At 70.0% G+C, this 56,576-nt stretch carries 48 protein-coding genes (1 of these 48 running past the window's edge); 25 read left to right on the top strand and 23 right to left on the bottom strand.

The features are described from left to right. From A7B18_RS05505 to A7B18_RS05495, 3 genes are all read left to right on the top strand, one after another. Positions 1 to 169: the final stretch of a hypothetical protein gene (locus tag A7B18_RS05505; protein WP_102125689.1), read on the top strand. The gene continues 512 nt to the left of window position 1, outside the view; 169 of the gene's 681 nt are visible here — the last part of the coding sequence; its start codon lies beyond the left edge, outside the window; it ends in the stop codon at positions 167 to 169. 71 nt (positions 170 to 240) lie between these two features. Continuing rightward, the gene (locus A7B18_RS05500; RefSeq protein ID WP_180970031.1) at positions 241 to 1,425 is read left to right on the top strand and encodes an MFS transporter; all 1,185 of its coding nucleotides are present in this window, start codon (positions 241 to 243) and stop codon (positions 1,423 to 1,425) included. 126 nt (positions 1,426 to 1,551) lie between these two features. Further along, positions 1,552 to 2,004: a MarR family winged helix-turn-helix transcriptional regulator gene (locus tag A7B18_RS05495; protein ID WP_219722093.1), complete on the top strand. Its 453-nt coding sequence runs from the start codon at positions 1,552 to 1,554 to the stop codon at positions 2,002 to 2,004. 31 nt (positions 2,005 to 2,035) lie between these two features. Here the strand turns inward: A7B18_RS05495 and A7B18_RS05490 are convergent, their stop codons facing one another. The 5 genes from A7B18_RS05490 to xpt form a co-directional block, all read right to left on the bottom strand. After that, positions 2,036 to 2,455 (bottom strand): type II toxin-antitoxin system RelE family toxin, encoded by a 420-nt coding sequence (locus tag A7B18_RS05490; protein WP_180970030.1) that lies wholly within the window; start codon positions 2,453 to 2,455, stop codon positions 2,036 to 2,038. Then, positions 2,376 to 2,675 (bottom strand): type II toxin-antitoxin system Phd/YefM family antitoxin, encoded by a 300-nt coding sequence (locus A7B18_RS05485; protein ID WP_102125686.1) that lies wholly within the window; start codon positions 2,673 to 2,675, stop codon positions 2,376 to 2,378. Before A7B18_RS05485 ends, A7B18_RS05490 begins: the two co-directional genes overlap by 80 nt. 171 nt (positions 2,676 to 2,846) lie before the next feature. Continuing rightward, positions 2,847 to 4,409 (bottom strand): acyl-CoA carboxylase subunit beta, encoded by a 1,563-nt coding sequence (locus A7B18_RS05480; protein ID WP_102125685.1) that lies wholly within the window; start codon positions 4,407 to 4,409, stop codon positions 2,847 to 2,849. A gap of 98 nt (positions 4,410 to 4,507) precedes the next feature. Then, positions 4,508 to 4,996: a YflT domain-containing protein gene (locus A7B18_RS05475; RefSeq protein ID WP_102125684.1), complete on the bottom strand. Its 489-nt coding sequence runs from the start codon at positions 4,994 to 4,996 to the stop codon at positions 4,508 to 4,510. A 164-nt stretch (positions 4,997 to 5,160) separates the two neighbouring features. Beyond that, positions 5,161 to 5,790, bottom strand: a complete 630-nt coding sequence (gene xpt / locus A7B18_RS05470) for a xanthine phosphoribosyltransferase (protein WP_102125683.1) — start codon at positions 5,788 to 5,790, stop codon at positions 5,161 to 5,163. Positions 5,791 to 5,853: 63 nt separating this feature from the next. Here xpt and A7B18_RS05465 point away from each other — a divergent pair, with 63 nt between their 5' ends. Beyond that, positions 5,854 to 6,798, top strand: coding sequence for a phosphotransferase family protein (locus A7B18_RS05465; protein ID WP_180970029.1), 945 nt, complete (start codon positions 5,854 to 5,856; stop codon positions 6,796 to 6,798). Positions 6,799 to 6,879: 81 nt separating this feature from the next. On the opposite strand, the gene A7B18_RS05460 is transcribed toward A7B18_RS05465, so the two are convergent. The 4 genes from A7B18_RS05460 to A7B18_RS05445 form a co-directional block, all read right to left on the bottom strand. Then, positions 6,880 to 7,818 (bottom strand): quinate 5-dehydrogenase, encoded by a 939-nt coding sequence (locus A7B18_RS05460; RefSeq protein WP_180970028.1) that lies wholly within the window; start codon positions 7,816 to 7,818, stop codon positions 6,880 to 6,882. A gap of 131 nt (positions 7,819 to 7,949) precedes the next feature. Continuing rightward, complete coding sequence (locus tag A7B18_RS05455; RefSeq protein WP_102125681.1) at positions 7,950 to 9,278, bottom strand: Glu/Leu/Phe/Val family dehydrogenase; 1,329 nt, start codon at positions 9,276 to 9,278, stop codon at positions 7,950 to 7,952. Between the two features lie 53 nt (positions 9,279 to 9,331). Continuing rightward, entirely contained in the window at positions 9,332 to 10,621 is a 1,290-nt protein-coding gene (locus A7B18_RS05450) for a Glu/Leu/Phe/Val family dehydrogenase (RefSeq protein ID WP_102125680.1), read from the bottom strand. Positions 10,622 to 10,872: 251 nt separating this feature from the next. Then, positions 10,873 to 11,847, bottom strand: a complete 975-nt coding sequence (locus tag A7B18_RS05445; protein ID WP_102125679.1) for a polyprenyl synthetase family protein — start codon at positions 11,845 to 11,847, stop codon at positions 10,873 to 10,875. Between the two features lie 159 nt (positions 11,848 to 12,006). Here A7B18_RS05445 and A7B18_RS05440 point away from each other — a divergent pair, with 159 nt between their 5' ends. Further along, positions 12,007 to 12,606, top strand: a complete 600-nt coding sequence (locus A7B18_RS05440) for a hypothetical protein (RefSeq protein ID WP_102125678.1) — start codon at positions 12,007 to 12,009, stop codon at positions 12,604 to 12,606. A 71-nt stretch (positions 12,607 to 12,677) separates the two neighbouring features. Here the strand turns inward: A7B18_RS05440 and A7B18_RS05435 are convergent, their stop codons facing one another. Together A7B18_RS05435 and A7B18_RS05430 are read right to left on the bottom strand one after the other, a co-directional pair. Beyond that, the gene (locus tag A7B18_RS05435; RefSeq protein WP_102125677.1) at positions 12,678 to 13,382 is read right to left on the bottom strand and encodes an aminotransferase class IV; all 705 of its coding nucleotides are present in this window, start codon (positions 13,380 to 13,382) and stop codon (positions 12,678 to 12,680) included. Beyond that, positions 13,379 to 15,265: a chorismate-binding protein gene (locus A7B18_RS05430; protein WP_245872752.1), complete on the bottom strand. Its 1,887-nt coding sequence runs from the start codon at positions 15,263 to 15,265 to the stop codon at positions 13,379 to 13,381. The genes A7B18_RS05435 and A7B18_RS05430 overlap by 4 nt, the downstream gene beginning before the upstream one ends. A gap of 144 nt (positions 15,266 to 15,409) precedes the next feature. On the opposite strand from A7B18_RS05430, the gene A7B18_RS05425 reads away from it, so the two are divergent. Next, positions 15,410 to 15,871: an RrF2 family transcriptional regulator gene (locus A7B18_RS05425; protein ID WP_102125676.1), complete on the top strand. Its 462-nt coding sequence runs from the start codon at positions 15,410 to 15,412 to the stop codon at positions 15,869 to 15,871. Between the two features lie 88 nt (positions 15,872 to 15,959). Next, positions 15,960 to 17,045, top strand: coding sequence for a quinone-dependent dihydroorotate dehydrogenase (locus tag A7B18_RS05420; RefSeq protein WP_102125763.1), 1,086 nt, complete (start codon positions 15,960 to 15,962; stop codon positions 17,043 to 17,045). A gap of 7 nt (positions 17,046 to 17,052) precedes the next feature. On the opposite strand, the gene A7B18_RS05415 is transcribed toward A7B18_RS05420, so the two are convergent. Next, positions 17,053 to 17,646: an FMN-binding negative transcriptional regulator gene (locus A7B18_RS05415; protein WP_102125675.1), complete on the bottom strand. Its 594-nt coding sequence runs from the start codon at positions 17,644 to 17,646 to the stop codon at positions 17,053 to 17,055. Between the two features lie 229 nt (positions 17,647 to 17,875). On the opposite strand from A7B18_RS05415, the gene A7B18_RS05410 reads away from it, so the two are divergent. From A7B18_RS05410 to A7B18_RS05385, 7 genes are all read left to right on the top strand, one after another. Beyond that, positions 17,876 to 18,628, top strand: coding sequence for a sulfite exporter TauE/SafE family protein (locus A7B18_RS05410; RefSeq protein ID WP_102125674.1), 753 nt, complete (start codon positions 17,876 to 17,878; stop codon positions 18,626 to 18,628). Then, positions 18,625 to 18,909, top strand: a complete 285-nt coding sequence (locus A7B18_RS05405) for a hypothetical protein (RefSeq protein WP_245872751.1) — start codon at positions 18,625 to 18,627, stop codon at positions 18,907 to 18,909. The genes A7B18_RS05410 and A7B18_RS05405 overlap by 4 nt, the downstream gene beginning before the upstream one ends. Before the next feature lie 44 nt (positions 18,910 to 18,953). Beyond that, a complete protein-coding gene (locus A7B18_RS05400; RefSeq protein WP_102125673.1) occupies positions 18,954 to 20,060 on the top strand; it encodes a hypothetical protein in 1,107 nt (368 codons plus the stop codon). A 100-nt stretch (positions 20,061 to 20,160) separates the two neighbouring features. Next, positions 20,161 to 22,494 (top strand): 3-hydroxyacyl-CoA dehydrogenase/enoyl-CoA hydratase family protein, encoded by a 2,334-nt coding sequence (locus tag A7B18_RS05395; protein ID WP_102125672.1) that lies wholly within the window; start codon positions 20,161 to 20,163, stop codon positions 22,492 to 22,494. Between the two features lie 3 nt (positions 22,495 to 22,497). Further along, positions 22,498 to 23,667, top strand: coding sequence for an alpha/beta hydrolase family protein (locus A7B18_RS05390; RefSeq protein WP_102125671.1), 1,170 nt, complete (start codon positions 22,498 to 22,500; stop codon positions 23,665 to 23,667). Between the two features lie 2 nt (positions 23,668 to 23,669). After that, positions 23,670 to 24,146, top strand: a complete 477-nt coding sequence (locus tag A7B18_RS21290; RefSeq protein ID WP_146009467.1) for a hypothetical protein — start codon at positions 23,670 to 23,672, stop codon at positions 24,144 to 24,146. Beyond that, positions 24,139 to 25,344, top strand: a complete 1,206-nt coding sequence (locus A7B18_RS05385) for a thiolase family protein (RefSeq protein ID WP_102125670.1) — start codon at positions 24,139 to 24,141, stop codon at positions 25,342 to 25,344. Before A7B18_RS21290 ends, A7B18_RS05385 begins: the two co-directional genes overlap by 8 nt. Positions 25,345 to 25,383: 39 nt before the next feature. Here the strand turns inward: A7B18_RS05385 and A7B18_RS05380 are convergent, their stop codons facing one another. Both A7B18_RS05380 and A7B18_RS05375 read right to left on the bottom strand, forming a co-directional pair. Next, entirely contained in the window at positions 25,384 to 26,205 is an 822-nt protein-coding gene (locus tag A7B18_RS05380) for a WD40 repeat domain-containing protein (RefSeq protein WP_102125669.1), read from the bottom strand. A gap of 65 nt (positions 26,206 to 26,270) precedes the next feature. Beyond that, the gene (locus tag A7B18_RS05375) at positions 26,271 to 27,248 is read right to left on the bottom strand and encodes a magnesium transporter CorA family protein (RefSeq protein ID WP_102125668.1); all 978 of its coding nucleotides are present in this window, start codon (positions 27,246 to 27,248) and stop codon (positions 26,271 to 26,273) included. Positions 27,249 to 27,370: 122 nt separating this feature from the next. Here A7B18_RS05375 and A7B18_RS05370 point away from each other — a divergent pair, with 122 nt between their 5' ends. The 5 genes from A7B18_RS05370 to A7B18_RS05350 all read left to right on the top strand — a co-directional run bounded on the left by A7B18_RS05370 (position 27,371) and on the right by A7B18_RS05350 (position 33,430). Then, complete coding sequence (locus tag A7B18_RS05370) at positions 27,371 to 28,594, top strand: 23S rRNA (cytosine(2499)-C(5))-methyltransferase (protein ID WP_102125667.1); 1,224 nt, start codon at positions 27,371 to 27,373, stop codon at positions 28,592 to 28,594. Positions 28,595 to 28,610: 16 nt separating this feature from the next. Continuing rightward, entirely contained in the window at positions 28,611 to 29,690 is a 1,080-nt protein-coding gene (gene dinB / locus A7B18_RS05365; RefSeq protein WP_102125666.1) for a DNA polymerase IV, read from the top strand. Between the two features lie 270 nt (positions 29,691 to 29,960). After that, the gene (gene glcF, locus A7B18_RS05360) at positions 29,961 to 31,190 is read left to right on the top strand and encodes a glycolate oxidase subunit GlcF (RefSeq protein ID WP_425430318.1); all 1,230 of its coding nucleotides are present in this window, start codon (positions 29,961 to 29,963) and stop codon (positions 31,188 to 31,190) included. Between the two features lie 145 nt (positions 31,191 to 31,335). Next, complete coding sequence (locus A7B18_RS05355) at positions 31,336 to 32,784, top strand: FAD-binding oxidoreductase (protein WP_102125664.1); 1,449 nt, start codon at positions 31,336 to 31,338, stop codon at positions 32,782 to 32,784. Beyond that, positions 32,771 to 33,430 (top strand): DUF5639 domain-containing protein, encoded by a 660-nt coding sequence (locus A7B18_RS05350; RefSeq protein WP_102125663.1) that lies wholly within the window; start codon positions 32,771 to 32,773, stop codon positions 33,428 to 33,430. The genes A7B18_RS05355 and A7B18_RS05350 overlap by 14 nt, the downstream gene beginning before the upstream one ends. Before the next feature lie 23 nt (positions 33,431 to 33,453). Here A7B18_RS05350 and A7B18_RS05345 read toward each other — a convergent pair whose 3' ends face one another. Beyond that, positions 33,454 to 34,866, bottom strand: coding sequence for an SAM-dependent methyltransferase (locus tag A7B18_RS05345; RefSeq protein ID WP_102125662.1), 1,413 nt, complete (start codon positions 34,864 to 34,866; stop codon positions 33,454 to 33,456). Between the two features lie 103 nt (positions 34,867 to 34,969). On the opposite strand from A7B18_RS05345, the gene A7B18_RS05340 reads away from it, so the two are divergent. Then, the gene (locus A7B18_RS05340; protein ID WP_102125661.1) at positions 34,970 to 36,250 is read left to right on the top strand and encodes an alpha-hydroxy-acid oxidizing protein; all 1,281 of its coding nucleotides are present in this window, start codon (positions 34,970 to 34,972) and stop codon (positions 36,248 to 36,250) included. A gap of 44 nt (positions 36,251 to 36,294) precedes the next feature. Continuing rightward, a complete protein-coding gene (gene cpdB / locus A7B18_RS05335) occupies positions 36,295 to 38,193 on the top strand; it encodes a 2',3'-cyclic-nucleotide 2'-phosphodiesterase (RefSeq protein WP_102125660.1) in 1,899 nt (632 codons plus the stop codon). Positions 38,194 to 38,322: 129 nt separating this feature from the next. On the opposite strand, the gene A7B18_RS05330 is transcribed toward cpdB, so the two are convergent. From A7B18_RS05330 to rlmN, 5 genes are all read right to left on the bottom strand, one after another. Then, positions 38,323 to 40,254 carry a hypothetical protein gene (locus tag A7B18_RS05330; RefSeq protein WP_102125659.1) on the bottom strand — a complete coding sequence of 644 codons (1,932 nt, stop codon included), beginning with the start codon at positions 40,252 to 40,254 and terminating at the stop codon, positions 38,323 to 38,325. After that, complete coding sequence (locus A7B18_RS05325) at positions 40,251 to 40,949, bottom strand: redox-sensing transcriptional repressor Rex (protein ID WP_102125761.1); 699 nt, start codon at positions 40,947 to 40,949, stop codon at positions 40,251 to 40,253. Before A7B18_RS05325 ends, A7B18_RS05330 begins: the two co-directional genes overlap by 4 nt. A 5-nt stretch (positions 40,950 to 40,954) precedes the next feature. Further along, on the bottom strand, positions 40,955 to 42,187 hold the full coding sequence (locus A7B18_RS05315) for an SPOR domain-containing protein (RefSeq protein ID WP_180970027.1): 1,233 nt from the start codon (positions 42,185 to 42,187) through the stop codon (positions 40,955 to 40,957). Next, positions 42,184 to 43,812, bottom strand: coding sequence for a tetratricopeptide repeat protein (locus A7B18_RS05310; protein ID WP_245872750.1), 1,629 nt, complete (start codon positions 43,810 to 43,812; stop codon positions 42,184 to 42,186). Before A7B18_RS05310 ends, A7B18_RS05315 begins: the two co-directional genes overlap by 4 nt. 199 nt (positions 43,813 to 44,011) lie before the next feature. After that, positions 44,012 to 45,049, bottom strand: a complete 1,038-nt coding sequence (gene rlmN / locus A7B18_RS05305) for a dual-specificity RNA methyltransferase RlmN (protein ID WP_102125657.1) — start codon at positions 45,047 to 45,049, stop codon at positions 44,012 to 44,014. A gap of 38 nt (positions 45,050 to 45,087) precedes the next feature. Between rlmN and A7B18_RS23075 the strand changes: the two genes are divergently transcribed. Both A7B18_RS23075 and A7B18_RS05295 read left to right on the top strand, forming a co-directional pair. Then, complete coding sequence (locus tag A7B18_RS23075; RefSeq protein ID WP_102125656.1) at positions 45,088 to 45,546, top strand: NUDIX domain-containing protein; 459 nt, start codon at positions 45,088 to 45,090, stop codon at positions 45,544 to 45,546. Between the two features lie 133 nt (positions 45,547 to 45,679). Continuing rightward, the gene (locus A7B18_RS05295) at positions 45,680 to 46,216 is read left to right on the top strand and encodes a DUF2721 domain-containing protein (RefSeq protein WP_102125655.1); all 537 of its coding nucleotides are present in this window, start codon (positions 45,680 to 45,682) and stop codon (positions 46,214 to 46,216) included. Between the two features lie 48 nt (positions 46,217 to 46,264). Here A7B18_RS05295 and rpoC read toward each other — a convergent pair whose 3' ends face one another. Both rpoC and rpoB read right to left on the bottom strand, forming a co-directional pair. Continuing rightward, a complete protein-coding gene (gene rpoC / locus A7B18_RS05290) occupies positions 46,265 to 50,905 on the bottom strand; it encodes a DNA-directed RNA polymerase subunit beta' (protein ID WP_102125654.1) in 4,641 nt (1,546 codons plus the stop codon). A 247-nt stretch (positions 50,906 to 51,152) separates the two neighbouring features. After that, a complete protein-coding gene (rpoB, locus tag A7B18_RS05280; protein ID WP_102125652.1) occupies positions 51,153 to 54,611 on the bottom strand; it encodes a DNA-directed RNA polymerase subunit beta in 3,459 nt (1,152 codons plus the stop codon). A 288-nt stretch (positions 54,612 to 54,899) separates the two neighbouring features. Here rpoB and A7B18_RS05275 point away from each other — a divergent pair, with 288 nt between their 5' ends. Both A7B18_RS05275 and A7B18_RS05270 read left to right on the top strand, forming a co-directional pair. Beyond that, positions 54,900 to 55,691 carry a hypothetical protein gene (locus A7B18_RS05275; protein ID WP_102125651.1) on the top strand — a complete coding sequence of 264 codons (792 nt, stop codon included), beginning with the start codon at positions 54,900 to 54,902 and terminating at the stop codon, positions 55,689 to 55,691. Next, a complete protein-coding gene (locus tag A7B18_RS05270; RefSeq protein ID WP_146009465.1) occupies positions 55,649 to 55,957 on the top strand; it encodes an immunity 22 family protein in 309 nt (102 codons plus the stop codon). Before A7B18_RS05275 ends, A7B18_RS05270 begins: the two co-directional genes overlap by 43 nt. A gap of 199 nt (positions 55,958 to 56,156) precedes the next feature. On the opposite strand, the gene A7B18_RS22825 is transcribed toward A7B18_RS05270, so the two are convergent. Continuing rightward, a complete protein-coding gene (locus tag A7B18_RS22825) occupies positions 56,157 to 56,438 on the bottom strand; it encodes a cold-shock protein (RefSeq protein ID WP_102125649.1) in 282 nt (93 codons plus the stop codon). Between the last annotated feature and the right edge of the window lie 138 nt (positions 56,439 to 56,576).

The following is a 56,576-nucleotide window of genomic DNA, read 5'->3' as shown; positions in this document are numbered from 1 at the left end:
CTGGGGCACCCTCGACCCCGCCGCCGACGCGCCGCTCCTGGACACGGCGCACGCCCTGGGTGGAGGCTTGCGGGCCAGCCTGCCGGACCACCGTCCCCTGAGCGTCCACGCGGGGACGGTGGTAACGTTCAGCCTGCTGGCGGGGGCGACCCAGGCGCCCGGCCTCTGATAAGGACCCACCCCCATGCGACGACCGCCCCCCCGGCCCCGCTCCTCGCCCTCCCCCCGGCGCCTCTCCCCGTGACGGCGGCGCGGGTGGGGCCCGGTTTCGAGCGTGACCGGGCGACCTGGGTCACCTACCTGCTGCTGGGGTATTTCGCCTTTCTCCTAAATGCCCTGGGGCCGCTGCTGCCCTTCTTGCGCGAGAAGCTCGGCCTGAGCTACGCGCAGGCGAGCGGGCACACGAGCGCCTTTGCGGTGGGCTCCCTGATCGCCAGCGTGACCGCCGACCGGCTGGGGCGCCGCTTCGGGGAGGGGGCCGTGCTGTGGGGCGGCGCGGCGGGGGTGGCGGCGGGCGGGGGCTTGATCGCGGTCGCTCCGACCTTTCCCCTCAGCGTGCTCGGGGCGCTCGTGATGGGCGCGCTGGGGTCGCTGACGCTGGTGCAGGTGTCGGCGGTCCTCGCGCGGCGGCACGGCGAGAGGCGGCCCCAGGCCTTCGCGGAGGCCAACGCCGTGGCGAGCGTGTGCAGCGTGCTCGCGCCCCTGGCCGTCGGGGGGATGGTCGCCGCCGGGCTGGGCTGGCCGGGCGTGCTGTGGTTCGCGGCGGGGGGGCTGGCCCTGCTGGCCGCCGTCTTTCGACGGGTGACGTTGGCCGGAGGAGCCGGACCGGGCCCCACCTCCCGAGAAGCCCTGCCCGCCCGCTACTGGCGCTGCTGGGCCGTGCTGCTGCTCGTGGTGGCGGTGGAGTTCGGGGTGGCCTTCTGGGCGGCGGACTTCCTGCGGGGCGTGGGGGGGCTCGGGCGGGCGGCGGCGGCCACGGCGGTGAGCGCTTTCCTGCTGGCGATGCTGCTGGGGAGGCTGGCGGGCGGGGCGCTGCTCGCGCGGTTTCCCGCCCGGCGGGTGGTGGGCCTTTCCCTGCTCGTCGCGCTGCCGGGCTTCCTGGTCTACTGGCTCGCCCCGGGGGCCGCCGTGCGGATCGTGGGCCTGTTCGTGACCGGGCTCGGTGTGGCGAACCTCTACCCGGCGATGCTCTCGCTGGCGGTGGGCACGGCGCCGGGCCGCGAGGACGTGGCGAGCGCGCGGGCGGCGCTGGCCTCGGGCCTCGCCATCCTGACAGCCCCCTTCGCGCTCGGGGCCCTGGCGGACGCGTCCTCGCTCTTCCTCGCCCAGGCGGTCGTGCCCGCACTGCTCGTGCTCGCCGGGGTCGCGCTGGGGTGGGCGGAGCGGAGGGAGCCCCGGGAAGGCCGCGGGCGTCCGGGCTCCTGAGCCCACGGGGCGGGAGCGGGCACGCTAAGCTGGCCTTCCTGAGGCCGGGTCCGGCTTCATTCCCCGCTCAATGACACCGGATCAACACCCCTCATACTGAAAGCCGGAGGCCCCGGACGCACCGCCATGACGCAGACCCCCGAACCCCCCATCCACGACCTCGACACCATGCTGTGCTTCAACCTCTACGTGGCGTCGCGGAGCATGGTGATGGCGTACCGTCCCCTCCTCGAACCGCTGGGCCTGACCTACCCGCAGTACCTCGTGATGCTGGCCCTCTGGAATGCCCCCCAGCCCCCCACCGTCAAGGCGCTCGGCGAGTGGCTGCACCTGGATTCGGGCACCCTCTCGCCCCTCCTCAAGCGTCTGGAGGCCGCCGGGCACCTCAAGCGTCACCGCCGCGCCAGCGACGAGCGCGAGCTGGAAGTCACGCTGACCCCCCAGGGCCGGGCCCTGCGCGAGCAGACCGCCAACGTGCCCCACCTCATCGGCAAACGGGTAGGGCTCAGCGACCGGCAGGTTCGCGAGCTGCTCGGACTGCTGCGGCAGGTGATCGGGAACCTGGACGAGGGGGGCTGATCGAGAGGAAGGGTTTGGTGCGGCTGACGTTCTAGCCGTGGCGCCGCCCGAGCAGTCGGTACACGGCGTCGTCGTTGCGTCGCCCGATGACCGTTATGGTCACGATGGTGAGAAGCTCACCGGACTCGTCCAGATCGTAAACGATACGGTACTCGCCCACGTCGACGCGAAAGAAGTTCCAGCCGTTCGCCCGGTACGCCTCGCCCTGGAGAGGCCGCGCGTCGTGTGGCTTGGGATCGACCGAGAGAGCGTCGAGCTTGCGGGCGATCTGGCCCAGATGTTTGCGGTTGCCGATGTCCCGCAGGTCTTTTTCAGCCGCCCGGGTCAGTTCGACCCGAATATCGCGTGCTGTGGCTGCTGGCTCGTGTCTCTCAGAGGCCGAGGTCTCGCTTGAGGTCCTGCCAGTCGATTCTTGCGGTGCCGCTCCGCTTTTCCTCTTCGAGTCGTTCAAGGGCGAGGTCACCCCACAGGCGATCCTCCAGCCGCTCCAGCAACTCCAGGTCCGCCACACTGATCATGACCGCCGCAGGCTTGCCCTGCCGGGTCACCGTGACGCGCTCGCCACCGTACTGCACGCGGTTCACGAGGTCATTGAAGTTGCTGCGGGCCTCCGAGGCGCTCAGGGTCGGGGTGGTCTCCTTTCGTGATGAGGACCTCAGTTTCGTTGTCATGTTCAGCCTTCCAAAAATTGCCATCCATATGAAAGCGGGTAGGGTCTCCGCCTTGCCAAACGCCTTGTTACGCTCAGCGAGTTAAGGATAGAGTTCCAACGTTTTGTACAAATGTGACAACGAGGGTTACGCGGCTGTTCGTCCTCCTGACCATACGCACACCTCGCTCGCTTACAGCGGCATGTTCCCGTGCTTCTTGTACGGCCTCGTCTCCGCCTTGTCGCGCAGCATGGCGAAGGTCTGGATCAGACGGGCGCGGGTGTCCTCCATCGGAATCACGTCGTCGATGTAGCCCTTGGCAGCGGCCACGTAGGGGTTGTCGAAGGTCTCCTTGTACTGGGCGATCTTCTCGGCGCGGGTGGCCTCCGGGTTCTCGGAGTTCTGGATGTCGCGGCGGTAGACGATGTTGGCGGCCCCCTCGGCACCCATGACGGCGACGGCGGCGGTGGGCCAGGCGTACACCACGTCGGCGCCCATGTCGCGGCTGTTCATGGCGAGATACGCCCCGCCGTAGCTCTTGCGGGTGATCAGGGTGATCTTGGGGACGGTCGCCTCCGCGTAGGCGTAGAGCATCTTCGCCCCGTGCCGGATGATTCCGGCGTGCTCCTGCGCCACCCCCGGCAGGAAGCCCGTCACGTCCACCAGCGTCAGGATCGGCACGTTGTAGCAGTCGCAGGTGCGGATGAAGCGCGCCGCCTTGTCCGAAGCGTCGATGTTCAGCGTCCCCGCCATCACCTTGGGATTGTTCGCCACGATGCCCACGCTCTGCCCGTTCAGCCGCGCGAAGCCGCAGAGGATGTTCCTGGCCCAGCCCGGCTGGATTTCGAGGAAGGTTCCGTCGTCCACGAGTTCGTGAATCACGTCATGCATCGCGTACGGCTTGCGCTGATCGGGGGTCACGAGGTCGAGGAGGCGGTCGGTGCGGCGGTCCACGGGGTCATGGCACTCGCGCACGGGCGGCTGCTCGCGGGCGTTCTGGGGCAGGTACGAGAGCAGCTCGCGGATACCGTCAATGACCGCCTCGTCCCCGTCGTATTCGAGGTGGGCCACCCCCGAGCGGCGGGTGTGCACGTCCGCCCCGCCGAGCTGGTCGAAGGTCACGTCCTCGCGGGTGACCGACTTGATGACCTCCGGCCCGGTGATGAACATGTACGAGCTGCCCCGGCTCATCAGGATGAAGTCGGTCAGGGCGGGGGAGTACACCGCGCCGCCCGCGCAGGGCCCCAGGATCGCGCTGATCTGCGGCACGGCGCCCGAGTAGATCGCGTTGCGGTAGAAGATCTCGCCGTAGCCGGAGAGGGAGTCCACTCCCTCCTGAATCCGAGCGCCCGCCGAGTCGTTCAGGCCGATGACCGGGCAGCCCGTCTTGGCGGCGAGGTCCATCACCTTGGTGACCTTGGAGGCGTTCATCTTGCCCAGCGAGCCGCCGAGCACCGTGAAATCCTGGCTGAAGACGAAGACCTGCCGCCCGTCGACCGTGCCGCGCCCGGTCACCACCCCCTCGCCGGGGGCCTCGACGCCCGCCATCAGTCGGTTGTGACCGTGCTCGACGAAGGTGGAGAGTTCGAGAAAGGAGCCGGGGTCGAGCAGGCGCTCGATGCGCTCGCGGGCGGTGAGCTTGCCGCCCTCACGCTGCTTCTTCTGGCGCTCGGGGCCGCCGCCCGATTCCACCCTCGCGCGGCGTTGCTCCATCGCGGCGATCAGCTCCTGCAATTCCAGCCCGGGTTGTGTCATGGGGCCATGCTAGCGGGGCGGGCGCCCGGCTGGACCGCGTTCCCGGACAGGAGACACCCCCGCGCGGCAGGCGGGGGCGCAGGAGCGAGACCGGAAATTCAGGAAGAAGGCAGGCCGCCCAGCAGAGTGCGCGCCCGCTCGGCAACCTCGGCGTCGGCGAGGATGACGTAGCGCTCGGCGCGCATTCCGCCCACCGAGGTGAAGTCGCGCCGCCCGCCCGTGACGGCGTAGCCGATCAGGCCCCAGATCAACCCGGTGATCGCGCCCAGCACCATGCCGTAGGCGACCGCGTACAGCAAGTTCCCGCCGCCCAGCCCCAGCAGCCCGAAGAGCAGGCCGATGAAGAGGCCGATAAAGAGCCCCTGCCCGAAGCCCAGGCTCGCCGCGCGGCCCCAGTCGAGGCGGCCCGTGACCTGCTCGATGGTCCTCAGGCCCTCGCCCACGATGGCGGTGCGCTCGACCGGAAACCGCTGGTCGCTGAGGTAGTCGACGGCCCGCTGCGCTTCGAGGTAGGTGGGGTAGGTCGCCACGTTCACGCGCGCACTCTGGTCGGGAATCAGGGCCGAGCGGGGGTCAGGTTGGGTCACGGGGGCACTCCTTTGGTCCAGCCTAGAGACCGCCCCCGGCCCGCATCTGAGGGGGCGCTTCAGGAAGGCTCATCCTTGGGGCTGCTTATCGGTCCTGTGACGCCGGAAAGGGAATGCGTGAGGAGCTGCTCCGCCCGCGCCAGGGAGCCCCCCCCGGCCTCCCCCTAGGAGTGGGTGGACGGCACCTCCCGCCCGAGGGTCGGCGCCTCGCCCCAGCCCCCCGCCTCCACCACCACGCCCTCTTTCTCGCTCATCCGCACGATGTTCGCCAGCGTCAGGATCGGCACCCCCAGGTCGGCGAGCTTGTCCCGGCCCTCCTCGAAGCCCTTCTCGATCACGCAGCCCAGAGCGAGGAGTTCGGCCCCGCTCGCCGCGATGATGCGCGAGAGCGCCCGCAGCGTCCCGCCCGAGGCCAGGAAGTCGTCCACGACGACCACCCGGTCCCCCGCGCCCAGGAACTCGCTGCTCACGAAAAGGTCCACCACGCCCCCCTTGGTGCGGCTGACCGACTGCGCCGTGTAGGCGACCTCGTGCATGGTGACGGGCCTTTTCTTGCGGGCGTACACCAGCGGCACCCCCAGCACGAGGGCCGTCGCCAGCGCGGGGGCGATGCCGCTCACCTCGATGGTGACGACCTTGTTGGGCGCGAGGGGCGCGAAGCCCGCCGCGAACCGCTCGCCCATCTCGCGGGTGAGCCCCGGCAGAAGCTGGTGGTTCACCAGCCCGTCCACCTTGAGAATCCCGCCCGGCAGTATCCGCCCCTGCTCCCGAATCGCCTCCACAAGCGCCTGCATGGGGGCGAGTGTACCCGCCGGATGACGGACGCCTTCCGTCCCCTGTGCAGGGGAGACTGGGACGTGACCGGACTCCCCGACCTGACCCCCGCCGAACTCGCCGCCCTCGCGCGCCAACACGGGCTGCGCGGCCCCCTCGAAAGACTGCCCAGCGCGGGCATCGTGAACCGGGCCTACGCCGACGGCGAGGTCGTGTTGCGCGTCGCCGTGCCGGGGGACGAGACGGGCGAGGAGGACGCCCGCACCGAGGCCGTCGCCGTGCCCGCCGCGCTGGGCGCCGGAATCCGCACCCCGCCCCTCCTCGCCTTCGACGACAGCCGGGAGGTGGTGGACGCACCCGTCACCGTCTACGCCCGCGTGAACGCCCCCAGCCTGCACGGCACCGGCTGGGACGTGGCCGACCCCCGCTCTGTCCGCGCCGCCCGCGAGACCGAGCGCGAACTCGCCCGCCTGCACCTGAGCGTCACCGACGTGCCCGACCCGCGCGGCTGGCCCGAAATCTGGGACCTGCCCGACGCGCGGGAGGGGGTGGAGTCCGCCGCCACCGCCGGGCGCATCGACCGCCTGACCGCCGACTGGGCCGTCCGGCTCCTGACCCGCACCGCCGCGCTGCCCCGGCCCGCCCCCCGCTTCCTCCACGGGGACGCGCAGCCCGGCAACCTGCTCGTCCACCCGGACGGCTCGCTCGCCGCGCTCATCGATTGGGGAGACGCCGGGTGGGCCGACCCCGCCCTCGACTTTCCCGCCCTGCCGCCCCACGCCGCCGCGCACGCGTTGGACGCTTACCACGAAGTGGCGCCCGCCCTGCTCGGCGAGGGGGCGGAGGGCCGCATCCTGGAGGTGTACCTGGGCATGGCCTTCGACCATCTGAACGACGAGCCCACGCCCGACGAGCTGTGGGACGCCCGGCCCGGCAGTGTCCTCGGGCACCTCCTGCGCTTCGCGGTGGACGCCCCCGGGGAGTGGCGCGGGTGGCTCCGGGAGGAGGAGGGCGGCACGGGGCAATAAAAATCCGCCCTCTTGGGCGGTGATGGAAATAAGATAGCGCGTGATGCGGTATGAGTCAACCCTATGCAGTCCATTCCCCGCTCACCCCAGCTCGTTGATCTCCGGCCTGAAGCCCACCTCGCGGACGAAGCGCAGGTATTCCTCCTCGCTCAGCGCCTCGCGTTTGCCGCTGAGGGCCACGAAGAAGGCTTCGAGGACGTTGGTGGCGAAGTTGCGGCTCCCGATGCGCGGGGTAGTCGTGATCAGTCGGGCGACGCCGCGCTCTTTCATCCACGCGCGGTCAGCCTCGGTGATCGTCTGGGTGAGGATCGTCTTGCCGATCAGGTCGCGCGGGGCGTAGCGCTTGGCGTAGTGGGTGTCCCCGGCGATCACGTCGGCCCAGGCGTAGAGGCGGGTGCCCTGGCCCTCCACGCTCGTCTCCTGCTTGTCGCCCGTGGGATAAAACCAGTCCTGCGGCAGCTTGGTGATCGCGGGCAGGGCGAGGCGGGCCACCCGGCGCAGGGCCCCGATAGACCGCAGCGGCACGTTCAGGTTCAGCCCGAACACGATGTCGCCGTACACCACGTCCGCCCCGTGCTCCGAGAGCGCCTCCGCCATGCCGAAACGGTCCACCGCGGAGACCATCAGGACCCGCCTGGTCCGCCAGTTCAGCACGGGGTCGAGCTGCGCCACCGCGTCACGTTCGAGGGTGTTCTTCAGGCCGCTGCCGTCGAGCACGGGCGTGATCTTGGCGTGTGAGACGAGCTTGCGGACGTTGCCGAAGGTGTAGCGCCGCCCGTCCGCGATCACGTACAGGTCCGCCCCCCCCAGCCCGAAGGCGTCCACCCGCCCGTCGAGCGCCTGGAAGAGGGCCGCCGCCCTCCTCGCGTCCCCGTCGGTGCCGATGCGCTCCAGGACGAAGGGCTGGCCCAGCACGCTCATCTCCTCGCGGGCGTTGCGCTTGCTGTTTCCCAGCGACACGCTCACCACGTGCTTGAACCCCGCCGGGGCCGGGTGCCACCCGCTCAAGAGGTCGGACATGGGGGGCATTGTAATGCGGTCGGCTTTCAGCGGTCAGCCGGGGCGAGGTGGGGCGCCCGCCGAGGGGGGAGACACCACAAAAAAGCCCCGGCACCTGCCGAGGCCTTCTTTCCTGCTGATCGCGGACCACCTTACGGGTACAGCCCCCGCAGCGCCCGCGCCTCCAGCACCCGCGTGCAGGCCACAATGTAGGCGGCGGTCCGCAAGGTGACGCCGTGGCGCTCCTTGACGTCCCATAGACCCAGGAACGCCTCACGCATGATCCGGTCGAGCCGGGCGTTGATCTCGTCTTCCGTCCAGAAGAAGGAGGAGAAGTCCTGCACCCACTCGAAGTAGCTCACCGTCACGCCGCCCGCGTTCGCCAGCACGTCGGGCACGACGGTCACCCCGCGCTCACGGAGCAGGTCGTCGGCGGCGGGGGTCGTCGGGCCGTTCGCCCCCTCGACGATCAGTTTCGCCCTGATCCGGCCCGCGTTCTCCGCCGTGATCTGCTTTTCCAGCGCCGCGGGGATCAGCACGTCGCAGTCCACGCTCCAGAACTCGTCGCGCCCCAGCTCCTCGGTGCCCTCCAGGTCCGTGATCTTGCCCGTGCGGGTGAGGTGGGCGGCAGCCGCATAGGGGTTGATGCCCGCCTCGCTGTGGACCGTGCCCGTCACGTCCTGGATGGCGACGATCTTCGCCCCGTGGTCGAAAAAGATGCGCGCGGCGGCGTTCCCCACGTTGCCGAAGCCCTGCACGGCGACCCGGGCGCCCTCCAGCGGCATTCCCAGCTTGACGAGCGCCTCCGCCCCGGTCACGAACACGCCGCGCCCGGTGGCGTCGCCGCGGCCCAGCGAGCCGCCCAAAGAGACGGGTTTGCCCGTCACCACGCCCGTCGCCGTGCGGCCCACGTTCATGGAGTAGGTGTCCATCATCCACGCCATCGTCTGCGGGTTGGTGTTCACGTCGGGCGCCGGGATGTCCTTTTCCGGCCCGATGACCAGCCCGATCTCGGTCGTGTAGCGGCGGGTGAGGCGTTCGAGTTCCCCGGTCGAGTACTTGCGCGGGTCGATCCGCACGCCGCCCTTGCCCCCGCCGTAGGGCAGGTTGACGGCGGCGTTCTTGATCGTCATCCACGCCGATAAGGCCATGACCTCCGATAAGGTCACGTCCTGGTGAAAGCGCACGCCGCCCTTGGCGGGCCCGCGCGAGGTGTTGTGCTGCACCCGGTAACCCTCGAAGTGCGCGACCGTCCCGTCGTCGAGGTGGATCGGCACGTCCACCACGAGGATGCGCTTGGGCCGCTTCAGGGTCTCGACCCAGTACGCGAGCTTGCCGAGGTAGGGGGTCACCCGCTCGACCTGCTCGAGGTAGATCTCGTACGGCCCGATGTTGTTCGGATCGAGGTAACTCGGCAGGGTGTGCCCGCCGAGCTGGGGTTGAGCTGGGGTCTGGTTCTGGGGGTCTTGCGTGGCGGTCATTGGGAACCTCCGGTTGGGGGCAGGAAGGGGAGAGGGCGGTCAGGAATCAGCCGTCAGCTCTCAGCAAGAGCCCTTACGGCGGACGGCTGAGCTCCTCTCGGATACACGCCCCGCATCACGCTCGCCTCGTGCAGCCGCCCGAGGGCCAGGGCGTAGGCGGCGGTGCGCAGGTCGTCCACGCCGCGCGTGTGGGCGAAGGCGAGCACCCGGTCCACGGCGGCGTTCACGCGCGTGTCGATGGCGCGCTTGATCTCGTCCTCGGTCCAGAAGAAGTTCGAGGCGTCCTGCACCCATTCGAGGTAGTTCACAATCACCCCGCCGATGCTGGCGACGAGATCGGGCAGGACCGTCACGCCCTGGGCCCTCAGGAAACGCTCGGCCTCGGGGAGCACCGCGCGGTTCGTCGCCTCCACCACGTAACGGGCGCGAACCGCGTGGGCGTTCCCCGCGTTCACGGCCCCGTAGTCGTAGGCGAGCATCAGCACGTCCACGTCGAGTTCGACGACCTCCCCGGCGGTGATGGCGGTGGCGAAGCCCTGCACCGTGCCGTGCTCCTCGCGGTGCCGCGAGAGCGCTTCGAGGTCGAGCCCCCCGCTGGCGAAGGCCCCCCCCTGCTGGTCCGAGACGGCGACCACCAGGGCCCCCTGCTCGGCGAGGGTCTGCGCGGCCCGGCGCCCCACGTCCCCGAAGCCGTACACGGCCACGCGTGCCCGGCTCAGGCTCTCGCCGCGCCCCTCCAGAATCCGGCCCGTGACGAGCGCCGCGCTGCGGCCCCGGGCGTCCTTGCTGCCGTAGCTGCCGCCCAGGCTCATCGGCTTGCCGACGACCACGCCGCTCAGGGTGGAGCCCGTGTTCTCGCCGTAGGTGTCGAGCATCCACGCCATCGCCTGCGGGTCCGAGCCCACGTCGGGCGCGAGGATGTCCTCGGTGGGGCCGATCAGCTCCACGAGTTCCGAGGTGTAGCGCCGGACCAGCCCCTCGCGCTCGTGGGCGCTCAGGAGAGAAGGGTCCACGTCCACCCCGCCCTTCGCCCCGCCCAGCGGCAGGTCGGCCACCGTGGCCTTGAGGGTCATGATCGCGGCGAGCACCTCGCACTCGTGGGCGTTCAGGCCCGCCTTGAAGCGCACGCCGCCGATGCTGGGGCCGCGCGCGGTCGAGTGCACCGTGCGGTAGCCCCGGAAGACGCGCACCGTGCCGTCGTCCATTCGCACCGGCAGATTCACGCTCACGGTGCGTTTCGGGTATTTGAAATAGGCGAGGGACTGGTCGGTCACCTCGCAGTGCGGCAGCGCCTCCTGAAGTTGCTCCATCAGGCCCTGCCAGTTGAGTCCGGATGCCCTCATCACGCTTTCCTCCGCATTGATCTAGCGTTCCGAGGATACACGCATAGACAGGCGGGCGCTGTGCAGGGGCGATTGGGGTAAAAGGGCGCCGCCTGGCAAATGCGAGCCCTCCCTCCCTCCTGACGGGCGCACCGGGTCCCGGCAGGCCCCGGCTCCTTCAGGGCGCCATCCCGCCGGGTGATTTCGGGGGGGAGAGGAGGCGCCTCCACGCTGTCCGACTTGACCGGACAGGCCCCGGGGTCGCCGCCCCGTCAGCGGGCGCGCTCGGTCTCGTGGCGGGCGAGGGCGGCGAGGGCTTCACGCGCCTCGGAGGGAGGCAGGGCCGCCAGGGCGCCCACGGCGAGGGAGACGCGGCGCCCGATCTCCTCGCGGGTGGCGTCCACGGCCCCCGCGGCGAGGGCGAGGTCGCGGACGCGGGCCACGTCCCCGGGGGCGGCGGCGCGGCGGGCGAGGATGTCGCGGACCTCTTCCTGCTGGGGACCGCCCAGCAGCAGGAGGACGGGCAGGGTGGCCTTGCCCTCGCGCAGGTCGCCGCCGACCGGCTTGCCGATCAACCCTTCGTCGCCCGCGAGGTCGAGGAGGTCGTCGCGCATCTGAAAGGCGAGGCCGTACTCGCGCCCGAAGGTCGCCAGTGCCTCCCGCCGCTCGTCGGGGGCGCCGAGCACGAGGGCGGGGGAAAACGCGGCGAGCTCGGCGAGGGCCGCCGTCTTGCCGTGGATCACGTCGAGGTAGTTCGCCAGGGAGTAGTCGGCGTAGGCGGCGACCTGAAACTGCAAGACCTCGCCCTCGCACACCAGGCTGGCCGTCTCCCCGAAGGCCCGCACGAGGCCCGCCCCCCCCGGCAACCCCGCGAGCAGCACGAGCAGCCGCGAGAGCATGAAGTCGCCGCTCATCACGGACACCACGTTGCCGAAGCGGCGGAAGGCCGCCTGCTGGCCGCGCCGGGTGTCGGCGTCGTCGATCAGGTCGTCGTGCAGCAGCGAGGCCGAGTGCAGCAGCTCCACGCACGCGGCGAGGTCCGTGACGCCCGGCCAGAGGGGGTGCCGGGCGCCTGTTCCCAGGGCCTGCGCGGCGAGGTAGGTGACGGTGGGCCGCGCCCGCTTGCCGCCCGCCATGACGAGGTCTTCCCCGATCAGCTCGATGAACTCGACGCGCGAGCGCAGCACCTCGCGCAGCCTCGCCTCGAAGGCCGCGCCGGGGAGGATCAGGGACGCCACGCCGGTCATGCGGGCAGTATAGAAAACGTCCGGTGGGCGGAACGTACCTCCTGCGGGGGAAGCGGGACGAAAGACCCCGGCCCCCCGGGGGGTGGGGCGTTCCCTGAGAGGGGCATGTTGCTTTCGTCCCTCGCCGCGCGCGCCGCACCCGTGGTAGAACCGGGAGCGATGGAAAGTGTCGTTGCCCTCTTTCGTGAGCCGCAGCAGGCGCGGGTGGCCCTCGCCGCCCTGCAAGAGCGCGGCTTTGACCGTGACCACCTCGGCTTCAGCATGCTCGACGCGATCACCAAGGACACCCTCGCCCAGCAGACGGGCGTGAGCCCCGAGGAGGGCGCGCCCGGCGGCTCGGGCAGCGTCATCCGCGGCACCCTGCTCGGCGCCCTCGCGGGCCTGGCGCTGACCTTTCCGGTGTGGCTGCTGCTGCTGCTCATCCCCGACACCCGCGTCTACCAGGAAGGCGGCGTCCTCGCCATGCTCTTCGGGTTGATCGGCGGCGCGGGCCTCGGCGGGCTCTTCGGGGCCCTAACGGGCAGCGACCACGGCGACTACGTCAAACTCCTGCGCCGCATGGGCGTGCCCCCCGCCCAGGCCGAGCGCTTCTACAACGGCATCAAGGCCGGGAACGTCCTCGTGATCGCCCGCGATCCCGACGGCGCGCGGGCCAACGAGGCCCTGAGCATCATGCGCCGCTTCGGGGCGATGCGCCTCGAGGAGGCCACGGGCGGAGGCCGCCTCCAGAGCGAGCGCGCCGGGCAAGACGGCCACTGACCTCCCGAGAAAGGGAGCAGCGAAGAGGGCACGGGCGGCGGGGGAGACCTCGCCGCCCTCCGCGTGGGGCCCTACTCCGGCCAGACGAGCGCCGGGTCGTCCGTCCGGGGCCACTCCGGGGGGAGGCCCACCACCCACCCCTCCCCCGCGACCTCGCGCACGGGCACCACGCCCACGCCGCTCCCGCACAGCCAGGCGCGCGTGACCCCGCGCAGCTCGTCCGGCCCCACCCGCCGCTCCTCGGAGGGCTGACCCCGCAGGAAGGCGGCGCGGGTGACGCCCGGCAACCCGCCCGCGGGCACGACGAGCCGCCCGCCGAGGTCGAGGAGGGGAGAGGTGCGCCCCCCGTCCGTCAGACACCCGGCGGCGTCCGTCAGCCAGCCCTCGAAGGCCCCCGCCTGTGCGGCGTCCCGCCCCGCCAGGAGGTAGGGAAGATAATTTCCCGTCTTGTGCCCGGCGAGGTCGGGGTGGGTGCGCCGCCCGGTGAGCCACACCCGCACGCCCCCTGCCGGACGCGGGCCGGGCGCGAGCGGGCGGTGTGACCAGAACGTGCCCTCCGGGGTGACGGTCAGGCGCAATAGGCCCCAGGGGAGGGGGCCAATGGGGGGAGGCCGGTCCTCGGGAGGCGGCAGGCCCAGCGCCGCGCAGGTGTTCGCCAGCCGCGCGAGGTGGTCCCCCCACAGCAGCGGCGAGCCGTGGCGGGTCCGCAGGGTCGTGAAGGCCGTCTCGCCGAGCAGCCACGCGGCCCGGTTCACCTCGGGGGGCAGGGGTCTCACGTCTTCGCCGCCGCGCTCAGGCTCAGCCAGTTGGCGAGCAGGACCCGCCCGCCGGGGCTGAGCACGCTCTCGGGGTGAAACTGCACGCCCCAGGCGGGGAGGCCGGGCACCCCGAGCGCCATGACCTCCCCGTCCGCGCTGCGCGCCGTGACGACCTCCTCCGGCAGCCCCCGCACGACGAGCGAGTGGTAACGCCCGAACGCGGCCCCGTCCGGCAGCCCCGCGAAGAGGCCGTCGCCACCGTGCCGCACCGCCTCGGGGCGCCCGTGCACGGGCGCCGAGCGCTCCACCCGCCCGCCGAGGACCTGCCCGAGCGCCTGATGCCCCAGGCACACGCCCAGGAGCGGCACGCCCCGCTCCAGGCACGCGCGCGTGAGGCTGAGGGTGCAGCCGCTCGTGCCCGGCGTCCCCGGCCCCGGCCCGACGAGCACGGCGTCGGGGCGGGAGGCCAGCAGGTTCTCTGCCGTCTCGCCCGGCGAGCGCACGTCCACCGAGGCCCCCAGCGCGAGCAGGTCGTGGGCGAGGTTCATGGTGAAGGAGTCGTGGTTGTCGAGGAGCAGCACCCGCAGCCCGGGCGCGGGCGGGGCGGGCGGCGGCGCCCAGGCCACGCCGGGCACGGGGGGAGCGGGCGGCCTCGCGGGCCGACCCGGCACCCCCGCGAGCACGCTCAGGAGCGCTTGCGCCTTGTGCACCGTCTCCTGCGCCTCGCGCGCCGGGTCGGCGTCGATGACGGTGCCGCCCCCGGCGCGGACCTGCACGGTCCAGCCCTCCCCGTCCCGGACAAAGGCGGCGGTCCGGATCAGGATGTTGACGTCCACCCGCGCCCCGCTCACGATCCCGACGCCGCCCGTGTACCAGCCGCGCGGGCCGGGTTCGAGGTCGCGGATCACCTCCATCACCCGCTCCTTGGGGGCGCCCGTGATCGTGCCCCCCGGGAAGGTCGCGCCGAGCAACTCCCGCACGGTCAGCCCGGGCCTTGCCGCGCCCGTCACCTCCGAGACGAGGTGCATGACGTGGCTATAGCGCTCGACGAGCCCGAAGTCGGGCACCCGCACCGTGCCCGGCTGCGAGACGCGCCCCAGGTCGTGCCGCACGAGGTCCAAGAGCATGGTGTGCTCGGCCCGCTCCTTGGGGCTGGCGCGAAGTTCGCGCTCCAGCGCCGCGTCCTCCCCCGGCGTGTCGCCCCGGCGCCGGGTGCCCGCGATGGGCCGGGCCGAGACGGTCTCGCCCTCCCACACCACCAGCCGCTCGGGGCTGCACGACACAATGACCTCGGCCCCCGTGTCGAGAAAGGCCATGAAGGGGCTGGGGTTGACCTCCCGCAGCCGCAGGTAGGCGGCCAGGGGGTCGCCCGTCGCCCGCGCCCGCACCCCGCGCGAGAGGTTGACCTGATACACCTCGCCCGCCCGGATGAGGTCTTGCACCGCCCGCACGCCCGCCGGGTAGTCCACGTCGTCCGCGCCGAAGGGGCCGACCGTGAGCGGGGGCATCGGGGCGGGCTCACGGGACAGCACCGCCGCCCAGTCCACGTGCCCGGCCTCGCCCACGGCCTCCAGCGTGCCCGCCCCCCGGTCCCACACCAGGCCGCTGGGGTACAGGCCCCACCAGCCGGGCTCGCCCTGGGGGTCGTGCGTCCCCAGCCCGAACGCCCGCGCCGCCTCGTACTTCAGGCCGCCCAGCCAGGCGGGGAAGAGGGCGTTTCCCCCAGGGCGCTGCGGCACCTCGTGCTGGACCTGCACCGGCCACGCGCTCAGGAGGCAAGAGCGGCTGAAGGAGGTCACCGGGCCGAGCGATTCCAGCAGGGCCACCCCCGGCGCGCCCGCCGCCCGCAGCCGCAGGAGCACGTCCGCCGGGGAGAAACCTGGGGGCAGCGTGAGGTTCACGGGGCGGATTCTAGGGGAGGGGCGAGGGCCGCCACCCTGCCCGGGGAACGTTTCCGGGCCGCGCCCGCCCCTCCCACCACGCGGCCTTCACGAATTGACGGTAATTCCCTACTCCTCACCCGGGTTTCCGGGTAGAATGTCCCCATGTGGGTCTCGACCAAAGCACAGTACGGTCTGCGCGCCCTGATCGAGATCGGGCGGCGGGGCGGAGACGCCGTGCCGCTCAAGGACGTCTCCGAGCGCCAGGGCATCAGCCAGCACTACCTGGAGCAGATCGCCTCCAACTTGCGCCGCGCGGGCTTCATCCGGAGCGTGCGGGGAGCGCACGGCGGCTACCGCCTCGCCCGCCCGGCTGCCGCCATCAACGCCTACGAGGTCGTGACCGCGATGGAGGGCAGCATCGCCCCCGTCTCCTGCGTGGAGGAGGACCACGTGTGCAGCAGCCAGTCGGTGTGCGGCACCGTGGACCTGTGGCACCGGGTCGACGCGGCGCTACGCGATGTGCTCGGCGGCACGACCCTGGCCGACCTGATCGAGCAGAGCGAGCGCCAGGAGCACGCCCGCCTCGTGCAGCTCGAACCGAGTTTCGCCGCCTCGCGGCTCTGAGCGTCTCCCGCCCCGCCCCCGCGGCGGGGTTTTTCTTTGGGGCAGAAGTCCGTGTGGGGTGACCGCCCGGCTCCGTATCCTGCGGGGGATGTACCGCCGCCTCAAGCCCGCCCTCTTCCGACTCGACGCGGAGGACGCCCACCACCTCACCCTGCGGGCTCTGGGCGTGGCGTCGCGGGTGCGCGCGTGGCCGGAAGCCGCCCGCCGCCTGAGCGCCCCCCACGACCCCCGGCTCGCCCAGACGCTGTGGGGACAGGCCTTCGCCTCCCCGGTGGGTCTGGCGGCGGGGCTCGACAAGAACGGGGAGGCCGTGCCCGCCTTCTCGGCGCTGGGTTTCGGCTTCCTGGAGGTCGGCACCGTCACGCCCCTCGCGCAGCCGGGCAACGAGCGGCCCCGCCTCTTCCGCCTGCCGGAGGACGGGGCCCTGATCAACCGCATGGGCTTCAACAACGCGGGGGCGGAGGCCCTGCGCGCCCGCCTCGCCGCGCTGCCGACCCGCTCCGCGCCCGTGTGGGTCAACATCGGCAGGAACAAGACCACGCCGAACGAGCGGGCGGTGGAGGACTACCGGGCGTGCGTCCGCCTGCTGTACGACGTGGCCGACGGCTTCGTGGTCAACGTCAGCTCCCCGAACACACCGGGCCTGCGGGCCTTGCAGGCGGCGGACGACCTCGCGGACCTCGTGCGCGCCGTGCTGATCGAAGTGGAGGCAGGGCGGGTCCACACCGCCCGCCGCGCTCCCCCGGTCCTCGTCAAGCTCGCCCCCGACCTGCACCCCGCAGACTTCGAGGCGAGCGTGGGGGCGGTGGTGGAGGCTGGAGCGGATGGTCTAATTGTCAGCAACACGACGCTGAGCCGCGACGGCCTGACCCACCCCCACCGGGAGCAGGCGGGCGGGCTGAGCGGGCGGCCTCTCACGGGGCGCAGCACCGCCCTCGTGCGGGACGCCTACCGCCTCACGCGCGGGCGGGTGCCCATCGTCGGGGTAGGTGGCGTCTTCACCCCCGAGGACGCCTACGCCAAGCTCCGCGCCGGGGCCAGCCTCGTCGAGGTCTACACCGCGCTGATCTACGAGGGGCCGGGGTTGCCCGCGAGGATGAACCGGGGGTTGAGTCGGCTGCTGGAGCGCGACGGGCTGCGGAACGTGGCCCAGGCGGTGGGGGTGGACGCCTGAACCCGGGTCACTCGCGGGGCCGCATCAGCTCGGCGGTCTCGCGCTCGTGGTCGCGGGCGCTGCGGGACAGCTCACGGCGAACGTTCTCGGCGTCCTGCGCCGACTTGTTCTGGCTGAGCTTGTATTTGCCCTCCAGCCGCGTGACCCCGATCTCGAAGGTCACCACCCCGGCCAGCAGGCGGCGCTCGAAGTCCTCGGGGATGGCCCGCATGTCGGGCGTGTGCAGCTCGACCAGCCCGTAGGCGACGGCGCGCGCCCGCTCGCCCTCCACCACCCGCGCGTGGCCGTAGGCGTGGACCACCGCGTAGTTCCAGGTCGGCACGTTCGGGGCCGAGGCGTACCACGCCGGGTCCACCAGGGCGTGCGGTCCCTGGAAGATCACCAGCACCTCCTCTGGCCCGAAGTGCCGCCACTGCGGGTTCGCGCGGGCGAGGTGCGAGCGCAGAAACAGCCCGCCTTCCTCCTCCTGAACGAGCAGGGGCAGGTGGGTGGCGAAGGGCACGCCGCCCGGGGCCGTGACGAGCGTGGCGAAGGAGTGCGCCCGCATGAAGCGCACCCCCTCGTCCTGGTCCTCCATGCGGTGGTGTGCGGGGAGGTACATGGTGCCAGGGTAGAGCGGGTGAGGAGGCCGCCGCGCCCCCGTGCCTATCCCGCCCCCCGGTCTCCAGTCGCCGCTCCGTGACCCCCGGGAGGTGCAGGAGTGGGGTGCCGCCTCCCCGTGCCCGGCGTGGCCGTCACCCTGCGGTCCACGCAGGCGGGGCTTCTCCGAACGGAACCCCAATGGGCCGCCGCCCCGCCCGTGTTAGCCTCCTCCCCGTGATCCTCTCGTGATGCTCGCCGTGATCGGCGTTGGCCTGCTCGCCGGGGTGCTGGGCGCCATCCTGGGCCTGGGCGGCGGCGTGGTCGTCGTGCCCGCGCTGGAGTTCGTGCTGCCGCAATTTGGGCGCGAGATCACCATTCAGCAGGCGGTCGCCGTGTCGCAGATCGGGGTGCTCGCGGTGGGCCTGAGCGGCGCGGCGAGTTACCTGAAACAGGGGCTGGTGCGGGCGCGGACCGGGTATCTCCTCTCGCCGTACACCATCCTGGGCGGGGCGCTGGGAAGCTTCCTGGGGCTGGTGCTCCCCGCGCGGGCGGTAGCGACGGTGTTCGCCATCCTGCTGCTCTACTCCGCCTACAACCTGCTGAGGGGGCTCAAACGGGTGGAGGTCGAGCGCGAACCGAGCCGCCTCGTGCCCCCGGCGATGACCTTCGCGGGCGTGATGAGCGGTCTGCTGGGCATCGGCGGCGGGACGGTGCAGGTGCCGGTCCTCAATCTCCTCGCGGGGGTGCCCATCCGGCAGGCCATCGCCACCTCGACCTTCATCATGGGCCTGACCGCCGTGGGCAACGCGCTCGTCTATCAGGCGGGCGGGCTGCTCGACGTGCGGCTGGCGGCGGGGGTGGCGCTCGGCGTGCTCATCGGGGCGCGGGCGGGGGCGAGCCTGCAAAGCCGGATTCCCGCCGCGCAGCTCAAGCTCTTTTTCAGCCTGCTCCTGATCTTCACGGCGGGGCAACTGCTGTGGAAATACTGGGGGAACGGGTGACGCCACCCGAGCGGGGGTCAGACACCGAACTCGCGGGCCTGCCCGCCTGGCTCTACCCGGCGGGCTTCTGGGTGGCCGTAGTCCTCCTCGCGCTGGGCGTCCTGTTGCCGGGGTATGCCTTCCTCGGCGTGGTGGCCGTGGCGCTCGTCCCCGTCCTCGCCGCCGTGTGGGTGGCGCTGGGGGCGTGGCGGAGGGACCGCCGCCTCAGCGTCGCCGCGCTCGCCGCGCTCGGGGGGCTCGCGGTCGTGTTCGTGGTCAAGGGGTTCCTGCCCGGAGGGTGAGCTCGGGCCCGGCGCCCCGCCCGCCCGCCTCTCTAAGCTGGGGCATGATCTTTCGTGCCGCCCTCCTCGTGGGGCTGACGCTGCTGTGCCCCGCCGCCCTCGCGCAACGCACGCCACGGGAGTTGGCGCAGGCCCTCCAACAGGCCGCCCGTGCCGGAGACGCCGCGGCCTACCGCACCCTCCTCGCTGCGGGCGGCACCTTCACCGTGGAGGGGGTGAACTTCGCGGCGGACCTCGCGCGCCGCACGCCCACGGACGTGACTTACACCTTCAGCGACGTTCGGCAGGAGGGCGCGCGGGCGTCCGCGAACCTCACCCTCGCCTGGACGCGCGTGCCGGAGGGCAAGAGCCGGGCCGAGGGACAGCCGAGCCGCGTCACGCTGCCCGTGGGACTCGTGCGGGTGGGGGAGGTGTGGCGGTATGCCGGGGAGGCGTTCACGCCGGTGAAGACGGGCCTGGGCACCCTCCTCGCCCTGAACGTGCCGGGCCTGCCGGAGCGTGTCGCCCCCCTCGCCCCGCTGCTGCCCCGCGCCGCCCAGGAGGTGAGGAACGTCCTGGGCCTGCCTGTGCCCGAGGGCGCCGTGGTCAAGGTCTACCCGGACTCCCCGCGGCTGAGCGCCAGCGTCTACCTCTCCCTGCCCCCCGTCGCGGGCTGGAACGAGCCGGGCGAGGCGATCAAGCTCGTCATGCCGGGTGGAACCCCGGCGGAGGTCGAGGCGGCGACGTTGCGGGTGCTCACCCACGAGTTCACCCACCTCGCCGTCGGCCTCGCGGCGGGTCCGGGCCGGGACAAGCGCATCCCCTGGTGGCTCCACGAGGGACTGGCGAACTTCGCGGCCCGCGCCTTCGTCTCCGAGCGGGGCTGGGGGGCGTGGCAGAGCCGCGTGAACGGCTACGCCCGCTCGGGCTGGGTGCCCCTGACTGACCTCGCCGACTTCCCGAACGTGCCCGAGGCCCGCTGGGACAACGCCTACCGCCAGGGCCTCGGGGTGGTGGAGTTCCTGGCGGCCACCCGGGGCAAGGAGGGACCCTGGCAACTCACCCGGGCCTTCGCGGAGACGGGGGAGGCCGACGTTGCCGCCCGAACCGCTGGCTTCCCCTCCTTCGCCGCCCTCGAAACCGCCGCCCGCACCTGGCTCGCCGCACGCTGAACTCCGTCCCATCTGTGGCGCTCCGGGTGGACAAAACGCCCCCGCGCGCCCTAAAGTTTGAACCGAGTTCAAGAATCTATTCTGTGCTATCGGAGGTCGCATGAAGATACGGAAAGCCGCCGTCATCGGCGCGGGCGTGATGGGGGCCGCCATCGCCGCCCAGCTCGCCAACGCGGGCATCCCCGTCACCCTGCTCGACATCGTGTTGCCGGACCAGCCCGACCGCAACTTCCTCGCCAAGGCGGGCATCCAGCGGGCACTCAAGGCCAGCCCCGCCGCCTTCATGGACCCCGCCCGCGCCGCGCTCATCACGCCGGGCAACCTTGAAGACGACCTCGGCAAGCTCAAGGACGCCGACTGGATTCTGGAAGCCATCATCGAGAAGCTCGACGCCAAGCGGGACCTGTGGGCGCGGGTGGAGGGTGTGGCGAAGAAGACGGCGATCATCTCCTCCAACTCCAGCGGCATTCCCATGCACCTCCAGATCGAGGGCCGGGGCGAGGACTTCCAGCGTCGCTTTGTCGGCGCGCACTTCTTCAACCCGCCGCGCTACCTGCACCTCCTCGAAGTCATCCCGACGCCGAAGACCGACCCGGAGGTGCTGCGGACCTTCTCCGAGTTCGCGGACCACACGCTCGGCAAGGGCGTGGTCGTCGCCAACGACGTGCCCGGCTTTGTCGCCAACCGCATTGGCGTCTACGGGATCATCCGCGCGATGAGGCACATGGAGCGCACGGGCCTGACGCCGGACGAGGTGGATCAGCTCACCGGCCCCGCCCTCGGACGCGCCAAGAGTGCGACCTTCCGCACCGCCGACCTGAGCGGCCTCGACATCATCTACCACGTTGCCAACGACCTCGGGAAAGCCACGCCGGAGGATGAAGATTTCAGCCTCACCGATACCTTCCGCCGTCTGGTGGAGGAGAAGAAGTGGCTGGGCGACAAGACGGGCAGCGGCTTTTACAAGAAGACGAAGGACGAGCGGCGCAAGACCAAGATTCTGAGCCTGAACCTCGACACGCTGGAATACGAGGACCGCGGCAAGGTCAGCGTGCCCGCCGTGGAGGCGGTGAAGAGTCAGCCCCTCGCCCAGCGCGTGAAGGCCCTCTACAACGCGGAAGGCAAGGAGGGCGACTTCCTGCGCGGCGTGATGAACGACGGCTTCTGGTACGCGGCGAAGATGGCCGGGGTCGTGTCGGGCCGCCTTCAGGACATCGACAACGCCCTGAAGTGGGGCTTCGGCTGGGAGGAAGGTCCCTTCGAGACGATGGATACCCTGGGCGTCCAGACCGTGATCGCCAACCTGGAGGCTGAGGGCCGCACCCTCCCGCCCCTCCTCCAGTCGATGAAGGAGTCGGGCCGCGAACGCTTCTACCAGGGCGAGGAGACGGTCACGCCGACGGGTGAGCCGACGAAGTACGAGGCGCCCTACTTCATTCTGACCGACCTGAAGAAGGACGCCACGAAGCTCGTCAAGAAGCGGGCGGGCGCGAGCGTCGTGGACCTCGGCGACGGCGTTCTGCTCGTCGAGTGGCACGCGAAGATGAACGCGCTGGGGGAAGACCAGCTCCGCGCCGTGCAGGACGCGCACAAGCTCGTTCAGGAGATGGGCTTCGCGGGTCTCGTCCTCGGCAACCAGGGCGAGAACTTCAGCGCGGGGGCGAACCTGCCGCTGGTCCTCGCGCAGGCGCAGGCCGAGGAGTGGGACGAGCTGGACAGCGCGATCAAGCAGTTCCAGCAGGTCACGACCTCCATGCGCTTCAGCCCGCACCCGACGGTGGCCGCGCCCTTCGGCCTGGCGCTCGGCGGCGGCTGCGAGTTCTCCATCCACGCCGACCGTATCGTCGCCAGCGCGGAGACGTACATGGGGCTCGTGGAGGTCGGCGTCGGCCTGATCCCCGGTGGCGGCGGCACGAAGGAAATGCTGCTGCGCTTCACGGACCAGCTCCAGCCGGGTCAGCCCCTCCTGCCCGCCGTTCAGCGTGCCTTTGAACTCATCGGCACGGCGAAGGTTTCGACCAGCGCCCTCGACGCCCGCAAGCTCGGCTTCCTGCGCGACCACGACACGGTGGTCATGAACAAGAACCGGATCATCGAGGAGGCCAAGCGGCAGGTCCTCGCCCTCGCCCCCGGCTACGTGCAGCCCACGCCCCGCCAGGACATCCCGGTGATGGGCGACGCCGCCATCGCTGCCGTCAAGCTCGCCCTCTACGGCATGACCGAAGGCGGGTACGCGACGAAGTACGACGCCGAGGTCGGCACCCAGCTCGCACGCGTGCTCTCCGGCGGCACGGGCAACAACCGCAACGCGAAAGTCAGCGAGGGGCACCTCCTCGACCTTGAACGCGAAGCCTTCCTCACCCTGCTGGGTAAGAAGGGCACACAGGACCGGATCGCCCACATGCTCAAGACGGGCAAGCCGCTCAGGAACTGAGCCATGAACCAGCGTCCCCGCCTCCTCGACCGTCTGCGCCACGTCCGCAAGCGCCAGGTCGCCACCTGGGCTGCTCTCGGCTATGTCGCCCTGTTGGGAGCGGCAACGTTCGTGGGCGCCGACATCACCCTGCGGTCCAAGACTCGCTGGGTGAAGGGGACGTTCGTTCCGGTGGGGCGGCGGGGCAACTCGGTCTACCTGCCCGCCTCGCCGGAGACGCTCTCCCGTGGTGTCATCGGCATCGTGCCCCTGCGGCCCAACCGGGGACATGCGATTTTAGGCTCTGCAAAGATGGCGGGAACCCTCGTGAGGCGCGAGGTGCAGGAGGAGCGCGGCGTGCTGCCCAATGGCGCCCTCGCCTGGGTCTCCACCTTCGTCTACAACGGCACCCCGGCGCAACTGGGCGTGGAGTACGAGAACACCGCCATCAGCACGCCGCTGGGGGACATGCCCGCGTGGCACATTCCGCCGGTCTCGGGCGAGCGCGACGCTATCGTGATCGTCGTTCACGGGCACGGCGGGCAGCGTTCGCAGGCGTTGCGGATGCTCCCGGCGCTGCGGCGGACGGGCGCAGGCTCCCTCTTCGTCACCTTCCGCAATGCCTTCGGCGCCCCGCGCTCCGGGAACGGCTATCACACCCTGGGCGACGAGGAGGCCGAGGACGTGCTCGCCGCCCTGGAGTGGGCGAAGGAGGCGGGCTACCGGCGGGCGGTGCTCTACGGCTTCAGCATGGGCGGCAACATCGTCCTGAGCGTGCTGCGCCCCAAGCACGAGCCGTTCCCCCTCCCCGTCCTAGGCGTGATGCTCGACTGCCCGGTGCTCGACTGGCGCGCGACCATCCGTTGGCAGGGGCGGCGGTACGGCCTGCCGCCCTTCGTGGCGCGGCATGTGGCGACCTTCGTGCAGTACGTCGTCACCCGCCGCAGCGGCCAGGACTTCGACGCGGTGGACCAAATCAGGGCCGCCCCGGGCTTCCGGGTGCCCATCCTCCTGTGGCACGGCACCCGCGACCGCACCATTCCGGTGGGGCAGGCCGACGCCCTCGCCGCCGCCCGCCCCGATCTGGTGGAGTACCACCGGGTCGAGGGAGCCAAGCACATCCGCTGTTGGAACATCGACCCGGCGGGGTACGACGCGGCGCTGGAGGGGTTCATGGCGCGGGTGTTGGGGTAATCATGATGTTGAGCGAGCTTTCTCGGGCCATCTCTGCATTTGATGTTTGGTCTAGGGTCTGCGATTTGTTGGAGGGTCTGACCTACGAAGAGCGTTTCGGCTTCAGTTGCAAGGAACTGCGTGAAGTAAGCTTTTTCGAGGCGGCATCTGAGGGCGATCCTGCCCTGATGCGGTCTGGCCTAGCTGTGTACTTTGAAGGGTCTTTTGGGTTGTTCTGGTACCTCTGTTTGAAGGTAGACGGAGATAAAGCTACCGTTTCCGCCGACTTCGTTGCACTTCATTACGAGACTCAAGCGGAGGGTTCGTCTGAAGTTCTCTTCCGCGAATCTATGGTACAGGCGAGTCAACTGCCCGAAAGTCTGGAACTCGCGTCAACTACCCTTGTAAGTCACTTCCTCCGACAAGTTAGGGCTGAGCCTCTTCGCGCAGTATGGGAAAGCAAGAAAATCCTCGTCAATCAAGGAGATAGTCATGCGTGATGCTGTCATCGTTTCTGCCGTTCGTACCCCTGTCGGTCGCGGCGTCAAAGGCACCCTCGCCAACACCCGCCCCGACGACCTCGCCGCCCTCGTGCTCAGTGAAGCCGTGAAGCGCGCGGGTGTGGACCCCTCCATCGTGGAGGACGTGTACATGGGCTGCGCCATCCCCGAGGCCGAGCAGGGCCTGAACGTGGCGCGCATGGCCGCGCTGCGGGCGGGAATGCCCGACTCGGTGGGCGGCGTGACGGTCAACCGCTTCTGCTCCAGCGGCCTCCAGACGATTGCTATGGCGGCGGCGGCGATCCAGACCGGGCAGGCGGACGTGATGCTGGCCGGGGGCGTGGAGAGCATGAGCATGGTGCCCATGACCGGCCACAACCCCAGCCCCAACCCCGACCTCGTGGACGAGCGCCCCGGCGCCTACATCGGCATGGGCCTGACCGCCGAGAACGTGGCCGCCAAGTACGGCGTGAGCCGCGAGGACCAGGACCGCTTCGCCCTCCGCAGCCACCAGCGCGCGGCGGCAGCCCAGGACTCCGGCAAGTTCGACGCCGAGATCATCCCCGTGCCCGTGCAGGTGGACAAGGTGAAGGGCACGAAGGTCACCAGCACGACCCTCAACTTCGACAAGGACGAGCTGATTCGCCGCGACGCCAACCTGGAGGACATGGCGAAGGTCCGCCCGGCCTTCAAGGCGACCGGCTCGGTGAGTGCGGCCAACTCCAGCCCCTTCAGCGACGGGGCCGCCGCCGTCCTCGTCATGAGTGCCGAGAAGGCGCAGGAACTCGGCGTGAAACCCCTGGCGAAGTTCCTCGGCTTCGCGGTGGCGGGCGTGGAGCCGGAGCTGATGGGTATCGGCCCCGTGCGGGCGGTGCCGAAGGTCCTCGCCCAGACCGGCCTGACCCTGGACGACATTGACCTGATCGAGCTGAACGAGGCGTTTGCCGCCCAGAGCCTCGCCGTGGCCCGCGAGCTGGGCTTCGACGAGGAGAAAATGAACGTGAACGGCGGCGCCATCGCCCTGGGGCACCCGCTGGGCTGCTCGGGCGCCAAGCTCACGGCGACCGCGATCTACGAGCTGCGGCGCCGGGGCGGCGGCAAGGCGCTGATCACCATGTGCATCGGCGGCGGCATGGGCGCGGCGGGCGTGCTCGAGGTGTTCCCGGAGGAGGGCGCGGGGGAGCAGGCGGCGGACTGAGGGACAGGTCAAAACAGGCGGCCTCACGGGGCCGCTTTTTTATTGCACTGACTTCTCGAAGGTCTCCAACTGCGCCTGCGCCTCTGCCTCGCCCGCCTTGCCACGCACCCTCAGCAATTTGGCGGTGTTCGCGTCGTACTCGGCCAGTCGCCCATCCACGTACAGGACGAGGACGCGGCTGCCCTCGGGGGAGAGGCGGGCGTCGGCGGCTCCGGCTCCACCCTGACCTTCACTCCCCCAGCGGTTTGGCGTTCCCGGGAGGTATGGGAGGCGAGAGACAGTGCTCAAATGTTGCCCCGTTCGGGCGTCCCAGACAGAGGTTGGACCGGATGAATGGTCCGTTTTGCGGGTGAAGACCATCTTCTGCCCGTTGGTGCTGAAGTGGACGGCCCCGTCGTAGAAGCTCTCGCGTTTGTCGTCGTAGAGAAAGGCGATTCGCTCCAGGGTGGCGAGGTCCCAGAGTGACGGTGAGGGTAGGTAAGCGGGGCGCTGGGGATTCGGGCGCGTGGTATCCCCGCTGAAATCCAGCAGCAACCGCTGGCTGTCCGGCGTGAAATCGGCCCCGAAGATGCGGGAGGAACGCCCCCTGAATGTCCTCACCCGTTCGCCTTTCTCCACGTTCCAGAGTTGGACGTAGCCGTTCCCGTTCGCCACGTTCAGCAGCCACCGCCCGTCCGCGCTGAACTTGCTCTCCGTTACGGCGCTGAGCCCCTGGGTCGTGGCTTGAAATCGTAACTTTTCGCCGTCGTAGACCCTCAACGTGGCCTGACCCGGCGGCGTGTCCTTTTGGAGGTCGGCGCGGAGCTGGGCGGCGGCCTGCGCAGGGAGCAGGGCGAGGCCGAGGGCCAGGAGGCGGCTCATGGCCTCAGGGTAGAGCAGGGCGCGTGGAGCGGCGTCCACTTTCGGACAGCCCACGGGTGCCGCCATCACACCCAGCGGCTGCGCCGGGCGTGCCACACGATGAGCAGGCTGGCGACGGCGAGCGCGGCGAGCATCAACTCGAAGCCGTGGGTGCCGCTCTTGTAGAATTCCACCGTGAAGTTGGTGCCCATCAGCCCCGCCACCGCGCCGACGAGGCCCAGCAGCACCGTCACCACGGTCAGGACGCGCACGGAATCGTTCGTGCGCTGGCTGGTCCCGGTCGTGTACAGCTCGAAGGAGCCCAGCACGAGGTCGCGGGCGTTCTCGATGGAGTCCAGCGCCCGGTCGAAGCGGTCTTCGAGGGTGCGGAAGTGCGCGCCCAGCTCCGTCTCCGCGATGAAGGTGAAGTCGGGGCGGGCGAGGGCGGCGTAGACCTCGCGGTGGGGGGCGAGCAGGCGGCGCAGCCGGCCCACCCGGCGGCGCAGGGTCACGAGGTCTTCCAGGAACTCGCGGTCGGCGGGGTTGCGCAGCACCGCCTCGTCGAGGTCGTCCACCTCGCCCTCCAGGTCGTCGAGCACCCGCAGGTAGCTCGTCACGTGCCAGTCGAGGAGCGCCGCCAGGAAGGCCGCCGACGTGAGTTGCCCGATGTCGGAGTCGCCCCGCACCTGATCGCGGAAGTCGCGCAGGAAGGTCACCTCGTCCGGGTGGACCGTCACCACGTAGTTGGGCCCGGAGAAAAAGTCGAGCGGCACCGCCCGGTAGTCGGTCGGCTCGCCCGCCACCGTCTCGACGGCGACCACGTTGATCTGGAAGTACCGCCCGAAATTCTCCAGGCGGGGCCGTCCGACCGGGTTGAGGACCGTGCGCACCGACTCGCGGTGGAGCCCCAGCACCGTTCGGAGGCGGTCCAGTTCCTCCCGCCCGGGCGCCGTCACGTCCACCCACAGCAGGTGCCGGTCCGTCAGCCCCGCGACCCGCTCGGGGGTCAGCTCCACCTCCTGGTCCTCGCCGTCCGAATCGTAGAGAAACGCGCGCACGCTCATGCCTGGCCTCCAGCGTCCACGGTAGCGCTCCGAACCTGACAGCCACCTGAACGCGGCGTCAATCCGGCCTGCCCAGTTCGCCCATCTGTCTCACCCGCAGGTGCGAGCGCTACCCTTCCCCCATGTCTGCCTCTGCCCCCAAGCCTGCCCGCCCTCGCCTGCGTCTGCGCGTGACGGCGGCAGCGGAGTCGCACCTGCGCGCGGGGCACCCCTGGCTCTACGAGGGCAGCGTGCGCGAGCAAAACCGGGGGGGCGAGGCCGGGGAGATCGCCGTCGTGTACGACCGCCGCGACCGTTTTCTCGCCCTCGGCCTGTACGATCCCGCGTCGCCGCTGCGGCTGCGGGTGCTGCACGCGGGCTCGCCCGTCACCGTGGACGGGGCGTGGTGGGCGGCCCGGCTGGACGCCGCCCTCCTGCGCCGTGCCCCCCTCTTCGGCCCGGATACGGACGGTTACCGGGTGGTCAACGGCGAGTCGGACGGCTTTCCCGGCGCGGTGGTGGACCGGTACGCCGACACGCTCGTCCTCAAGCTCTATACGGCGGCCTGGTTTCCGCACCTGCCCCTGTTGCTGGGGCTGTTGGAGGACCGTTCCCCTGGCTTCCGGGTCGTCCTGCGCCTGAGCCGCAACACCCGGGACGCGGCGGGGGAGGTGGGCCTGCACGACGGCCTGACGCTCGTCGGGCAGGAGCCGGACGGCCCGGTCATCTTCCGCGAGTCGGGCCTCCGCTTCGAGGCGGACGTGGTGCGCGGGCAGAAGACGGGCTTTTTCCTCGACCAGCGCGAGAACCGCCGCCGGGTGGGGGACCTCTCGCGGGACAGGCGGGTGCTCAACGCCTTTTCCTTCTCCGGGGGCTTCTCGCTGTACGCGGCGCGGGGTGGGGCGCAAGGGGTCGTGAGCCTCGACATCAGCGCGCACGCTCTGGAGGGCGCCCGGCGCAACTTCGCCCTGAACGAGGACGACCCGAGCGTCGCCGCCTGCCACCACGAAACCGTGCAGGCCGACGTGTTCGAGTGGCTTTCCACCACACGGCGCACGTTCGACCTGATCGTCCTCGATCCCCCGTCCCTCGCGCGGCGGGAGGCGGAACGGGCCGGGGCGATCCGGGCCTACGGGAGGCTGGCGGCGGACGGGCTGCGGCGGCTCGCGCCGGGCGGCATCCTCGTCAGCGCCTCGTGCTCGGCCCACGTGGGAGCGGAGGAGTTCTGGGACGTGGTGCGCGCGGCGGCGGAGCGTACTGGCCGGCGGTGGCGCGAACTCGCCACGACCCGCCACGCGCCCGACCACCCCGCCACCTTCCCCGAGGCCGAGTACCTCAAGGCCGTCTTTATCGGGCTCGAAGCCTGAGCCTACACTTGGAGGGGTGGAGGGGGCGACACGCAAGATCATCCACGTGGACATGGACGCCTTCTACGCGTCCGTGGAGCGGCGCGACGATCCGCGGCTGCGCGGGCGTCCCCTCGCCGTCGCCTGGGGCGGCAAGCGCTCGGTGGTCCTCACCGCCAGCTACGAGGCGCGGGTGTTCGGGGTGCGCAGCGCCATGCCCCTCTACCGCGCCCTCGAACGCTGCCCCGGTTTGACCGTCGTGGAGCCGAGGCTGGGCGCCTACCGCGAGGTGAGCGCGCAGGTGCGGGACATTTTTGCCGCCTACACGCCCCTCGTCGAGCCGCTGTCGCTCGACGAGGCGTACCTGGACGTGACGGCGCCGCTTCAGGGTGGGCCGAGTGCCACCCGCATCGCGCAGCGCATCCGCGCTGAGATTCACGGTGCGACTGGACTCACCGCCACGGCGGGGGTGAGCGTCAATAAGTTCCTGGCGAAGCTGGCGAGCGGCATGAACAAGCCCGACGGCCTGACCCTGCTGCTGCCCCGGGAGGCGGACGCGCTGCTGGCGGCCCTGCCCACCGGCGACTTCCACGGCATCGGCCCGGCGACCGCCGCGAAGCTCGCCGCGCACGGCATCCACACGGGAGCGGACCTGCGCTCCGTGCCGCCGGAGCAGCTCGTGGCGTGGTTCGGGCGGGTCGGCGAGCATTTCGCCCGCATCGCCCGGGGGCAGGATGACCGCCCGGTGGAGCAAGGCCGCGCGCCCGTGAGCATCGGGACGGAGGAGACCTACGCCGACGACCTGCGGACCCCGGAGCAGGTGCGCGGGGTGCTGCCGGACCTCGCCCGGTCGGTGGAGACGCGGCTCGTGCGGGCGGGGCTCTCGGGGCGGGTGGTCATCCTCAAGCTGAGGTTCGACAGCCGGGCCGTCGTCACCCGGCGGGTCACCCTGGGCTACCCCGTGCGCGACGCGGGGACGCTTTGCCGCACCGCCGCCCGCCTCGTGAGCGCCGAGCTGATCGGGGGCCGCGGGGTGCGGCTCGTGGGGATCACCGTCTCCGGGTTGGGCCCCCCCGCCGACCCTCCCCCCACCCTCTTCGGCCTGCCTCCGGGGTGAGGAACCTCGCGTGCCCGCTCCCGGCTGCCGGTCATGCGTTTTGACGACGTGTTGCAGCCCCAGGTCGCCAACATCCAGAACGTCTCGGCGGACAGCCTGAAGTGAGGCTGGGCCCGGGTGGGGTCTCCGGGCGGCACGGCGGGGGAGGCGAGGCGGCAGGCTACATGACTTCCTTTTGTCCTGTGCCCCTGCGCCTATCCTGCCTGTCATGAGGGCCCGCCCGTGAACAACGAGATTCCCGTGCTTCAACTGGGGCCACAGGGCGAGGTGATGGCGCACGCGGTCGACGCCTGCGTTCACTGCGGCTTCTGTCTGCCCGCCTGCCCGACCTACGCGCTGCTCGGCGACGAGATGGATTCCCCGCGCGGGCGCATCGTCCTGATGAAGGAGGTGCTGGAGGGCGCGCTTCCCCTCGAAGACGCCGCCCCCCACCTCGACCGCTGCCTGGGCTGTCAGGCGTGCGTGACCGCCTGCCCCAGCGGCGTGCCCTACGGCGAACTCATCACCTCCTTCCGCGGCTGGAGCGAGCCCCGGCGCCAGCGCAGCCCCCTCGACCGGGCCAAGCGCTCGGCCATCCTCAAGATTCTTCCCGCCCCGAAGGTCTTCAGCGTCGCGGCGAGGATCGGCCAGTACGCTAAGCCGCTCGCCCCCCTGCTGCCCGCCGCCCTGCGCGCCCCGATGGACCTCTTGCCGGAGCGGGTCCCGGCGATGCAGCCGAACGCCGGGTTCACCCCTGCGAAGAGCAAGAGGCGGGGCCGGGTCGCCTTCCTCGCCGGGTGCGCCCAGCAGGCCCTCACGCCCAACTTCAACGCCGCCACCCTGCGGGTGCTCTCCCGCAACGGCGTCGAGGTCGTCATCCCCGAAGGGCAGGGCTGCTGCGGGGCCGCCGCCCTCCACACGGGCGCCCGCGACGAGGCCCTGCGGCTGGTCCGTCAGAACCTGGACGCCTTCCATCCAGACGAGTACGACGCGATCCTCTCCAACGCGGCGGGCTGCGGGGCAGGGCTCAAGGAATACCCGGTGGTCCTGCACGGTCTGCCGGACGAGGAGCGGGCGCGGGCCTTCGCGGCGAAGGTGCAGGACATCTCGGAGTACCTGGGGGGGCTCCTGCGCGAGGGTGACCTGGAGCGGCCCATGCCCACCTCGCGCCCCCTGACCGTCGCCTACCACGACGCCTGCCACCTCGCCCACGCGCAGGGCGTCCGTGCCGCCCCCCGCGAACTGCTGCGCGCCATTCCCGGCGTGACGGTGGCCGAGGTGCCGGAAGGCGACCTGTGCTGTGGCTCGGCGGGAACGTACAACCTCGAACAGCCCGAACTGGCGAACCAGCTCGGCATCCGCAAGGCGAGGAACATCCTCTCGACCACCCCCGACCTCATCGCCAGCGGCAACATCGGCTGCCACACCCAGATTCAGAGCCATGTGCGCCGAGCGGGGGACCGGGTGCCGGTGATGCACACGGTCGAGGTGCTGGACCTGGCGTACCGGGGGGAATTGTGAGCTGGTCGCTGACGACCACTCAGTCGGCTGCGCCGACAGCTTTGCAAGCAGCTCGTACGAGTCTCCTGAGAGGGGAGCCGGAAAATCAGGCACCATGCCTTCCTTTTAAGGGAAGGTGGCCCCGAAGGGGTCGGAGGGGTTGCCTATGATCCCTGAAAAACTCGCTCCTACCCCCAGTTCCCCCGCCCCTCGACCCCGCTCGAACGGCGTGCCGGACAATCCCCTCGCCGCCGAGCTGACCCGCAGCCTCGGACCGAAGAAAGTACTCTCGGCCCGCTCCGAGCGGCTGAACTACCGCTACGACGCCATTCAGTTCGGCGCGGTACCCCTGGCGGTCGTGCTGCCCGAGTCGACGGCGGACGTGGTGGCGGCGGTGCGGGCAGCGCGGGCGGCGGGCGTGCCCATCGTCGGGCGCGGCGCCGCGAGCGGGCTGAGCGGCGGGGCGGCGCCGCTCCGCGAGTCGCTGGTGGTCTCCTTCACCCGCATGACCCGGCTGGAGGTCTTCCCGAAGCGGCGTGAGGCGCGGGCGCAATCGGGCGTGGTGACGTTGAGCGTGACCGAAAAGGCGCGGCCCCACGGCCTGATCTACCCTCCCGACCCGGCCTCCTTCCGCACGAGCACCATCGGCGGCAACCTCGGCGAGAACGCGGGCGGGCCGATGTGCTTCAAGTACGGGGTGACGGGCGATTACGTGAAGGCGCTGGAGTTCGTGGACGAGGGCGGCGAGGTGCATGAACTCACCCGCGACGCCTATGACCTCGCCGGGCTCCTGATCGGCTCGGAGGGGACGCTCGGCCTGATCACGGAGGTGACCTTGCGTCTCACCCCGCCGCCGCGGTACACCCGCACCCTGATGGCGAGCTTCCCCGAGGTGGGCGAGGCTGCCGAGGCGGTGAGCGCCGCCATCGCCGCCGGGGCGGTGCCGAGCAAGCTGGAGTTCATGGACCGGGCGTGCACGAACGCGGTGGAAGACTTCCTCGACATCGGCCTGCCGCGCGAGGCGGGGGCGGTGCTGCTGGTGGACACCGACGGGGACGACCTGGAGACGGTGGAGGAGGAGCGGGCGCTCGTGGAGGCCGCGTGCCTGAAGGCCGGAGGAGCCGTGCGCCGGGCTCAGAGTGATGCGGAGAGCGCCGCCCTCTGGCAGGCCCGCCGCAGCGTCAGCCCCGCCCTGGGCCGCATCCGCCCCCAGCGCATGAACGAGGACATCGTGGTGCCCAGGAGCGTGCTGCCCGAGGTGGTCCGCGAGATCCGCGCGCTCGGGGACGCCTCGGGCCTGCCCCTCGTCCAGTTCGGGCACATCGGGGACGGCAACCTGCACCCCAACGTCCTCTTCGACCCCCGGCGCGAGTCCCCGCAGGCCGTCCACGATCTCGCGCACAGGATCGCCCTCGTCGCCATCCGGCACGGCGGGGTCCTGAGCGGCGAGCACGGCATCGGCACCATGAAGCGCCCCTTCATGCGCGAGGCGGTCGATCCCGTCACCCTCGGCGCCCTGTGGAGCGTCAAGCACGCCCTCGATCCCCGGGGGCTGCTCAACCCCGGCAAGATTCTCCCGGACGAGGAGGGGGACGGCGCCCATGCCCATCCTTGACCTCTCCCCGGGCGACCAGACGGTGACGGTGAGCGGCGACACCGGACTGCTGGAGGTGTACGCGGCCCTCCCTCCCGGTCTCTTTCCCCCCTTCCCGCGCGTCGAACTGCCCGGCGGCGTGGGTGGCCTCGTCTCACGCGGAGGCTTCGGGCAGACCTTCTTCTTCGGGGCGGAGGTGCTCGGCGTGACCTTCCGCGCTCCCTCGGGCCGCGTCGTGCGGGCGGGCGGGCGCACGGTGAAGAACGTCCAGGGCTACGACCTCACCCGCCCCTTCGTCGGCTCGTTCGGGGTGATGGGCGAGGCGCTGGAGGTCACCCTGCGGCTGCGCCCGGGTCTGAGCGTGCGGCATGTCGCGGCGCCCGGGAGCCTCGCCGCCCTCGGGGACGTGGGCGCCCGCTTCGCCTGGCAGGACGGGGAGGAAGTCCACCTGATGCACTTCGGCCACGCGCGGGAGGTGGAGCGGGCCCTGAGCGTCCTCCCCGGCGCGCGTGAGGTCGCAGGCCCCCTCGACCTCCGCCCCCGCTTCCCCGGCGGGCTGGGGGTGGGGGAGGACGCCGACCTGCGCGACCGCCGCTTCGGCTGGGTGAACGGGGGAGACGCGCCGCCCGTGCCCGCGCTGTTCGGTCGGCTGGCGGCGGCGCTGTAGTCGCCTCCCCTGGCCTTCGCGCTCTACAGCCTCCCGTCCGCGTACAGGTCCGCCCGGCTCCTCGGCAGGGGCACGTGCCGCCGCTCGTCCGGCTTGGCGAGGAGGGTCTGGAAGATGCTGAGGTGTCCGGCGGAGAAGTAGTACCCGCAGGCGTTGAGATAGATGCGCCACAGCCGGTAACGTTCCTCGCCCAGCGCGGCGAGGGCCTCGTCCCCACGCGCCTCCAGCCGCCTTGCCCAGAGGGCGGTTGTCCGCGCGTAGTGCTCGCGCAGGTTCTCCACGTCGCGCACCTCGAAGAGGGCGGCGTCGACGTATTTCAACGTCTCCCAAATCGGCAGCAGTTCGCCGTCGGGGAAGACGTAGCGGCGCGCGAAGTTCCCCGACTGGATCAGGTTGGAGACCCGCGCCTGCCCCAGCCCGTCCGCGATGGCGTGGTTCATCATCAGGCCGCCGGGCTTCAGGACCCGGTGGGCCGCGGCGAAATACTCGGGCATGTTGCGGCGGCCCACGTGCTCGGCCATGCCGACGCTCGCGATCTTGTCGAACTCGCCCGTCACGTCCCGGTAGTCGCGCAGCTCCAGCGTGACGAGGTGCGAGAGTCCCGCCGCCTTCACCCTCGCCCGGCCCTCGTGGAGCTGCGCCTCCGAGAGCGTCACCCCGAGCACGCGCACCCCGTACCGCTGCGCCGCGTAGATCGCCAGCCCGCCCCACCCGCAGCCGAGGTCGAGGAGGCGCTCGCCTCCTTTTAGCCTCAGCTTGCGGCAGATCAGCTCCAGCTTGGCCTCCTGCGCCTCGTCGAGCGTTTCCGTGCCGCGTGGGAAGTACGCGCACGAGTACACCATCCGCGTGTCCAGCCACAGCCGGTAGAAGTCGTTGGACACGTCGTAGTGCGCCTGCACGGCCTGCCGGTCGCGCTCGCGGCTGTGCGACTCGCCGTGCAGCCGGGCGAGCGGCGTGGGAGGCCGGGCGCTGACCCCCCGGCGCAGCAGGCTCACGTCGCGCAGCAGGGAGGCCACCTGCGCCGGGGAGAACTGTGGATTCAACGTGTCGGCCAGCCCCACCACCCTGCCGAAGTCGCCCTCGATGTCGAAGTCGCCGCGCAGGTACGCCTCACCCAGCGCCACGTCGAGCGGGAGACGGAGCATCCGGCCCAGAGACTCCGGGGAGTTCAGGACGAGTCGCGCGGCGGGCGGAGTCTGTGCGCCGGGCAATTCGTTGCCGTCCCACAGCCGCACCGCGAAGGGCCGAGGGGCGGGCAGGGCAGCGGTGAAGACACGCACGGCGGCCTCCTTGAGCTGGGCCTCGCTGGGCCGGGTGCGGGCACGGGCGACCACCACGGCACCCAGGGCGGTGAGCACGGCGGCCAGCCCCATCGTCTGGACGGAGGTGGCGGGCGAGGGGTGGGATGGAGGGCGGGGCTGGTCAGCGGGGGACATGGGACCTCCTGGGGGTGAGAGAAGTGCCGTTCAGCATAGGTCCCCGCCGAGCAGGGCACGCTCGCGCGTTATCCTCCCCGAACGCCACACCCAGGGAGGCAGCATGACGAACATCGGACCAGGACCGGGCAGGTCGAGACAGACGCGCGTGTACGTGCGCGGCCTGGGCGGCGAGCGTCCGCGCGTGCCAGTGAATCCGGAAAGGCTCGAAGCGGCGGCCCGGGCAAAACTCAGCGCCCCCGACTTCGCCTACCTCGCGGGCGGGGCAGGAACCGAGCGGACGATGCGGGCGAACCTCGCCGCCTTCGAGCGGGTGCGCCTTCTGCCCCGGATGCTCGGCGGCACCCGCGAGCGCGACCTGAGCGTGGAGCTGCTCGGCCAGACCCTCCCCACGCCCCTGCTCCTCGCCCCCATCGGCGTGCTGGAGTGTGCTCACCCGCAGGCCGACCTCGCCGTCGCCCGCGCCGCCGCCGCCGAGGGGGTGCCCTTCGTCTTCAGCTCCCAGGCGTCGGTCCCGATGGAGACTTGCGCGCGGGCGATGGGGGAAAGCCCCCGCCTCTTCCAGCTCTACTGGGGCACCGACGACGAGGTGACCCGCTCCTTCGTCCGCCGGGCTGAAGCCTGTGGGGCGCGGGCCATCGTCCTCACCCTCGACACGACGCTGCTGGGCTGGCGGCCCCGTGACCTGGGGCTGGGGCACCTGCCCTTCCTGCGCGGGCGCGGCATCGCCCAGTACCTCAGTGACCCGGTGTTCCGCTCGCGGCTGGATACTCCGCTCCCGGCCCCCGCCGTCCAGCCGCCCCGCACCCCCGCCCTGCTGCGCGCCGGGGCCGACCTCGCCGCCAAGGGTCGAGCGTTCGGCCTGACTCCCGCCCAGGTGCGTGCCGCCGCCGCCCGCTTCACCGCCACCTACACCCGCCCCGACCTCTCCTGGGACGACGTGAGCCGCCTGCGCGAGTGGACCTGGCTGCCCCTGCTCCTCAAGGGCATCCTCCACCCCGAAGACGCCCGCGAGGCCGCCCGGCGCGGGGTGGACGGAGTGATTGTCAGCAACCACGGTGGACGCCAGATCGACGGGGAGGTGGCGGCGCTGGACGCCCTGCCCGGCGTGGTCGCGGCGGCGGCGGGAATGCCCGTTCTCTTCGACAGCGGCATCCGCACGGGCTCGGACGTGGCGAAGGCGCTCGCGCTGGGGGCGCGGGCGGTGCTCCTCGGGCGGCCCTACGCCTACGGCCTCGCGCTGGCGGGAGAGGCGGGGGTGCGGGAGGTCATCGGGAACGTGCTGGCCGAACTCGACCTCACCCTCGGGCTGCTCGGGGTACGGGCGGCCCGCGATCTGGGACCAGGGCACCTCGCCCCTCTTTCCGGCCATACACAACCCTGACCCGGCGGCGTATTCTGAAGGGCGTGCAAAAGCAACTTGCTCTCATGACCGCCCTGCTGCTGGGCAGCGCCCTTGGTGGCGCGGGCGCGCAGACCGTGGAGCTGCGCATCCTCGAAACGACCGACCTCCACACGAACGCGCTGGGCTACGACTATTACCAGGACAAGCCCACGGGCGAGTTCGGCTTCGAGTACACCGCCACCCTGATCCAGCAGGCGCGGGGCGAGAAGCGCAACACCCTGCTCTACGACAACGGCGACCTGATCCAGGGCAATCCCCTGGGCGACCTCGTGGCGCGGGTGCAGCCGCTTAAAGAAGGCCAGCTCCACCCCATGCACGCGGCGATGCGCGTCCTGAAGTACGACGCGGGCAATCTCGGCAACCACGAGTTCAACTACGGCCTGCCCTTCCTCGGGCAGGTGCTCGCCGCCGCGCCCATGCCCTACGTCAGCGCCAACGCCTACAAGGACGACGGCACCGGCAAGCCCGGCGAGAACGCCTTCACCCCCTACCTGATCCAGCGCAAGGTCGTGTATGACACCGAGGGCCGCCCCTACATCCTCAACGTCGGCGTGATCGGCCTGCTGCCCCCGCAGATCGTGAATTGGGACAAGGCCAACCTCGACGGCAAGATCGTCACCGCCGACATCGTGGAGACGGCCCGCAAGTTCGTGCCGCAGATGAAGGCGCAGGGGGCGGACATCGTGGTCGCCGTCGCCCACTCCGGTATCACCGCCGATTACCAGCCCGGCCAGGAGAACGTCGCCACCGAGCTGACCAAGGTGGACGGCATCGACGTGGTGCTCAGCGGCCACAGCCACCAGGAGTTTCCCGGGCCGGTGTACAAGAGCATCCCCGGAGCCGACATCACCAAGGGCACCATCAACGGCAAGCCCGTCGTGATGGCGGGCTTCTGGGGCAACGACCTCGGCGTCGTGGACCTCAAACTGGGCTACGACCGCCGGGCCCAGCGGTGGACGGTGGCCGACGGGCAAGCCGCCATCCGCCCGATCTGGGACAAGACGGCGAAAAAGAGCCTCGTCACCCCCGACCCCCGCATCGCCCAGGCCGTCCGGCGGGCGCACGAGGCCACCCTCGCCTACGTGCGCGGCAAGGTCGCCGACCTCACCGCCCCCATCACCTCCTACTGGGCGCTCGTGCAGGACGACCCCAGCGTGCAGCTTGTCAGCAACGCCCAGACCGCCTACGTGAAGGCGGCGCTTGCCAACACCGAGTACAGGGACTTGCCCGTGCTTTCCGCCGCCGCGCCCTTCAAGGCCGGGGGCCGGGGCGGGGCGAGCTACTACACGGATATCCCCGCCGGGACCCTGGCGATCAAGAACGTCGCCGACCTGTACGTGTACCCGAACACCGTGCAGGCCGTCCTCGTGAACGGCGCGGGCGTGGGGGAGTGGCTGGAGCGCGCTGCCGGGCAGTTCCGGCAGATCGACCCCACGAAGACCGAGCCTCAGGCGCTCGTGGACGATTCCTTCCCCACCTATAACTTCGACATCCTCGACGGGGTGACCTACGAGATCGACGTGACCCAGCCCTCGCGCTACAACGCCAAGGGAGAGCTGGTGAACGCGGGGGCCCGCCGCATCAAGAATCTTCAGTTCCAGGGCAAGCCCATCGACCCGAATGCTCAATTCGTGATCGCCACGAACAACTACCGCGCCTCGGGCGGCGGCTCGTTCCCGGGATTGACGGGCAAGAACATCATCCTCCAGGCGCCCGACGAGACCCGCGAGGCCCTGGTGCGCTACTTCACCGAGCAGAAGACCGTGAACCCCTCCGCCGACGGCAACTGGAAGCTCACGCCCATCCCCGGCGCGACCCTGTTGTACGTGAGCAGCCCGAACGCCCAGAAGTCGCTGCCCGCCGGGGCGACGCTGCTGCGCACGCGCGAGGACGGGTTCGCGGAGTACACGATCAAGTTCTGAGCCTGTGAAGAAGGGCTGTCCCTCCTCAAGACTCCGGGAGGGGCAGCCCTTCTTGTAGATGGTCAAAGACATTGCCCGGGCCACGCGGACCCGGACAGGGAAGATTATGGAACAATGTTCGCGAACCGCTCAGGGGGCGGGTTGAGTGCTCGTGTTCCTCTTCACCACGACCTCACCACCTTGGTAGTAACGCGTCACCCCCGTGACCAAATCCTGCACGATAAAGTCGACACGGTAAATGCCCGGCGCGTTGAAGCTTTGGATCAATTCAACGCTCGTGCCTGCCGGAAAGACCGGATCGATACGCTGACGCGTGGGTGCCAGACTGGCGAGGTCATTGTCGTAGGCGAGAGTCGCCACCCGAACGGGGTTGGCCGTCGTTCCAGGAACGATCCAGCGGGCGGAGACGATGTTGAGTTCGTTCGATCTGGTGTCGTAGACGATGTTATCGACCGTGGACTGACCGGCCAGGTTGTCGATATCGCTATCGACCGCCGTACGGGAAACCCGCACCGGGAACTCCTGAATGTTCGCGTTCGAGCCGTCGTAGGCGGTAATGCGCAGGGTGTAGTTGCCGTTTTGCACATAGGGCTGAGCGTCCAGCAGCGCCCCGATCTCGAACACCCGGAATAAGATGCCGCCCGCACCGACGGGAATGTTGTAGCTGTAGGGAGCACGGGGGCAGGTCTGCCCAGCCAAAGCGGTGGCCGCGTCACAGACGAAATCCACCCGCAGGCTGCTCACGCCGTTGTCGTCGCTCGCCTGGATCATGAGGGCGGAGTTGCGCGAGAGGATGCCGCGAACGTTCGCGCCGGTGTAGGGATCGGTGATGTAGGCGGGCATCATGATGCTGAGGGCCGGGGGTTTGTTGTCGCTGACCTGGGTGCTGATGGACTCGCCTGCGCTGACCGTGCGCGAGGACCCATCCGCCAGACTGGCCTGTGCGGTGACCTCCAGCGAGTACGTGTTGCTGGAGAAGTCCGGGCCGACCAGATCGAGAGGAATGTACGCCTCGTACACCCCGTCGCTGATCCGCACGGCCTTGCCGTAGGTCGTCTTGACCACGTTGCCACGGAAGTCGCGCACATCCAGACGAACGTCGTTGCCGCTGGCGTCCTGAGGGTTCAGGGTGAAGGTGGAAGAACTTTGGCGCAACTGAACACGAACGGTGGTGGGGCCCGTCAGGGTGGCGTTTGCATCGGGGCTGAGAATCGACAGGCTGGGAGCGGAGACATTCTGAACCTGGACCGTCTTGGCTGCCGTCTCGCCGCGCAGACCTTCCTTGGTCAGGGCGATGACTTTCAGGGTGAGGTTGCCGTCCACGAATTTCGACGTGTCGATGCTGAAGGTGGCCGTCGGGGAAGTGCTCGTGTAGGTGGTGTTGTCTACGTTTCCCTTGGCGTCCGTGATCTCCAGAATCACCCGGTCGACAGTGCTGATGACGTCGAAGTTGCCCGCCGCCGTGACGCTGAGGCTCCCGCCGTAAGGCTGACTTCCAGAGGTATTGATCGTCAGGACGGGTGCAGGCGCCTTGGCGACGGGGGTCTCACTGCCGTCCCCACCGCTGCTGCCCGTGCTGCTCACGCTGAGTGCGAAGTTCACCGCGTTGGCCGCCCCATTGAAGGTCACGCTGACGGGAAGCTTCTTGGCGCTGGGGTTGGCCGCGTAAGCCTTGGCGAAGAGGGTGCTGTCGCTGATGGCGGCGGTCACACTCCGCGCGCCGAAATCCGTGCCGCTGACGTTGTAATCACAGGCGGCGGTGGGGTCGGTGGCCGCAGCCGCGCAGGTCAGGCCGGCAGGGAGGCTGACGGCGGGGATGGTGACTGTGGCGCTCTGATCCGCGCCCGTGCCCCAGGAAACGGTGGCGCTCGTGATGGCGGTGGGTTTGGCGCCGGCGGGATTGGTGAACGTGTAGGTCGTCCCCGCGTCGGAGGTGCCGTCGGGGGAGAGGGTAATGGTGCTGGCGCTCGCCGTCACCTTCACGTTGCGCCCGGTGTCAGGAATGACGGTTCCACAGGCGGCGAGGAGCAGGGGCAAGGTCAGGAGCGGCAGTCTCTTCATTCGTCAGTGTCCTCCGGTTCGGCGCTGCTGAGATCGGGGTTGAGGATGTAAAAGGCGAGGCGTTTCATGCCCGCCAGGAAATCCACGTTCTCCACGATCACACCACGCCATTCGTCACCAATTTCTTGCAAACCGGAGCGTTCCACCGTGCGCGGCTGAATCACGACCGGGGCAAAATTGAGGATGCCGCGCACCCCCGCGTCGGCGAGGCTCTGGGCCGCGTCCTGCGCGCGCTCGGGGGGCACGGCCAGAAAGCCCATGTCCACCCGGGTCCCCCCCACGAAGTCGCGCAGCTCGTCGGTGTGCCGCACCGTGAGGCCGCGCACTCCGGTCCCGATGAGATTGGGGTTCACGTCGAAGAGGCCGACATACTGGAACTGGTAGTCGCTCGCCCCCGGGTAATTGGCGATGGCCTGCCCGAGCCGCCCCACCCCCACGATCACCACGTTCCAGGTCTGGTTCAGGCCCAGCACGCGCAGAAGTTCCCGCTTGAGGACGGGCACCGTGTACCCCATGCCGCGGGTGCCGAAGCGCCCGAAGTACGCCAGATCCTTGCGCACCTGAAAGGCCGTCACCCCGGCACGTTCGGCGAGGTCGGTGCTGCTCGTGCGGGGGACGTCCTGCGTCTCCAGCCCCTCCAGGATGCGGAGGTAGGTCACCAGGCGGCTGATCGTGGCGGTGGGAATCCCGGTCACCCGCTTCACCGCACCCGGAAGAAGTCGTGGCCCTTCGCCGCGAGGTTCGTCTCGGCGTTGGTGAGGGCCGTGCCGCTGAAAGGGCCCACGAGGACGGTCACCTTGCGCCCGTCGGGGGCGTTCACGGTGGGCGCGTAGCCCTCCTGCCGAAGCTGCGAGACGAGGCCCTGTGCGCTCTCCACCTGGTCGAAGGCCCCGAGTTGCAGGTAGACCGGGCCGCCCGAAGCCGCCGGGGTGCTCGCCTTAGGCTCGGCTGCGGCGGGAGAGGCGGCTGGAGGGGGCGGGGTCGACGGCCCGGGGGCAGGCACCGCCTCGGGGGGAGCGGGGGGCGGTGCCGCGGGTGCCGCCGCGGCGGGCGCCGGGCTGGGGGCCGAAGGCCGGGACGTGCCCGGCGTGCTGGGGGTGGACGCGGGGGGAGCCGTGTCCTCGGTCGTGTCGCCCCGCAGGCTCCGTCCCCGCGGCGGGTAGAGAACGGCCCCCGGGTAGGCCCGCCGGATCTCTGCCAGGGCCCGGCGGGCGGTCGCCTCGTCCGCAAAGGGGCCGATCTGCGCCACCACCTGATCGCCCAGATCGATGGGGTAGACGGTGTAGCCCAGGTCGCTGACCCCCTGGGTGAGCCGCTGTGCCGTGCGGCTCGTTGCGAACGACCCCAGGCTCACCCGGTAGTCGCTGCGCAGGGGCGTGCGCTGCTCGCTCGTGGGCACGGCAGCGGCGGCCCGGGGAGGAGCGGTCGGGGCCGCGGCAGGCGGCGTGGTCGCGGGGGGCGAGTCCGCCGGCTCGCTGGCCGCGGGGTCGGGCGCCGCGGTCGTCGCCGGAGCCTCCTCGATGGGGGCGGCGGGCACCACGGGAAGCTCCGTCGCGGGGGGCGAGTCGGTCGTCGCCGCGCCCCCCTGGCCGTCCGTCGGCGTGGCCGGGGACGTGTTCGGCGCCGTCTGGTCGGTGATCGTCGCGGCGTTGTCCGTCGTCGAGGTCGCGCCCCCCGTCTCCTCGGAGGAGCTGGGGGGCGTGACGGTCGCGGTGGGGTCTTCCCCCGTCGTCCCGGTGCCCGGCGCGGTGGGGATGGTGATGGGCTCGGGTGCGGGTTCGGTCACGGGTGGGGGGGTGGGGGTGGGGGCCTGCGCCACCGGCTCGGGGCGCTGGCCGACCAGGAGGAAGGCGAAGCCGCCGAGCAGCAGCAGCACCAGCAGGCCGATCAAGACGTCGGGCCAGCGGCGGGCCTTGCCGGACGCGCGGGTCACTTCAGGGCCCCCTGGGCCTTGGCGTTGCCGAGATTCGCGGCGGTCTTCAGGGACTGCCGGGCCTCGGCCTCGCGGGTCTGGGCCCGCTGGGCCAGGCCGAGCAGATACCACGCCTCGTTGTTCTTCGGTTGTTCACCCACCAGTCCGCGCAGCACGGCCTCGGCCTCGGGGTAGCGGGCCGAGGCGAGGAGCGCCGAGGCGAGGTTCTGGCGGGCGGCGGGGGTCGGGTCGAGCCGCACGCTCTCGCTGAGGGCGGTGGCGGCGCCCGCGTAGTCTTGCTGTGCGTAGGCGCTCAGGCCCAGCCACAGGAAGGTGTCGGCGCTGGGGGAGACCAGGGCGCTGGAGCGCAGGGCGGCGCGCGCGGGGCCGTGCTGGCCCTGGCGGTAGGCGGCCAGCCCCCGCACGAACTGCGCGCGGGCGAGGGTGGCGGGCTCGGGGCTCAGGCGCAGGGCCTGGGCGGCGTCCCGCGCCGCGTCGGCATTCTGCCCGAGGGCGAGCCGCAGGGCGGCCAGCCCGACCCGGTACCCGGCGTCCCGGGGCGCGAGCCGCACGGCGCTCTGGTAGGCGGCCAGCGCCCCGGAGCGGTCGCCCCGCACGACCCGCAATTCGGCAAGGCGGGCGAAGGCGGCGGCGCTGCGCATATCCGCGCGGGTGGCCTCCTGCGCGGCGAGGACCGCCCCGCGTGCGTCACCCGACGCTGCCAGCACGTCCGCCTTGCGCAGCAGCAGCCGCCCCCGGTCTTCTGCCCGGGAAACCCGCCCGGCTGCCGCGTCGAGTTCACGCACCGCCCGGTTGGATAGGCCCTGCGCCACGTAGATGTCGGCGACCAGGAGCGCGGCGTTTACGTGGGCAGGCTGACGCTGCAAGACGGCGTAGGCCCCCGGCAGCGCCAGGGCGCCCTGCCCCGCCAGCGTGCGGGCCTGCGCCAGCCGGAACTGCGCGTCCACGTCGTTCGGGTCGAGCGCCGCGACCTCGCCGAGGGTGGTGCTCAGCCCGGCGAAGTCCCCGGCGCGGGTCTGCTCGGCGGCGAGGGCCCCCAGCACCTGCCGCACGGTGGCCGTGCCCGCCTTGCCGCGCGCCAGGTTGGCCGCCTCACCGTAGAACTTCAGCGCGTCGGCGTGGCGCCCCTCGCGGGTGGCGATGACCCCCAGGTTGTACGGTCCCTCGTAGCGGCCCGGAGCCAGGGCCACGAGCTGCGTGAACTCGAAGGCCGCCCCGCGCAGGTCGTTTTGCGCGAACAGGGTCAGGCCCAGCCCGAAGTGAGGTTCCGGCTGCGCGTAGTTCTGCGCGATCAGCCGCTCGAACAGGGTGCGCGCCTGCCCGAGTTGCCCGCCGCGCAGCGCCGCCTGCGCCTGCCCGAGCGCGGCGACCTGCGCCGGGGTGAGGGGGGTGATGGGGACGGGGGCCGGAGTGGAGGCCGCCGGGGCGGGCGAGGAGGGTGCCGTGGGGGGGGCCGGTGGGATGGGCAGGGCCGGAACACGGGGGACGGCGGCGGGCGTGCCCGTCTGCGTCAACGTGTTCTGCACGGAGACGGCGGTCGAGGTCTCGACCAGCGTCTGTGCCGAGGCGGCGGGAGCGGCGGCCAGCAAGAGGCTGAGCAGCACCAGGGGGGTAGGTTGAGTCACCGGGGGCCTCCTGTACGGGGGAACGGGGGAATCGTAACGACGCGGCTCTTTCTGAACCCTTACTCGCGGTGTGGGCGCTGGGCGCCGTAATTGTTCCACGGCAGGGCGACCGCTGTGTTGGGCCGAGGTCATCCCGCCCGGCCAGGAAAAAACGTGCCCTCCAGTCAAGGAAGGCACGTCCACAGGGAGGCTCGTGAGGTCAGGCCGGAACCATCCCCGCCACCGCCCCGGGCCGCTTCAAGGCGAGCTGCCCGCACGCCGCCCCGGCATCCTTGCCGCGCGAACGCCGCACGCTCACGTCCACGCCCCGGGCCTCCAGCGTGTCGTAGAACGCCTGAATCTGCGCTTCGCTGCTCGACTCGAAGCCCGAGCCGTCCCAGGGGTTCATGGGGATCAGGTTGACGTGGCTCACCAGCCCGCCCAGCAGGTCGGCCAGCAACTCCGCCTGCCAGAGGTGGTCGTTTACCCCACGCAGCATGGCGTACTCCAGCGTCACCCGCCGACCCGTCACCGCCTGGTACTCGCGGGCGGCGGCCATGATCTCGGGAATGGAGTTGGCCGCGCCCGTCGGGATAATCCGCTGACGGGTCTCCTCGTCGGGCGCGTGCAGGCTGATCGCCAGCTTGATGCCGAGGTCGTCCTCCTGCGCGAGTTTGCGAATGCCGTTCGCCAGGCCCACCGTCGAGAGCGTCACCCGCCGCTTGCTCATGCCGAGCGCCTGCGGGTGGAGCAGGATGCGCGCCGCCGCCATCGTGTTCGCGTAGTTCAGCAGCGGCTCGCCCATGCCCATGAAGACGAGGTTGCGGAGTTCACGCGGCGCGATGCCCTCGCCGCCCGCCACCGCGAGGACCTGCCCCACGATCTCGCCCGGCGTCAGGTTGCGCCCGAAGCCCATCGCGCCCGTCGCGCAGAAGGCGCACCTCGCGGGGCAGCCCACCATCGTCGAGACGCAGATCGTCTTGCGGTCGAGGTAGGGCATGTAGACGGCTTCCATCTGCCGCCCGTCTTGCAACGTGAAGAGGTATTTGACCGAGCCGTCGGCGCTGCGAACGGTCTCGATGTCCTTGAAGGGGTTGAGCTGGAAGCTGGAGGCAAGGTCGGCGCGAGCCTCCGCCGGAAGGTTCGTCATGGCGTCGAAGGTGCCCACGCCCTGCACGAAGACCCACTCCAGCAGTTGCCGCCGCCGGAAGCCTTCCAGCGGGTACTGATCGGGGTGAAGGTCGAGGAGAAGCTGCATCAGGAAAGTTTAGCGTGTTGGGTAGGGTGGGGAGAGGTATGGGGCACGGTTCAGGGCGAGGAATTCCTGGCCCGTATGCTGACGCAGTGGCGCATCCTCCTCAACTACACCTGCTCGCCCGCGCCGTCATCGAACACGAGGGGCACGTGCTTCTCGCGCGGGCGCGGGGGCACTCCAACACGTTCCTGCCGGGAGGCCACGTCGAACCGGCGGAAGGCCTCCGGGCCTGCCTCGCCCGGGAACTGCACGAGGAGACGGGACTGATCTTTCAGGTGGGCGCGTTCGTTGGCGTCGTCGAGCATAGGTGGACGGACAGGACAGGTCGACTGCACCACGAGGTCAATCACGTCTTCGTCGCCTCAAGTCCTGAGCTCGTGCGGTGGGAGGCGGTCCCAGCCGTAGAGTCACATCTCACCTTCGAGTGGGTGGCGGTCACCCAATTGGAGGTGCGGCAGCTCATGCCTCCTCCGTTGCGCTCGTGGCTTGCTCAGGGCTGACGGGCAGGGGGACAGTTCGCCTCCACCCTGGAGCGAAACTGAGCGCCGCGCGAAGGCGTGCGTCTGACCTCGCTGACACCGGACGTGCAAGCAACGCCCCCGCCCCTTCCCACACCCGCTTTACCCTAAGCCCATGTCCGCGCCCAACCCCACCCTCAGCGTCCTCGCGGCGATGATCACCCCCGCCGTGCTGATCAGCGGCGCGGGCACCCTCCTGATGAGCACGAGCACACGGCTCGGGCGGACCACCGACCGGGTGCGGCACCTCACCGCCCGGTTCAAGGTCCTCGTCTCCGAAGACGGGCAGCAGGAACCGCTGGCGCGCGAGGAGAAGAGGATGATCATCCGCCAGTTGCCCCGTCTCGCCCGCCGCACCCGCATCATCCAGCGGGCGATGACGGCGCTGTACGTGGCGGTCGCCCTTCTCGTGCTGACGAGCATCCTGATCGGCTCGGGGGCGCTGGTAGGGGCAGCGTTCGGCCTCGCTCCGGTGGTGCTCGCCATCCTGGGTGCCGCCTCTCTCGCTTATGGGGCGCTGCTGCTGAGCTTTGAGACGCGGCTCTCGGCACGGACGACGCACGAGGAGATGCAGTTCCTGGTCAGCCTGGGGCAGCACTACGCCACCCTCTACAGCGATGAGTCGCAGAAGGTGGCGCGCGAGGTGGAATAACAAAACCCCCACCCGTCTCCGAGTGGGGGTCAAGAAGGTTGGCCGTGCTCAGTCCGCGTAGCCGGGAACGGTCGGCGTGCTGCCGGGCCGGGTGTCGTCGTACCGCTGGGTGCCCGTCACCGAGTCGGGGCTGCGGCTGTCCTCGCCGTACTTCTCCAGCGTGCGCTCGTCGGCGACCTGCATCTCGCGGACGGTCGTCAGGCCCGTGCCCGCCGGGATCAGCTTGCCGAGGATGACGTTCTCCTTCAGGCCGATCAGGTCGTCCACCTGGCCGCGCATGGAGGCTTCGGTCAGCACGTGGGTCGTGTGCTGGAAGCTCGCCGCCGACAGCCAGCTCTTGGTCGTCAGGCTGCTCTTGGTGATGCCGAGGAGCACGGGCTTCCACGAGGAGGGCGTCTTGCCCTCGCCCAGCGCCTCGTTCGCCCCATCGACCTCCCAGCGCTCGACCGTCTGCCCTTCGAGCAGGTCGGTGTCGCCGCCGTCGGTGATCTCCACGTAACGCAGCATCTGCCGCACGATGACCTCGATGTGCTTGTCGTGCACCTTCACGCCCTGCGAGCGGTACACGCGCTGCACCTCTTCGACGAGGTAACGCTGGGCCGCGTCGGTATCGCGGTAGAGCAGGAGGTCGTGTGGGTTGACCGCGCCGCGGGTCAGGGGCTGGCCCGCCTCCACCCGGTCGCCGTCGCGGACGACGAGGCGCAGGCCCTTGCTGATCTTGGTCGCGGTCTTGGAGCTGAAGGCCTCGTCCTCGGCCTCGATGCGCACGAGGTAGCGCTCCTCCTCCTCCTCGATGCGGACCACGCCGTCACGGTCGGCCACGACCGCCTGGTTCTTGGGCTTTCTGGCCTCGAACAGCTCGATCACGCGGGGCAGACCCATCGTGATATCGCCGCCGCCCGCCACGCCGCCCGTGTGGAAGGTGCGCATCGTGAGCTGCGTGCCGGGCTCACCGATGGACTCGGCGGCGACCACGCCGACCGCCTCACCCATGGAGACGGGCTTGGCCTGCGAGAGGTCGTAGCCGTAGCACCTCTGGCACACGCCCGCCTTCACGCGGCAGTTCAGCGGCGTGCGGACGAACACTTCGCCGATGGCCTTGGCGTCCTTGGTGATCGCCTTGACATCTTCCAGGCTGAGCATCTGCCCCGCCGGAAGGGTCCGGCCCGCGACCTCCACGTCCGCCGTCAGGGTGCGACCGTAGATGCTCGTCTCGATCTCGCTGCCCTTGCGGGTGCGCCACTCGCCCGTGCGGTCGTCGGTCGCGCCCAGCGGAATCACCGTGTAGTCGGTGGTGCCGCAGTCCACGTCGCGGACGACGACCTCGTGGGCCACGTCCACCAGCTTGCGGGTCAGGTAGCCGGAGTCGGCGGTACGGAGCGCCGTGTCCGCGCCACCCTTGCGCGCGCCGTGGGTAGAGATGAAGTACTCCAGCACCGTCAGGCCCTCGCGGAAGGACGCCTTGATGGGCACCTCGATGGTCGAGCCGTCCGGGCGGGCCATCAGGCCGCGCATCCCCGCGAGCTGACGGATCTGCTGGGGGTTACCGCGCGCGCCGGACTGCGACATGATCCACAGCGGGTTGAAGGGGTAGTTCTGCGAGAAGTTCTCGAAGACCGCGTTCTTCACCTCGTCGGTGGTGTCGTTCCAGAGCTGTACGACCTGCTTGTACCGCTCCTCCTCCGTCATGAAGCCGAACTCGTAGTTCTGCTCGATGGACTTGAGCTTCTCGTCGGCCTCGGCCAGCAGCTCCGCCTTGTTGGGCGGCAGCACGATGTCGTCGATGCCGATGGTGATGCCCGAGGTGGTGGAGAGCTTGAACCCGCTGTCCTTCAGCGCGTCCAGCAGCCCCGCCGTCGCCTCGATCCCGAGGTGCTTGAAGCACCCCATGATCATGTCCTTGAGGTTGTCCTTCTCGTAGGCGGTCTCCAGGTTCACCAGCGTGTCCACGAGGTGGCCCTGGTTGCCCAGCGCCTCCTGCACGAGGCGGCGGAACATCACGCGCCCGGCGGAGGTCTCGTACACGGTGCCGTTCAGGCGGATGCGCACGTGGTCCTGGTAGTCGATCTCGCCGCGCTCGACGGCCATGATCGACTCGTCGGGGCTGGAGAAGACGTACTTGATACGCCCGGGGCTGGTCTCATTGCCGTTCACCTTGATCGGCGTGTTCAGCGCGACCTTGCCATCGCTCAGCGCCGCCAGCGCGTCCTGCTCACTCCCGAACTCGCTGCCCGCGCCGAGGTTGTCGCGGCGGAGCTGCGTCAGCGTGAAGATGCCGAGGATGATGTCGCGGCTGGGCTTGACGTTCGGCTCGCCGTTCGCGGGCGAGAGCAGGTTGTGCGCGCTGAGCATCTGGATGCGGGCTTCCGCCTGCGCCTGCGCGCTCAGCGGGACGTGAATCGCCATCTGGTCGCCGTCGAAGTCGGCGTTGAACGCCTCGCAGACGAGCGGGTGGAGCTGGATGGACTGACCCTCGACCAGCACGGGCTCGAACGCCTGGATGCCGAGGCGGTGCAGGGTGGGCGCGCGGTTGAGCAGCACGACCTTGTCCTCGATGACTTCTTCCAGCGCGTCCCACACGCTGTCGCGGGTGTCGCGGTAGCGCTCCAGCATCTTGCGCGCCTGCTTGATGTTGGTGACCTCGCCCTTCTCCTCCAGCACCTTGAACAGGAACGGCTTGAAGAGTTCGAGGGCCATGCGCTTCGGCACGCCGCACTGGTGCAGCTTGAGCTGCGGACCGACCACGATCACGCTTCGACCCGAGTAGTCCACGCGCTTGCCCAGCAGGTTCTGCCGGAAACGGCCCTGCTTGCCGCCGAGCAGGTCGGTCAGCGAGCGGAGGGAACGGTCGGAGCCGGGGTTGGTGACCGGGCTGCCGCGCCGCCCGTTGTCGATGAGCGCGTCCACGGCCTCCTGAAGCATCCGCTTCTCGTTGCGGATGATCATGTCGGGGGCGCCCTGGCTCATCAGCTTCTTGAGGCGGTTGTTGCGGTTGATCAGGCGGCGGTACAGGTCGTTGAGGTCGGAGGTGGCGAAGCGACCTCCGTCCACCTGCACCATCGGCCGGAGGTCGGGCGGCATGACCGGCACCGTCTCCATGATCATCCACGAGGGGCTGTTGCCGCTGCGCTTGAAGGACCGCACGACCTCCAGCCGCTTGCGGGCCTTGGCGCGCTTGTGACGCGAGGAGTCCTTCATCTGCTCGCCGAGTTCGGCCTCCAGCACGTCGAGGTCGAGGTCGTCGAGGAGTTCCTTGACCGCCTCGGCGCCCATCTTGGCCTCGAAGTCGTAGGACTCGATGACCCGGACCTGCTTGCGCACGAGATCGATCTCGATGCGCCCGCTGATCTCGGAGCGGAGGTTGCCGGAGTCGGCCAGCTCGTCGCCCGGCTCCACGCGGTCGCCGTTCACGACGAGGGGCTCGTCCCCGTAGGCGTACACCTTCGCCTTGGAGACGATGATGCTCGCGGGAGCGTGCAGGGTGATCACGCCGTCCGCCTCGGCCACCACTTCCTCGTCCTTGTCGATGGCGCCGACGACCTTCTGGCCCTTGCGGACCTCGCTGCCGTCGCCCACGAGGACGTGCATCGTCGGGTTGATGGGGTACTCGGCGCGGCGGGTCCAGTGGACGCCCACCTTCACGTCCCCCTTCTTCTTGGGGAAGGTGACTTCCGAGAGGCGGCTGTCACGGCTCACGCGCAGGCGATCACCCGCGTTGGCGCTCGCCAGCACGGTTCCAGCCTCCACGATCTCGCCGGGCACGACGGCCACGTTCATGCCGTGAGGCACGTACACGCGGGCCAGGATCTCGCCCTTCGGCGCCTCCTGCTCCTCCTCGCCCTCCACGGGCTCGGGGGCCGCCACGGTGTCGCGCAGCTCGATCAGCACGCTGTCCTCGCCGAGGTCCACGAGGAAGGCGGTGCCGTCCACGGGGCTCGTGATCTGCACGTCCCCTTCGAGTTCGCTGAGGATGTCACCCGCGCGGAAGGCGTCCTGCTCCACCAGCACGTCGGCGGGAAGCGGGAGGCTGGCCTCCACCTGCTCGGCGTAGGCAATCTCGGCGCGACGGGGGAAGCGGTACTGGGCCAGGCCGTCCATCTTCGAGACGACATTGCCGCCGAGGGACTGCCCGCGCGTCACGTAGTCGCCGTCGCGGACGTTGGCCTCCTGCCCGTTCGGAATGGTGTACGTCTCCTGCCGCCCGAAGCGCAGTTCGCGGTACTCGTCGTCGGTCAGCAGCTCACCGCGCTTGAGGGGACGACCTTCCTTCTGCGCGTTCAGGGGCTGCGTCACCAGGAAGGAGGAGAAGTACAGCACCTTCTCCAGTTGCCCGGCGGACAGGTCGAGCAGGGTGCCGATCTTGCTCGGCGTGTCCTTCACGTACCAGATGTGCGCGGCGGGCGTGGCAAGGTCGATGTGGCCCATGCGGTAGCGCCGGACCTTGGAGGAGGTCACCTCGACGCCGCAGCGCTCGCAGACCTTGCCCTCGTACCGCTGGCGCTTGTACTTCCCGCAGGCGCACTCGTAGTCCTTCATCGGCCCGAAGATGCGCTCGTCGAAGAGACCTTCGCGCTCGGGCTTCAGGGTACGGTAGTTGATGGTTTCCGGCTTCTCGACCTCGCCGAACGACCACTCACGAATCTTCGCGGGGCTAGCGATGGCGATGCGGACCTTGTTGAAGTCTTTCATTCAGGCTCCTGTGAGGCGTTCCCCCTCGTGCCGCTTCTCTCTACGTCAAAGGCCAACCACACGTTGAACAAGACAGTCGAGATCAGGAAAAAACCAGCCAATAACATCTGGGTGCTGTTGTTCCTGTAGTTCGCGGACACAAGGAGCATAATTGCCAAGATCGTCAGGATGGAGGCGTTCAACGCACCTACAACACGGGTGAATCTGCGTTGCGTTTGGGTTCGGTTGCGCTGAAGTCCTCTCATCCTTACCGCTTCGGCATCATCCCTTCGAAGATGTCCACGGCCTTGTCGCCGTTATCGAGCACCTCGACATCCAGGCCGAGGGAGTGGAGTTCCTTGACGAGCACCTTGAAGGACTCGGGGATGGTGCTTCCCGACACCTCCTCGCCCTTGACGATGCTCTGGTAGGCGGCGTCGCGTCCGTCGATGTCGTCGGACTTGATCGTCAGCATTTCTTGCAGCGTGTGCGCCGCTCCGTAGGCTTCCAGCGCCCACACTTCCATCTCGCCGAACCGCTGGCCGCCGAACTGCGCCTTGCCGCCGAGCGGCTGCTGGGTGATGAGGCTGTACGGGCCGGTCGAGCGCGCGTGCAGCTTGTCCTCGACCATGTGGTAGAGCTTCATGACGTACATCGTGCCCACCACGACCGGGCCGGAGATCGGCTCACCGGTGCGCCCGTCGAAGAGGACGCTCTTGCCGGTGCGCGCAAGCTGCATCTGGGCGGGCTCGTAGTCCTCGCCGGGCGCGTTGATCACGCCGAGCTTCCCGGCGCGCTCCAGCACCTCCTGCTCGCGCTTGTCCACCTCGAAGCCCTCGTCCTTGCGGCGTTGCAGGCGTTCGGCAGCGGCGACCTCCAGCATCTCCTTGATGGCGACCTCGGTGGCGGAGTCGAACACGGGCGTCACGAACTTCTGCCCGGTCAGGCGCGCGACCTCGCCGAGGTGCGTTTCGAGAATCTGGCCGAGGTTCATGCGGCTGGGCACGCCGAGCGGGTTGAACACGAGGTCCACGGGGGTGCCGTCTTCCAGGTACGGCATGTCCTCGGGGGGCAGAATCTTGGAGACCACGCCCTTGTTCCCGTGGCGGTTCGCCACCTTGTCGCCGACCTGAAGCTGGCGCTTCTGGGCCACGTACACGCGCACCATCTCGCGCACGCCGGGCTTGAGGTCCACGCCCTCGTCGCCGCGGCGGAAGCGCACCGTCTTCACCACGATGCCGCCCTGACCGGACTGCACGCGCAGGGAGGTGTCCTTCACCTCGCGCGCCTTCTCGCCGAAGATCGAGCGCAGCAGACGCTCCTCGGGGGTCGGCTCGCTCTCGCCCTTGAAGCTCGTCTTGCCCACGAGGATGTCGCCGGGCTTGACTTCTGCTCCGACGCGCACGATGCCGTCCTCGTCGAGGTCACGGAGCGCGGCTTCCGAGAGGCCGGGGATGTCACGGGTGATCTTCTCCGGGCCGAGCTTGGTGTCGCGGGCCTCGATCTCGTCCTTCTCGATGTGGACCGAGGTGTAGAAATCCTTGCGGACAAGCCCCTCCGAGATGCAGATCGCGTCCTCGAAGTTGAAGCCGTCGAAGGGCATGATGGCGATGGTGATGTTCTGGCCGAGCGCGAGGCGCCCGAGGTCGGAGGCGGGGCCGTCCGCGATGACCTGCCCGGGCCGCACGTCCTCGCCCACGCTCACAATGGGGTGCTGGTCGAGGTTGGTGCCCTGGTTGGAGCGGGTGAAGCGCACGAGTTCGAAGGTGCGGATGTTGCCCGTCACCATGCCCGCCTGCGGCGCGTCCTCGGTCAGCGTCACCTGGATCACGCGCGAGTCCACGTAGCTCACGCGGCCCGTCACGTCGCTGATCACGCTGGTGCCCGAGTCGGTGACCACGCGCTCCTCGACGCCGGTGCCCACGGCGGGGGAGTCGGCGCGCACGAGCGGCACGGCCTGCGACTGCATGTTGGAACCCATCAGGGCGCGGTTCGCGTCGTCGTGTTCCAGGAAGGGGATCAGCGAGGTGTTGATCGAGACGATCTGCTTGGGCGACACGTCCATGAAGTCCACTTCGTCGGGCGTGTACAGTAGCGGGTCACCCTTGCGGCGGGCCAGCACACGCTCGTCGGCGAAGGTGCCGTCCGCGTTCAGCGGCGAGTTCGCCTGCGCGATGGTGTAGCGGTCCTCGATGTCGGCGGTCATATAGATCACGTCGTCGGTGACCTGGCCGCCCTCGACCCGGCGGTACGGCGCCTCGATGAAGCCCAGCTCGTTGACCTTGCTGTAGCTCGACAGCGAGGAGATCAGGCCGATGTTGGCCCCTTCCGGCGTCTCGATGGGGCAGATACGTCCGTAGTGCGTGCGGTGCACGTCGCGCACGTCGAAGCCCGCGCGCTCACGGGTCAGGCCGCCCGGCCCCAGGGCCGAGATACGCCGCTTGTGGCGCAAATCCGAAAGCGGGTTGGTCTGGTCCTTGAACTGGGAAAGCTGGCTGCGTCCGAAGAACTCGCGCATCGCCGCCACGATGGGACGGTTGTTCACGAGCTTGGTCGGCGTCGCGGCGTCGGGGTTGCCCAGCAGCATCCGCTCGCGCACGCCGCGCGCCATGCGGCCCATGCCCACCCGGAGCTGGTCGGCGAGCAGTTCGCCCACCGTGCGCACACGCCGGTTGCCGAGGTGGTCGATGTCGTCTTCCGTGACGGGCACCTCGTTCACCACGCCGTCCTCGTCCGCACCCAGGCCCACGGTCTCCAGGCCGCGTTGCAGCGCCATCAAGTAACGGATGGTGTCCACCAGGCCCGCGTCGCTGAACTTGCCGTCCTGGAAGGTCAGCAGGGTGCGCTCCTCGCGGTTCACGCCCAGCTTGGTGTTCATCTTGAAGCGGCCCGGCTCGCCCAGGTCGTAGCGCTTGGGGTCGGCGAGCAGCCCGTAGAGGTACTGGATCGCCTTGTCGCGCTTGGGCGGGTCGCCGGGGCGCAGCACGGTGAAGAGGCGCAGCAGGGCCTCGTCGGCGCTCATGCCCGCGCTCTTGTCCTCGGGGAGTTCCAGGTCGGGCTCGAACTCGGTGAACAGTGAGCGGAGCTGGGCGTCGTCGTAGCCCAGCACCCGCAGCAGCATCGCCACCGGGAACTTGCGCTTGTTGACCTTCATCTCCAGCACGCCCGCATTCATCTCCAGCTCAATCCACGGCCCGCGCTTGGGCATGGGGATGATGGCGGCGGTGTAGAGCTTCTTGATGCCCTTGTAGGAGGAGGTGAAGTACACGCCGGGCGAGCGATGGATCTGGCTGATCACCACGCGGTCGGCCCCGTTGATGACAAACGAGCCGTCCTCGGTCATCAGCGGTAGGTCACCCAGGAACACCTGATCTTCCTTGATCAGGCCGCTGTCCTTGTGGATCAATTGGAGTTTGGCATACATCGGCGCCTGGTAGGTCAGGTCCTTCTCGCGGCACTCCTCGGGGGTGTAGGGCGGCTCGCCGAGGCGGTATTCCAAGAAGTCGAGCACGAGGCCCGTGGAGCGGCCCTTCTCGGTCTCGTCGATGGGGAAGACCTCGCGGAAGGCGCTCTGGAGGCCGGTGTTGTCGCGGCGGTCGGGCGCTTTGTCGGCTTGCAGGAACGCCCGGAAGGAGTTCACCTGCACTTCGGTCAGGTTCGGCAGCGGGATCACTTCGGTGATCTCACCGAAACGCTCGATGCGCGGTTTCTGGCTATTCAGGCTCATTCACACCTCGCGCCCAGGCTGATGCCCTGTGCCGCCCCGGGGCAGAGAACGGCGCAGGCGGGACCCCAGCCACCTTCGGCTGTGCCCCTGAAGAAAACTGTTAGATTGAGGAGTCCAAAAGCGGAGCGACCCTTACCTGCAAAGCTCTCCTGTCCGAACCCATCATGGTCGGCGACCAGGAAGTATAGGGTGGCGGCGGGGTTGTGTCAAGCCCTGGCCGCCTAAATGGTCTCCCGAACAAGCCCGGGGCGCGGAACGTCCGGCGGCGTCAGCCCGTACCATCAAGGTATGAATCCGCTTGCCATCTTCAACCAGGCGCCCTGGTTGTTTACCCTCTTTACCATCCTGAACGTCGTCTTCCTGATCCACGCCATCGTGACCCGGCGCGGAGCGATCTGGATTGCCCTGCTGGGGTTCAGCCTGTTCGTGGGCGGTTTCCTGGGCGTGCTGGTCTACTTCTTCCTGGAGTTCCTGCCCACGCTGCGGGGCAGCGGGCGACGAGCCGGAGCCGCGATAGGGGCGGGGCTGGAGGCGATCAAGCCGCTCGACACCCGCATTCGCGAGGCACAGGAGCGGCTCGCCGAGAGCGACACCCTCGCCAACCGCGCCGACCTCGCCACCCTCCTGGCCCGGGCGGGCCGTCCCGATGAGGCGCAGGCGACGCTGCAACCCCTCCTGAGCGGCATCTACGAGGACGATCCGGTGGTGCTGCTCACCAGCGCCGAACTCGAACTCGCCCGGGGCAACGCCGCCGCCGCCGAAGGGCTTCTCAACCGGGTGGACCTCAAGACGAGCGCGGCCACTCGCACTCGCAGCCTGACCCTGCTCGCCCAGGCGCAGGAGGCACAGGGCAAGACCGCCGAGGCCGACGGGACCTACCGGGAAGCGATGACCGCCGCCACGACGGAGGAGCCTCGCGCCCGTTACGCCGCCTTTCTGCTCAAGCAGGGGAGACAGGCAGAGGCAGGGCAACTTCTCGACCAGCTTGCCAAGACGGAGCAGCGGGCCACGGGCCTCTACCGCCGCCAGGAACGCGAGTGGTTCCAGATGGCGGCGGGGCTGCGGCGGGAGTTGAGGTGAGCTTGTCTCAGCCGGAAGTGGTAACGCTTTGGGCCGTCAGGTCTCCAGACGAACAAACGCTCCTTCATGCCCTGAGGTTCACTTACGACGAGGATGGGGAAATGGCGCTTTCGCCGTTTGCCTCCGCTTTTCGGCTCGGCTGGTATGACGAAGACTTCGCGGAGCTGTATTTCGGTCGTCCTACACGGGAACTCTTGTTGGACGCGGCGGAAACTTGGCGCACGCTGGATGAACAGGCTTTGCCCAGACTGCCCGATGGGGAGTGAAACGCCCTCTATATCTTGACCGGGGGAGCGGGTGAGGATTGGGCAGCTCCAAACAGCCGTCCACCTATGCCCCACGGAGAGGCCAGGGTAGGGGAGGCGGTTTTCAAGCTCGTGGACACCTTTCACGTCCTCTACCGCCGGACATAGCAAAAACCCCCAACCTTTCCGGCTGGGGGCTTGAACTTGCTCGCCTTTCCGCTTACCAGCGGTCGTCGCGGTCGCGGCGGGGGGGACGGCTGCTGTAGCCACCGCCGCTGGAGCTGCCGCTGCTCGCGCTCGCCGGGGCCGCCTTGGTCACGACGATGTTCTTGGCCTGGGGGCCTTTGCCGCGCTGGCCGGGCTCAATCTCGAACTCGACCTCATCCCCCTCGTTGAGCTTCTTGAAGCCCTGGGCCTGAATCGCGCTGAAATGCGCGAACACGTCGGGGCTGCCCTCCGTCTCGATGAACCCGTAACCCTTTTCCGCGTTAAACCACTTCACTCTACCTACTGCTCAGGAGTTGCACCTCGCATAGCGCAGTGAATAGCCGTGCTGGCGGAGAAATTCCGAGTTTCTGCTGAACGTCAGGAGCAGGCGGTTCAAATGAACGTCTGGCATGACCGTCATCAGTGCCAGAGC

The organism is Deinococcus planocerae (genome assembly GCF_002869765.1).
GTDB classification, from domain to species: Bacteria; Deinococcota; Deinococci; order Deinococcales; family Deinococcaceae; genus Deinococcus; species Deinococcus planocerae.
Note: the sequence above shows the minus strand (reverse complement) of the source record. Positions and strands in the feature narration are given on the sequence as shown.

Coding starts and splice junctions, on each gene's coding strand:
- A7B18_RS05495 (WP_219722093.1), top strand. CDS start 1,552: ATGACGCAGACCCCCGAACCCCCCATCCACGACCTCGACACCATGCTG.
- A7B18_RS05485 (WP_102125686.1), bottom strand. CDS start 2,675: ATGACAACGAAACTGAGGTCCTCATCACGAAAGGAGACCACCCCGACC.
- A7B18_RS05480 (WP_102125685.1), bottom strand. CDS start 4,409: ATGACACAACCCGGGCTGGAATTGCAGGAGCTGATCGCCGCGATGGAG.
- xpt (WP_102125683.1), bottom strand. CDS start 5,790: ATGCAGGCGCTTGTGGAGGCGATTCGGGAGCAGGGGCGGATACTGCCG.
- A7B18_RS05460 (WP_180970028.1), bottom strand. CDS start 7,818: ATGTCCGACCTCTTGAGCGGGTGGCACCCGGCCCCGGCGGGGTTCAAG.
- A7B18_RS05455 (WP_102125681.1), bottom strand. CDS start 9,278: ATGACCGCCACGCAAGACCCCCAGAACCAGACCCCAGCTCAACCCCAG.
- A7B18_RS05450 (WP_102125680.1), bottom strand. CDS start 10,621: ATGAGGGCATCCGGACTCAACTGGCAGGGCCTGATGGAGCAACTTCAG.
- A7B18_RS05445 (WP_102125679.1), bottom strand. CDS start 11,847: ATGACCGGCGTGGCGTCCCTGATCCTCCCCGGCGCGGCCTTCGAGGCG.
- A7B18_RS05440 (WP_102125678.1), top strand. CDS start 12,007: ATGGAAAGTGTCGTTGCCCTCTTTCGTGAGCCGCAGCAGGCGCGGGTG.
- A7B18_RS05425 (WP_102125676.1), top strand. CDS start 15,410: ATGTGGGTCTCGACCAAAGCACAGTACGGTCTGCGCGCCCTGATCGAG.
- A7B18_RS05420 (WP_102125763.1), top strand. CDS start 15,960: ATGTACCGCCGCCTCAAGCCCGCCCTCTTCCGACTCGACGCGGAGGAC.
- A7B18_RS05415 (WP_102125675.1), bottom strand. CDS start 17,646: ATGTACCTCCCCGCACACCACCGCATGGAGGACCAGGACGAGGGGGTG.
- A7B18_RS05410 (WP_102125674.1), top strand. CDS start 17,876: ATGCTCGCCGTGATCGGCGTTGGCCTGCTCGCCGGGGTGCTGGGCGCC.
- A7B18_RS05400 (WP_102125673.1), top strand. CDS start 18,954: ATGATCTTTCGTGCCGCCCTCCTCGTGGGGCTGACGCTGCTGTGCCCC.
- A7B18_RS05395 (WP_102125672.1), top strand. CDS start 20,161: ATGAAGATACGGAAAGCCGCCGTCATCGGCGCGGGCGTGATGGGGGCC.
- A7B18_RS05390 (WP_102125671.1), top strand. CDS start 22,498: ATGAACCAGCGTCCCCGCCTCCTCGACCGTCTGCGCCACGTCCGCAAG.
- A7B18_RS21290 (WP_146009467.1), top strand. CDS start 23,670: ATGATGTTGAGCGAGCTTTCTCGGGCCATCTCTGCATTTGATGTTTGG.
- A7B18_RS05385 (WP_102125670.1), top strand. CDS start 24,139: ATGCGTGATGCTGTCATCGTTTCTGCCGTTCGTACCCCTGTCGGTCGC.
- A7B18_RS05380 (WP_102125669.1), bottom strand. CDS start 26,205: ATGAGCCGCCTCCTGGCCCTCGGCCTCGCCCTGCTCCCTGCGCAGGCC.
- A7B18_RS05375 (WP_102125668.1), bottom strand. CDS start 27,248: ATGAGCGTGCGCGCGTTTCTCTACGATTCGGACGGCGAGGACCAGGAG.
- A7B18_RS05370 (WP_102125667.1), top strand. CDS start 27,371: ATGTCTGCCTCTGCCCCCAAGCCTGCCCGCCCTCGCCTGCGTCTGCGC.
- glcF (WP_425430318.1), top strand. CDS start 29,961: ATGGCGCACGCGGTCGACGCCTGCGTTCACTGCGGCTTCTGTCTGCCC.
- A7B18_RS05355 (WP_102125664.1), top strand. CDS start 31,336: ATGATCCCTGAAAAACTCGCTCCTACCCCCAGTTCCCCCGCCCCTCGA.
- A7B18_RS05350 (WP_102125663.1), top strand. CDS start 32,771: ATGCCCATCCTTGACCTCTCCCCGGGCGACCAGACGGTGACGGTGAGC.
- A7B18_RS05345 (WP_102125662.1), bottom strand. CDS start 34,866: ATGTCCCCCGCTGACCAGCCCCGCCCTCCATCCCACCCCTCGCCCGCC.
- A7B18_RS05340 (WP_102125661.1), top strand. CDS start 34,970: ATGACGAACATCGGACCAGGACCGGGCAGGTCGAGACAGACGCGCGTG.
- cpdB (WP_102125660.1), top strand. CDS start 36,295: ATGACCGCCCTGCTGCTGGGCAGCGCCCTTGGTGGCGCGGGCGCGCAG.
- A7B18_RS05330 (WP_102125659.1), bottom strand. CDS start 40,254: ATGAAGAGACTGCCGCTCCTGACCTTGCCCCTGCTCCTCGCCGCCTGT.
- rlmN (WP_102125657.1), bottom strand. CDS start 45,049: ATGCAGCTTCTCCTCGACCTTCACCCCGATCAGTACCCGCTGGAAGGC.
- A7B18_RS23075 (WP_102125656.1), top strand. CDS start 45,088: ATGGGGCACGGTTCAGGGCGAGGAATTCCTGGCCCGTATGCTGACGCA.
- A7B18_RS05295 (WP_102125655.1), top strand. CDS start 45,680: ATGTCCGCGCCCAACCCCACCCTCAGCGTCCTCGCGGCGATGATCACC.
- rpoC (WP_102125654.1), bottom strand. CDS start 50,905: ATGAAAGACTTCAACAAGGTCCGCATCGCCATCGCTAGCCCCGCGAAG.
- rpoB (WP_102125652.1), bottom strand. CDS start 54,611: ATGAGCCTGAATAGCCAGAAACCGCGCATCGAGCGTTTCGGTGAGATC.
- A7B18_RS05275 (WP_102125651.1), top strand. CDS start 54,900: ATGAATCCGCTTGCCATCTTCAACCAGGCGCCCTGGTTGTTTACCCTC.